This window comes from Methylobacterium aquaticum (assembly GCF_001043915.1).
Taxonomy (GTDB): Bacteria; Pseudomonadota; Alphaproteobacteria; order Rhizobiales; family Beijerinckiaceae; genus Methylobacterium; species Methylobacterium aquaticum.
Window position 1 is genome coordinate 1 of sequence record NZ_LABX01000252.1, and the last position, 49,712, is coordinate 49,712.

Below are 49,712 nucleotides of genomic sequence, written 5' to 3' on the forward strand. Positions count from 1 at the left end.
GACCCCGCCGACGCGCCCGCCCGAGATGAAGGTCGCCAACGCCGAGGAGATTCCGCCGCCGTCCCTGCGGCCGGCCCTCTCCGCATCGGCCTTGGTGGTGTCGGGGCGGGGCGGCGGCATCGGGGCGGACTCGGGCTGCTCGAGGGCCGGCCGCAGGGACGGCGGCGGAATCTCCTCGGCGTTGGCGACCTTCATCTCGGGCGGGCGCGTCGGCGGGGTCGGCACGTTGGCCTTGGCCTCGCCGGGGTCGTTCTCCTGCGGCTTGTCGGCAACCCGGTCGGCGCGCGGGCTTTTGGCCGGGGCCTCGCCGTCGCGCTGACCTCTGGTCAATTCCGAAAACTGGTTCTCGGTGATGACCTCGACCGGCACGCCCTCCTCGGCCTGCGGCAGCGCGTGCGAGGCGGCGGCGAACAACGCCAGCCCGATCAGCACCACATGCGCGCCGGCCGACACCCAGACGCCGGGCTCGGACCTGTCGAAGGGAAACACCACGGCGAACCCCGCCCTCCTAACGCTGGTCGGGCTCGGTCACGAGGGCGACCTTCTTGAAGCCGCCGCTCGTCACGATCGCCATCACCTGGGCGACGCGGCCATAATCGACCCGCTTGTCGCCGCGCACGAACACCCGCTCCTCGAACCCGTCCTTGGCGGTGGCCGAGAGCCTGGCGACGATCGTGTCGTCGGTCAGCTCGTCCTCGCCGAGAAAGACCTGACCGGTCTGCCGGATCGAGAGGGTGACCGGCTTCGAATCCTGGTTGAGCGGCGCGGCTTTGGTCTGCGGCAGGTCGAGGGGAACGCCGACCGTCATCATCGGCGCGGCGACCATGAAGATGATCAGCAGCACCAGCACGACGTCGATGAACGGCGTCATGTTGATCTCGTTGATCGCGCCGCCCCGCCGGCCGCGCCGACGGCGCCCGCCGCCCTGTGCCGCTCCGGAGGCCATGCCCATCTGGCTCAATCCTTCTTCACGAGGCCCGGGATCAGGCCGCCAGCGCCATGCGCTCGTCGATCTGGCGCGACAGGATGGCCGAGAACTCGTCGGCGAAGCCCTCCAGACGCCCTTGCGCCTTGGCCACGGAGGCCTGGAGCTTGTTGTAGGCGAGCACCGCGGGAATCGCCGCGAACAGGCCGATCGCGGTGGCGAACAGCGCCTCGGCGATGCCGGGCGCCACGACCGCGAGCGAGGTGTTCTTCGAGGCGGCGATCGACGTGAAGGCCGTCATGATGCCGAACACCGTGCCGAACAGGCCGATATAGGGGCCGGCCGAGCCGATCGAGGCCAGGAACAGCAGGCGCGAATCCAGCCGCTCGACCTCGCGCTGGATCGTGACGTCGAGCACCTTGTCGATGCGCTGGCCGAGGCTGCGGATCGAGCGGCCCGAACCCTCGTAGGAGCGACGCCATTCGCGCATCGCGGCGACGAACAGGGCGGCGAGCCCGGTCGCCGGCTTGTCGTTGTAGGCGCGGTAGAGTTCCTCCAGCGGCCGGCCGGACCAGAACTCCTCCTCGAACGCATCCATCTCCGCCTTGGTGCGGCGGAAGAGCAGCGTCTTGTCGATGATGATCGACCAGCACCAGATCGACGAGCCGAGCAGGCCGAGCATCACCGCCTTGACCACGAAATGGGCCTGCCAGAACAGGCCGAACATCGTGATCTCGGCCACGGGCATCGCCTGGGCGGCATCGGCGGGATTCATGCGGCTTTCCTCGCGTCCCGGGCCGCTCGACGGCCCTCGGGCACTCCAACCGGGATCGGGGCTTTTCGTATGATGGTTCGATCGCGCCCGAATCTGTCGAAAGTATGGGCCGCCGCTCCGCGAAGAGCGTTTGCCCGCCGCAAGTTAAGCCCCCGGCAGGGTTAAGGATTGGTGTGCGGAATCGCTCAACGGCGGGTCAGCGTGCGGCGCAGGGCCTCGGGCAGGCGCACCGCCCGTCCGTCGCGCACGCAGGCCACCACCACCTCGGCGCGCACCAGAACCTCGTCGCCGCGGCGGACCTCCTGGTCGAGATGCATCGAGGCGCCGCGCAACTCTCGGGTCGCGGTCAGCACCGTCAGGGCATCGTCCATGCGGGCGGGCTTGAGGTAGTCGAGGCTCATCCGCCGCACCACGAAGACGAGGCCGTCCGCCTCCCGGTGCAGGTCGGACTGGTCGCCGGCGAGCCCGCGCAGCAGCTCGGTCCGGCCGCGCTCCATGAAGCGCAGGTAGCTCGCATGGTAGACGAAGCCGGAGAAATCCGTGTCCTCGTAGTAGACGCGCAGGGGCAGGGCGTGGGCGTCCGGGGGCATGGTCTCGGTCACGCGGAGTTCGTCCTCGGTCTCATCCATTCGCGCCTTGAACCGTCTCGGCCGAGATGAGGTGTCGACGGAGCGCGCATTTCCCCTTTTCCGGGTAGGTTATCGCATTCACACAACTCGACCTGATCGTTCTTCCCCATTTGAAAGGAGCGCACCTCCCTTCACCATTGCGGGGAGGGGAAAGCGCGAGCGTTGAGAAGGATCGGTCTTCAGAGGCGAAGTGTGAATCTGCAAGCCCGTGCGGAAGAGGGGATCCGGCGCTTTTACGTGAAATGAGGCCGGTGGAAAAATCGATCACGCTGCCGCCTCCGCCCCCAGCTCCACCACCACGATCTCCGGCGGCACCCCGAGGCGGATCGGCGCGATGCTGAGGCCCAAGCCCCCCGAGATCACGAGGTCGCTCGCCTCGCGGACATGGCCGTAGACGTAGCGTCCGGGATAGCGCGAGGGGACCACCGGCGACCAGCCGAACAGCCGCACCTGACCGCCATGGGTGTGGCCCGACAGGGTCAGCGCGACCCGGGCGGGCACCTGGGCGAAGATATCGGGCTCGTGAGCCAGCAGGATCATCGGGGCGCCGTCCGGTACCGCCGCCAGGGTCTTGGGCAGGTCGTGCAGGCCCGGTCGCCTGTGACCGTAGCGGCGCCAGCCCGGCGTCAGGGCGATCTGGTCCTCGAGCCCGGCAAGCCACACCGGGCCGGCCCGGGTGGCGAGGGGCACGGCCTCGTTCGACAGGACCCGGATGCCGTTCTGCGTCAGCGCGGTACCGGCGATGGTCGGCCCCTTGCCGCGACGCTGAGCCTCGGCATCCGTCCACCAATCGTGGTTGCCGAGCACCGCGTAGACGCCGAGCGGCGCCGTGAGCGTGCTCAGGATCGGCGCCCATTCGGTGGCGGGCACAACCCGCGTGACGTAACGCTGCCCCTCGACGAAATCGCCCACCAGCACGACGAGATCGGCCTGCAACGCATTGGTCGCCGCAACGATGCCGGCGATCCGCGCCGCGCTCATCCACGGCTCGCAGGCATGGATGTCGGTCAGCACCGCGATGCGAAGGCGCAACCCCGCCGGCCAGGGCGCGGCGGGGTTGGGCTTGATGGCGTAGGAGGTCACCACCTGCCGGAACGGCTCGATCCCGGTCGCATAGGCGCCGGTGCCGACGCCTGACAGCGCGAGGGCGCCCGCCCCCTGGAGCACGCGGCGGCGGGTGAACAGGCGATACCCCTGCCCCGCCTCACGCATCCTCGTCCCCGCCGGCGAACAGGCCGAACTGCACGGTGGACTCGCGGTTCGGCTCCGGCAGGCCGAGATGGCGGAAGGCATGCGCGGTGAGCACCCGGCCGCGCGGTGTGCGCTGCACGAAGCCCTTCTGGATCAGATAGGGCTCGATGATCTCCTCGATCGCGTCGCGCGGCTCGGAGAGCGCCGCCGCGATGGTCTCGACCCCGACCGGGCCGCCATTGAACGACTGGGCGATGAGGGTCAGGTATTTCCGGTCCATCGTGTCGAGGCCGGCGGGATCGACGTCGAGGAGCCGCAACGCCCGGTCGGCGATGGCCCGGGTGATGGTGGGGGCATCCTCCACGATGGCGAAGTCGCGCACCCGGCGCAGGAGCCGCCCGGCGATGCGCGGCGTGCCGCGGGCGCGTTTGGCGATCTCGTTGGCGCCGTCCGGCGCCATGCCGATGCCGAGCACCCGGGCGCCGCGGCTGACGATCAATTCGAGTTCGTCGATATCGTAGAATTCGAGCCGGACCGGGATGCCGAAGCGGTCGCGCAACGGCGTGGTCAGCAGCCCCGCCCGGGTGGTGGCGGCCACCAGCGTGAATTTCGGCAGTTCGATCTTCACCGAGCGGGCGGCTGGCCCCTCGCCGATGATCAGGTCGAGCTGGTAATCCTCCATCGCCGGATAGAGGATCTCCTCCACCGCCGGGTTGAGGCGATGGATCTCGTCGATGAACAGGACGTCGCGCTCGTCGAGGTTGGTGAGCTGCGCGGCGAGATCCCCGGCCTTGGCGATCACCGGGCCGGAGGTCGAGCGGAAGTTCACCCCGAGTTCGCGGGCGACGATCTGGGCGAGCGTGGTCTTGCCGAGGCCGGGCGGCCCGACGAACAGCACGTGGTCGAGGGCCTGGCCGGTCTTCTTTGCCGCGTCGATGAAGACCTGGAGGTTGGCGCGCGCCGCCTTCTGGCCGGTGAAGTCGGCGAGGCTGAGCGGCCGGATCGAGGCTTCGGCATCGTCCATGCGGCGCTCGGGGGTGAGGAGGGCTTTGCTGGGCTTGCTCACGCGGGACCTGACGGGGTGCATCAACGGCGGCGCGAGGCCGGCGGCATCCGCACGCGCGGCAACCCGCCCGGCGGATGTAATCGCCGGCCTCTGTCGCACAACGCGACCGATCGCGCTACGCTGCGGCGCATCCCACCCGGAGAGCCTGCTGCGTGACGAGCCCCGAGACCGCGACGCTTGACCGGGCGCCGCCCCGGCCCGTCACCCTGGCGCAGGCCCTGCCGGTCTGGCTGCGGATCGCCGCCCTGTCCTTCGGCGGGCCGGCCGGGCAGATCGCGGTGATGCACCGGGTGCTGGTCGAGGAGAAGCGCTGGATCTCCGAGAACCGCTTCCTGCATGCCCTCAATTTCTGCACCCTGCTGCCCGGCCCGGAGGCGCAGCAGCTCGCCACTTACGTCGGCTGGCTGATGCACGGGCCCCGGGGCGGGCTGCTGGCCGGCGGGCTGTTCGTGCTGCCCGGGCTCCTCGCCATCATGGCCCTGAGCTGGATCTACGTCCTGTACGGGCAGGCCGGACCGGTCGCCGGGCTGTTCTTCGGCCTCAAGGCCGCGGTGCTCGCGATCGTCCTCGAAGCGGTGCAGCGCATCGGCCGGCGCGCCTTGCGCGGCCCGGTGATGACCGGGCTCGCCGCTGCCGCTTTCGTGGGCATTTTTGTCTTCGACGTGCCGTTCCCGCTCGTCGTCGTGGTGGCGGGCCTCGTCGGCTTCCTTGGCGGCCGGGCCGGGCATCCGGCCTTCCGTCCCGGCGGCGGGCACGCGACGGCGGCAACGGGCGCCGCCTACCTGTTCGGCGACGACGCGCTGCCGCGCGAGCGCGCGACCTGGCGCGACACACGGACGACCCTCGCCATCTGGGCGGCGATCTGGCTCGTCCCGGTCGCCGCTCTGGTCCTGGCGCTCGGGCCCGATGACGTCTTTTCGCGCATCGCGGTGTTCTTCTCCACGATGGCGCTGGTGACCTTCGGCGGCGCTTACGCGGCGCTCGCCTACGTGGCGCAGGCGGCGGTGGAGCAGTACGGCTGGATGCAGCCCGGCGAGATGCTCGACGGGCTCGGCATGGCCGAGACCACGCCCGGCCCGCTCATCATGGTGACGCAGTTCGTCGGCTTCCTCGCCGCGTCCCGGGCCCCCGGGCCGCTGCCCGCCCTGGTGGCCGGGACCTTGGGGGGGCTTCTCACCACCTGGGTCACCTTCGCGCCCTGCTTCCTGTGGATCTTCGTCGGCGCCCCGTATGTCGAGCGCCTGCGCGGCCACGCGGCGCTGGCCGGCGCGCTCTCGGCGATCACCGCGGCGGTGGTGGGGGTGATCCTCAACCTGGCGGTCTGGTTCGCCCTCCACACGCTGTTCCGGACCGTGCGCCCGGTGACTTTCGGGCCGCTCCGGCTCGACCTGCCGGTGCTCGCGAGCGTCGATCCCTACGCGCTGGCCCTGGCGCTCGCCGCGGTCGTGGCGGTGTTCCGCTTCCGGGTCGGGATGCTCCCGGTGCTGGGGGCATGCGCGGCGGCGGGCGTGGGGTTGCGGCTGGCGGGGCTGATCTGAAACCGTGCCCCCCAGGACCCGACCGCATGCTCTCGTCCTTCATCCCGCCGACCACCTCGTCCTGAGCTGACCGGCGATCGAGGATCGCCCGCACCTCGGGATCAGGCTGGAGACGGGATGAAGTGAGCCTTCCGCATCGCTAGAGCACTTCACGATTGCATTGCAATCGCGAAGCTTCTCTAGCTGTTTGATCTTGCCGCATTTTCTACGACGAACCGGTATCCACTTCGTCGGACAATGCTCTATGATGCGCCGGCAACAACGATGTCAGAACTCCATGTCGAGTTCCTCGATCTCCTCCGGCTCCTGCTCCGCCGCGGCGATCCACTCCCGCATCAGGTCCCAGTCCATGATCCGGTCGCGGTAGGCGGCGCAATCGGGCGGCAGGGCGACGCCGTAGGTGACGAAGCGGGTGCAGACCGGGGCGTACATGGCATCCGCGACCACCGGCCGCTCGCCGAACAGGAACGGCCCCCCATGGGCCTTGAGCGCCTCCTGCCAGATCTCGACCACCCGGGCGATGTCGCCCTGGGCGCCGCCCCAGAGCTTGAAGTCGGTGTAGCGGGCGCGCAGGTTCATCGGCAGGGCCGAGCGCAGATTGATGAAGCCGCCATGCATCTCGCCCGAGATCGAGCGCGACCAGGAGCGGGCAGCGAGATCCTCGGGCAGGAGCCCGGCCTGAGGCCGCACCTCGGTGAGGTACTGGGCGATGGCGAGCACGTCCCAGACCCGCACCGCGCCGTGGGTGAGACGCGGCACCAGGAACGAGGGCGTGAGGTGCAAGAGCTCGGCCCGGCTCGCCGGATCGCCGGACAGGACCTCCACGTCGAGGTCGAGCCCCGCCATGCGGCAGAGCAGCCAGCCTCGCAGCGACCAGGACGAATAGTTGCGGCTTGAGATCGTCAGCGTCGCCTCGGCCATGCCGTATCCTCCCCGGGCCGGTTTCGCGCGGCCCGTCTGCCCCTGGATTCCCGGCCCGGCGATCCAAGACTCGTGCCGGTCGCCTGGGGCGATCGGACCGCGCGGTGGCGGCGGTCTGCGCCGCCGCAATCTTCGCGCAAGTGACACGGACCTAGACTGCCCCTGAAGACGGACGTGAGAGGACTGACTTGGCACGAGGGTCGCATCCCGCGAGCGCTGGGGATGGCCGCCATGCTCCGCCGAAAGTCCGGTCGCGGGAGGAGGAAGCCATGCCCTACGCTTGCCGGCGGGCCGCATCCCGCGCGTGTCCGTGAGGGAGAGCCCGGGCCGATGCTCTATGATGCCTTCGAGGTCCAGTCGGATTTGGCCAGCGCTACCCGCGCCTGGGGGCGGGTGCTGCACGGGGGCACGTCGCCCTGGACACGGGCCGGCTACGGCGCGCCGGCGACCTGGGTCGCGGCCGCCGCCCGGATGATGATGCGGGCCGGCCTCACCCACACGCGGCCCTCCTACGGGATCGACGCCGTGCGGATCGGCAACCGCGAGGTGCCGGTGACCGAGGAGCCGGTGCTCTCGACGCCCTTCGGCACCCTGCTGCGTTTCCGCAAGGACATGGTCAGCGAGCAGCCGCGGGTGCTGGTGGTGGCGCCCCTGTCGGGCCATTTCGGCACGCTGCTCCGCGGAACCGTGCGGACCCTGCTCGCCGACCACGACGTCTACATCACCGACTGGCACAATGCCCGAGACGTGCCCCTGAGCGCCGGCCGCTTCGGCTTCGACGATTACGTCGCCCATCTGGTGCAGTTCCTGGAGGCGATCGGCGAGGGCGCCCACCTCGTGGCGGTGTGCCAGCCCTGCGTGCAGGCCCTCGCCGCCGCCGCCGTGATGGCCGAGAGCCGCAACGCGGCGCATCCGGCGAGCATGACCCTGATGGCCGGCCCGGTCGACACCCGGATCAACCCGACCAAGGTCAACGAACTCGCCACCTCGCGGCCGATCGCGTGGTTCGAGCGCAACCTGATCGCCACCGTGCCGCGCCGCCATGCCGGGGCCGGGCGGCGGGTCTATCCGGGCTTCATGCAGGTGGGGGCCTTCATGTCGATGAACGCCGCGCGCCACATGCACGGCCATCTCGACCTCTACTGGCACCTCGCCGAGGGCGAGACCGCCAAGGAATCCCAGGCGAAGGCGGCGCAGATCGAGACCTTCTACGACGAGTATTTCGCCGTGCTCGACCTCGCGGCGGAATTCTACCTCGAGACGGTCAAGACCGTGTTCCAGGACGCGACCCTGGCGCAGAACAAGCTGACCTTCCGCGGCAGCCCGATCGACATGCGGGCGATCCGCAAGACTGCCCTGATGACGGTGGAGGGCGAGCGCGACGACATCTGCTCCGTCGGCCAGACGATGGCGGCACACGACCTCTGCGGCGGCCTGAAGCCGTTCCGCAAGCGCCACCACCTCCAGGCCGGCGTCGGCCATTACGGGGTGTTCTCGGGCCGCAAATGGGAGAGCCAGACCTACCCGCTGGTGCGCAACTTCATCCAGGCCAATGCGTGATCCCGCATCACCGTCGCGTGTCTGCGACGGTGCCCCGCGCGACGCCTGATCCGCCACCCTGGCCGCTCAAATTTCGCTCAGGCGGCCACTCCCCGGTTGGAAGTTGTAGCGGAGTGGTGTAAGGCCCCGATCAGGCGCATACCGTGCGCCGACAGCTTGCGCCGGGCTCCGGTGCGACCGCGATGCGACCTAAGCCCCTCCCGGTCCTTCAGGGGCCGGGCCGTGGGGCGCATTGCGGTTGGTCGGGCAGGCAGCCATCCGGGCGCGTTCCGCGCAAGGTCGGCCACGATGTTACGATTTAGACAAAAGGACATACACCCTTGCAGGTACTCGTTCGGGACAACAACGTCGATCAGGCTCTCCGCGTCCTCAAGAAGAAGATGCAGCGTGAGGGCATCTTCCGCGAGATGAAGCAGCGCAAGGCTTACGAGAAGCCGTCGGTGCGCAAGGCCCGCGAGAAGGCGGAGGCCGTGCGCCGCGCCCGCAAGCAGGCCCGCAAGACTGCCATCCGCGAGGGTCTGATCGCTGCGCCGAAGCCGAAGCCTCGCGTCGGCGCTCCCCGCCGTTCGGCTCCGGCCGCCGCTGCCCCGGCCGCCGCTCCGGCCATCTCCGCCTAAGGAACCGGCCGCGCCCCGCCCCTCGGGCGGGGCCCAGACCCGACGTGAGCCCGACGCCGCGAGGCGTGCGGGCTCTTGTCGTCGGTCAGGCCGCCGCGCTCGCGGCCCGCTCGGCCTCGACCAGGACGTCGAAGGGCCGCCAGGGCTTCGGCATGTAGACGGCATGATCCGGCACGGCCTGCGCCGCCCCGGGTCGCGAGGTCACGACGAGCCGCACGTCCGGCCAGTCGCGCTCCACCGTGCGGGCGAGCGTCGCCCCGTCCATCTCGCCGGAGAGCTGCATCTCCGTGAACAGCAGCGCAACCTCGGAGCCGTGCTCGCGCATCACCGCCAGCGCACCGGCGGCGCTGTCGCAGGCGATCACGTCGAGATCGGTTTCCTCCAGGATCGCGGCAGCGAAATCCCGAACGGACTCATCGTCCTCCACCACGACGGCGATCGGCGCGGTGGGTGCTGCTCTGCCCATGAAGCCTCCTGTGTTGCTCGATGATGTGGTGTGTCCCGAGTTCTCGTGCGGGCTCGGGATGGATGCCGGGCCGATCGGCCGCCCAACGCATCGCCGCGCGGCCCCGGCGCGCGACGCGAGCCAGGGAAGCGGGACCGGAGGGACGGGACATCAAGCTCGGTGTGACGCGCGTGCCGGGACAACGGACGCAACCCGGCGACGCATGCGTGAGCATCAACGACCCAATCCTGACATTGATCCCGGCAAAAGGTCTACCCTCGCTCGGCCCGCGGATGCGCCGCGCGCAGGCCAGACCCTTCCCCGACCGCACTGCCCGCATCGTGGGCAGAGGCCGTAGGCAAGTGGGGAACCTTCGTGCATGCTGCGGCGCATTAACGAGCTGTTCACCGTCCGGGGCGGAATGTTACCGTTCGATGAAGGCGGCGGACGAGGCATGGCCCGAGGCGGGACCGGCACCCGCCGCGGGAGGTGAAGAGCCGATGTGCCGCTTCCTCGCCTACCACGGCGAACCGGTCTATCTCGACGAGCTGGTCTGCGCGCCGACCCATTCCCTGGTGCACCAGTCGCTGCACGCGACCGAGGCCCAGACCGAAACCAACGGCGACGGTTTCGGCATCGGCTGGTACGGTGATCGGCCGGAGCCGGGCCTCTACCGCGACGTGCGGCCGGCCTGGTCCGACGAGAACCTGCGCAGCCTCTCCCGGCAGATCCGCGCCCGCACCTTCTTCGCCCATGTCCGCGCCGCGACCGGCACGGCGACCACCCGGGCGAACTGCCACCCCTTCGCCCATGGCCGCCACCTGTTCATGCATAACGGCCAGATCGGCGGCTACCCGCGCATCCGCCGGCGGCTCGAAGCCCTGATCCCGGATGCGCTCTACGAGGCGCGCCAGGGCACCACGGATTCGGAGGCGCTCTTCCTCCTCGCCCTGGCCCATGGCCTCGAGCGCGACCCCGTCGGCGCGATGGCGGCGAGCCTGTCGGTCGCCCGCGGCCTGATGCGCGAGGCGGAGATCGACGAGCCCCTTCGCTTCACCGCCGTGCTCACCAACGGCGAGAGCCTCACCGCCTATCGCTGGGCCTGCGACGGCCGCCCGCCGAGCCTGTACTGGCGCCAGACTGCCACCGGCCTCGCGGTCGTCTCGGAACCGATCGACGGCCGCCGCGCCGGCTGGTCCGAAGTGCCGAAGGGCGGCACCCTCCTGGCGTGCCCGGGCGAGCCGGTGCGGGTGGTCGGACCGGAGGCGGCCGGGTTCAGGGCCGCGGCCTGAGGACCACGTCCGTTTCCCTTGCCATGCTCCTGCCCATGCCGCCGCCCGCGCCGGGTCGAAGGCCGGAGCCTCACACCGCCCGCACCTCGCCGAGGAACGCCGTCACCGAATCCGCCAGCAGGGCCGAGTTCTGCGCCAGCGCCCCGGCCACCGCCCGGACCTGATCCGACTGGGCGGCGCTCGCCAGCGACGCAGCCCGGACCTGCTCGATGCTCGCGGCGACGCTGCGGGCTTGCGCGCCGGCGCGGTCGATGTTGTGGCCGATCCCGGTGCTGATCGCCGCCTGGTCCTGCATCGCGGCGCGGATCTCCTCGGCCAGCCGGCTCGTCTCCGCGACAGCCCCGATGATCGCCCCGATCTCCTGGGCGGTGTGCCCGGTCGCGCCCTGAATCGCGGTGATCTGCGCGCCGATCCGGTCGGTGGCGGCGGCAGTCTGTCCGGCCAGCGCCTTCACCTCGGCCGCGACGACCGCGAAGCCCCGCCCCGCCGTCCCGGCCCTTGCCGCCTCGATCGCCGCGTTGAGGGCGAGCAGGTTGGTCTGATCGGCGATGGTGCGGATCAGGTCGGCGGCCTCTCCGATCTCGGCCGAGGCGTTGACCAGCCGTTCCACCGTCTCCGCGGTGGCCCGGCTGCGGGCGAGCGTCGCGCTCGCCATCTCGCTCGTGCGGCCGACCCGGTCGCCGACGCCGGAGGCCGAGTCCGAAAAATGCCGGAAGGCGCCGTCCACCTCCGCGACGGCCCGGGCGGCGACGCCGGACGCGCCGGTGACCGCCCCCGATTGCTGCTCGACCTCGCGGGCCGCCCGCGACAGCACGTCGGCGGTGAGGTCCATCTCGCGGGTCGAGGCGTCGAGGGCATCGGCCGCCTGCGAGGCCCGGACCTCGAAGGCCCGGCAGGCCGCCTCCAGCCGCTCGGTCCGCTGCCGCTCGCTCTCGGCCCGGGCCCGCTCCACCTCCTGCGCCGCTCCCTGCTCGCGCAAGGCCGCCTGGAACACCGCGATGGCGGCGGCCATCTCGCCCATCTCGTCGCGCCGCCGGGTGAACGGCACCGCGACCGACAGGTCGCCGACGGTGAGGGATTGCATCGTGCGGCGCAAGGCGCCGAGCGGGCGCTGCACCTGCGTCAGGCTCACCCAGACGGCGCCCGCGATGGCGAGAACGAGCCCGAGGGCCGGCACCGCGACGAGGGCCACCGCCTCCCGGTGCCGGGCCCGGGCGACCGTCGCGCGCTCGGCCTCGAGCCGCGCGAGCACCGAATCGCCGAGGGTGAGGATCCGCGCCACCATCCGCTCGCGGCTGACGATCGTCGCCTCGTCGGCGGCCTGGATCCGTGCCGCCTTGGGCGAGAGCGTCTGGCCGAGTTCCGCCGTATCGCGCTGGTAGGCGAGGAATTCCTGGAGCGTCAGCGAGAGCGTGCGGGCCTCGGCCGCGTCGAGAAACGGCGCGAGCGCCGTGAAGAAGGCCGGGCGCTCGGCCTCGACCGCCGCGATCGCGGTGCCCAGGGCCCCGAATTTCTGCCGCGCCTCGGCGACGTCCTCGGATGCGACCAGGGCCTGCACCGTCACCACCACGTGCTCGATGCCCTGCGCCAGAGTGCGGGTGTGGAGCGCGGCCTCCCAGGCCGCCTCGACGGCACCTGCGCGGTGCTGCTCGTTCTGCGAGAGGGAGATCGCGAAGGCGGCGATGCCGGCCGCGACCAGGATCGGCAATCCGACGACGATGCCGAGCTTCTTGCCCAGGGTGAAGCGCATGGGACGCACCAAAATGCGATCTGATGGCATGCCCCATACGGCGGCAGAAGCTTATATGTTATTAAATTTATCCGTCAAAGTATTGTCATAATTTCCTGGTGACAATCCTATGACATTCATATGACAATCGGCTGTCGACCCACCGACGATGACACGACGACATCTCACGATTTGGCTTCATTGGTCAAGCAGGGCGGCGGCACCGTGGTTCGTCGGTGGAGGGATCCGGTCACGCGTCGAGGTAACGACGGCGCAGATGGCCGAGGAAGAGCTCCGCCGAGAGCGGCCGCCCGGTCGCGGCGGCGAGGATCTCCTGCGTCCCGAACGCGCTGCCCTTGTGATGCACGTTCGCCCGCAGCCAGCCGACCAGCGGCGCGAAATCGCCCCGCGCCAGGCCGGGGCGCAGGTCGGGCTCGGCCTTGCAGGCGGCATCGAAGAGCTGGGCCGCCATCATCGCCCCGAGGGTGTAGGTCGGGAAGTAGCCCCAGGCGCCGCCGGGCCAGTGGATGTCCTGAAGGCAGCCCCGCGCGTCGTCCGGCACGGTGAGCCCGAGGAGCCGCCGCATGCCCTCGTCGAAGGCGCCTGGCAGGTCGCCGATCTCCATCTCGCCCCGGATCAGCGCCCGCTCCAGCCCGTAGCGCAGGAGGATATGGGCCGGATAGGTGCACTCGTCGGCATCGACCCGGATGAAGCCCGGCGCGACCGTCGTGTAGGTGCGGTAGAGGGCGTCGGCCTCCCAGGCCGGGCCGGTGCCGCCGAAAGCCGCCCGCACCAGCGGCGCCAGATAGGCCACGAAGTCCCGGCTGCGGCCCGCCTGCATCTCCAGGGTGAGCGACTGGCTCTCGTGCAGGCTCATGCCGCGGGCGGCGCCCACGGGCTGGCGGCGCCAGGCGGCGGGGCGGCCCTGCTCGTAGAGGGCGTGGCCGGTCTCGTGCAGCACGCCCATCAGGGCGCGGGCGAAGTCGGCCTCGTCGTAGCGGGTGGTGATCCGCACGTCGTCGGTGGCGCCGCCGCAGAACGGGTGCAGGCTGACGTCGAGGCGGCCCCTGGTGAAGTCGAACCCCGCCGCCCGCATCAGGGTCAGGCCGACCTGGCGCTGGGTCTCGACCGGGAACGGCCCCTCCGGCACGGGGACCGGGCCGGCCGCCGCCTGGCGCGCCTGCGCCTCGGCGATCAGGCCCGGCAGCTCGGCCTCGAGCACGGCGAAGAGCGGGTCGACGGTGTCTTGCCGCAGGCCCGGATCGTAGCTGTCGAGGAGGGCATCGTAGGGCGCGAGCCCCAAAGCCTCGCCCTTCGCCCGGCCGATCTCGCGCTGGAGGTGCAGAACCTCGGCGAGGTCGGGCCGCAGCAGCGCGAAATCGGACATGCGGCGAGCCTCGCGCCAGGTCATTTCGGCCCGCGACACGGCGCGCGCACTGGCCTCCACGAGGTCGCGCGGCACCGCCGCCGCATGGGTGTGGGCCCGGCGCATCTCGGCGAGATTCGCCCGCTGCCACGCATCGAGCCCGTCCTCGTCGGCCGCCGCGGCGAGCCGGTCGGCGGTGGCGGGATCGGTCAGGAGGTCGTGGGCGAGGCCGCGCAGCACCGCGATCTGGTCGCCCCGCCCCTCCGCCGCCCCGTCCGGCATCAGCGTCTGGGCGTCCCAGCCGAGGATGCCGGAGGCGTCCTCGAGGGCGCTGAGGCGGGCGAACGTGGCTTCGAGGGCGCGGTAGGCGTGCATGAGGAGATCCGGTGCGATGGAATCGTCGCCAGGTTGTCGAACGGCGGCGTGCGGCCTGACAAGGTCCGGGGCGAGGCAGAGCCGATTTCGCGGAGCCGGCCCGGGCGCTCGCGCTCCGGGCATCGCGCCGTCAATGCGACGGCGCCTCGCCACGCGCCAGCCCGAGCCGGCTCGCGACATGGCCGAGCTTGTCCGGATTGCGGGTGATATAGATGCCGGCGATCCGGCCGTCCTCGACGGCGAGCGCCGTCACCTGCAGCACGCCGCCGCGCTCCAGGCTGGCATAACCCGGGAGGCCGTCGACCGTCACGGCCCCGAGGAAGGTCGCCGGCTCGGCCCGGTGCTTCCGGGCGAGGCCTGCAAACAGCCGCAGGATGCGCGCGGGGCCGACGATCGGATTGAGGACGGCAATGACCTTGCCGCCGCCATCCGCCCGCATGACGGCGTCGTCGGCCAACATCGCCCGCAGGGTGCCGACATCTCCGTCGCGGGCGGCGGTGAAGAAGGCCTGCGCGAGGCGCTCCCCCTCCTCGCGGGCGACCGGGTAGCGGGGCCGGCCGGCCTGGACGTGCCGGCGCGCCCGGACCGCGAGCTGGCGCACAGCCGCCGCGTCGCGGCCGAGCGTGCCTGCGACCTCGCCGAGGGGCACGCCAAACACGTCGTGCAGGAGAAAGGTGGCTCGCTCCAGCGGCGACAGCCGTTCGAGCGCCATCATCAGGCCCAGGGTCAGGCCGTCGCCTTCCACCGCGTCCTCGTCGGCGAATTCCACCAGCGGCTCGGGCAGCCAGGCGCCGACATAGGTCTCGCGCCGCAGGCGGGCGGAGCGGAGCGTGTCGAGGCAGAGGCGGGTGACGATTCGCGACAGGAAGGCGCCCGGCGACTGCACCGCCGCACGGTCGGCCTCCGCCCAGCGCAGCCACGCGGTCTGGACGACGTCCTCGGCTTCCGCGAACGAGCCGAGCATGCGGTAGGCGAGGCGCACGAGCCTCGCCCGTTCCGCCTCGAAGGCCTGCGTTCCGTCGTCAGGCGGCATCGCGCGACGGATCCGCGTCGTGCCGCCCGCGCAACCCGACCTGGAGCCGGTTCCAGAGATTGATCGCGCCGATCTGGAGCGTGAGCTGCACCTGCTCCGCCTCGCTGAAGACCTCACGGACCTCGTCATACACCGCGTCGGGGGCGCCCGTCTCGGCGACGCGGGTCAGCGCCTCGGTCCAGGCGAGCGCCGCCCGCTCGCGCGGGCTGTAGATGGTCGCCTCCCGCCAGGCATTCAGAAGGTAGAGGCGCATCTCGCTCTCCCCGTTCTTGCGGGCCGCGGCGGCATGCATGCCGATGCAGAAGGCGCAGGCATTGATCTGCGACGCCCGCAGCTTCACCAGTTCCAGCAGGCTGTGCTCCAGGACGCCGGCCCGGAGGCTGCTCTCCACGGTCATCATCGCCTTGATGGTCGCAGGGGCGTGTGCGTAGGGGTTCTCGACACGAGGGGTCATGGGCGGTTCTCCGTGATCGGGATGTCTGAAGCTCCGGCGGGGTGCCGGTCAGTGGATCGGGGTGGTCAGGATGGTCTCGGCCGTATCGACGACGAAGACCGCAAGCAGGCGCGCCGGTTCGGTGGCGCTGGCATTGGCGCTGACGCCGTGTCGGTCTCCCGGCCTCTCGGTAAAGCTCTCGCCGGCCGCGTAGACGCGCGCCGGGCCGTCATTCACCTGGCTGCGGACCGCGCCCGCCAGCACCGTCGCGACGATGAAGGCGCTGCCGGCATGGCGATGCGCGGGCGACGACCCGTTCGGGCCGTATTCGACCAGCACTCCGCGCAGGCTCTTGCCCGGGACGTTCGGGATAGCCTGGTCGAAGACGACGGCGACCCGGGCCTCCCCCACGGCCGGAGGTTGGGCAGCCAGAGGGTTGGCGGCCGGTGGTGCGACGGTCGGGTCTTGCGCCAGCGCTCCGGTCGCGAGGAGAAGCAGCGCCGCCGCGAGGCGGGCGGGTCCGATCATGGCTACCCCCGGGCGCGCCGCCGCGGCCCCGTCCTTGGTCACGATCCTCATGAGTCATCGGCCTCCGCAGGGGCGCGCCGGGTTGCGGGCCCCTTCGCGCTCATGACGAGGCAGCCTCGGCGGATGTGACATCCCGCGGAGAATTTTCGGCGCTCGTGCCGGAAGGCGTCATTGCGCCGTGATCGAGGGCGCCGGTCACCTACATGGAAGCGTTACGATGCGTCGGCGATCGAATGCCGGTTCAGGACAGGGCGGGGCCGCCCCTCACGGCTCCACCCGCCGCAGCACGAAGGTCGTCCCGATCTCCGGGTCGCGGCGCCAGCGCCCCTCCCCCACCGGGATCAATTCGACGCTGTGGCCGCGCCGCGCCACCAGGGTGAGGCGGCCGGCCTCGTAATGCCAGGCGGTGGGATCGAACAGGGCGAGGCCGGGATCGCGGCAGCCCTCCTGCACCTGGGCGGCGTCGGGCCTCAGAATGACCCGGCAGACGTCCTTCTCGACGAAGCGGTCGAGGGTGTAGAGCCCGGTCACCGCGGCGGCGGTGGTCGGGGCGCCGGCCCAGGCGTCGCGGGGGACGGACGGGTTCGAGAGCGCCGCCGTCGTCACCAACGGCGTCTCGGGGGCACCCTGCCGAGCGCCAGCCTGAACCAGGCTGTAGCGCTCGCCGCTCGCCGCTTCCGCGCTGCGGGGACCGTCGCCGTCCGGACCCGTGAAAGCGAGGATCGGCTGGCCGTCCCGGTCGAGGAGCTGGATCAGCTCGCCCTGCTGGCGCCAACCGCCGAGGCCATTGACCAGCGGCAGTGCCCTCCGGCAGCCGGCGGGGAAGCGCAGAGCCCGGCCGACTGGGCCGGCCTCCGGCGCCAGCATCAGGCCGCAGCGGCGGAAGCTGCCGTCGAGGGCCAGTTCCCACGGCCCCGCCAACCCGGTTTCGTGCGGTGAGGGGGGCTGCTGCGATGCGGAGATGTCCTGCGCCGCCGCGCCCCCCGCCCCGATGGCCACCGACACCGCGAGACCCAGGGCAGGAAGAAGGCGGCGCAGGGACATGGCATGTCTCTCTTGAGTCTAAGCCGTCCAGGGAGTCTCGGCCACGGGCGTCACCGGACCTTTGCCCTGGAACCAGGAGGTCAGGTTGTCAACGACGAGCTGGCCCATAGCGTTGCGCGTGTGATGCGACGCGGAGCCGACATGCGGCAGCAGCACCGCGTGCTCCTGGGCGATCAGGGCGTCCGGGACCTTCGGCTCCTCGGCGAACACGTCGAGGCCGGCGCTCTGGATCGTGCCGTCGGCGAGCGCCGCGGCCAGCGCCTCCTCGTCGACCAGCGTGCCGCGGGCGACGTTGACCAGCACGCCCTCCCGGCCCAGCGCCTCCAGCACCTCGCGGCCGACGATGTTCTTCGTCTCGGGGCCGCCCGGCGCCACCACCATCAGCACGTCGCAGGCTTTCGCCATCTCGATCAGCGAGGGGAAGTACTCGTAGGGAACGTCCGCCTGCTTCGTCCGGCCGTGATAGGCGATCGGCAGCCCGAAGGCGACGAGGCGATGGGCGATCGCCCGGCCGATTCGGCCGAGACCGAGGATGCCGACCTTGCGCCCGCGCAGCGTGCCGGTGAGGGGATAGGGCTTCTCCAGCCACTTGCCCTGGCGCAGGTAGCGGTCGACCTGCGGGATCTGCCGCACGGTGGCGAGCAGCAGGCCGACCGCGAGATCCGCCACCTCGTCGGTCAGCACGTCGGGCGTGTTGGTCACGATCACGCCGCGCCGGCCGCAGGCCGCCGCATCGATCGTGTCGTAGCCGACGCCGAAATTGGCGACGATCTCGAGCTTCGGCAGCCGGTCGAGGAGCGCGTCGTTCACATGGACATGGCTTGCCGCCATGCCGCGAATCGCCGGCCCGACCTCGTCGAGGAAACGCTCCTTGTCCTCGGCCAGGTCGCCGCGGTGAAGGGTGAAATGCCTCTCCAGGCTTTCGGTCACGAGCGGCGCCATCGGCCGCAGGATCAGAACATCTGTGGACTTCAAGCCTGTCTCCCGGTCGTTTCTCGCGCATCCGACGATCGGCGCATGGCGAGGCGCTTGATCTTGCGCCCCGCGCGCCCGATGATGGCCGCCAACACGAGAGGCGGCAAGACAGGCCGCCCCGTTCGACGGGTCGAGGAAACACCCCATGAGCGCCAGATGCCCCGTCGAGGGCCCGCCTGTCGTGTGTTCGTCGTCTGCCTGTGGCAGCGCTGCCGTTCCGGTCCGTGCGCCGCGCGCGACCTTTCTCTGAAAAACACGACACGAGGAGCCGATGGCCGGGCTGGAAATCAGGAACGTGCGCAAGTCGTTTGGGGCCACCCCGATCCTGCACGGCGTCTCGATCGACATTCAGGATGGGGAATTCGTGATCCTGGTCGGCCCGTCGGGCTGCGGGAAATCGACCCTGCTGCGCATGATCGCAGGTCTCGAGAACATCACGGCGGGCGAGATCCGGATCGGGTCGCGGGTCGTCAACGCGGTGCCGCCGAAGGAGCGCGACATCGCCATGGTGTTCCAGAACTACGCCCTCTACCCGCACATGACGGTGCGGGACAACATGGCCTTCTCGCTCAAGCTGCGGAAGGCCGCCAAGGAGGAGATCGACAGTCGCGTCGGCCGCGCCGCGGCGATCCTCGGCCTCGAGAAGCTCCTCGACCGCTATCCGCGTCAGCTCTCGGGCGGTCAGCGCCAGCGCGTGGCGATGGGCCGGGCGATCGTGCGCGATCCGCAGGTCTTCCTGTTCGACGAGCCGCTCTCGAACCTCGACGCCAAGCTGCGCGTGGCGATGCGGGCCGAGATCAAGGAGCTGCACCAGCGGCTGCGCACCACCACGGTCTACGTCACCCACGACCAGATCGAGGCCATGACCATGGCCGACAAGATCGTGGTGATGCATGACGGCGTGGTCGAGCAGGTCGGCGCGCCGCTCGACCTCTACGACCGGCCCGACAACATGTTCGTCGCCGGCTTCATCGGCTCGCCGGCGATGAACTTCCTCAAGGGCAAGATCGCCGGCAGCACCTTCCGCACCGAGGGCGGCCTGACCCTGCCGCTGCCGACCCGGGGCGCCCGCCCTGCCGATGGCATGCCGGCGGTCTACGGCCTGCGGCCGGAGCATGTGCGGCTGGCCGAGAACGGCGTGCCGGTCGAGGTCGCGGTGGTGGAGCCGACCGGCTCCGAGACCATGGTGCTGGTGCGCCCGCCGGGCACCGCCGGGCAGGACGTCACCAAGGAGGTCGCCCGCGACATCGCCTGCGTGTTCCGCGACCGGATCGGCGCCGGCCCGGGCGAGCGGATCAGCATCACGGCCGATCCCGCCCTCGTCCACCTGTTCGACGCCGAGAACGGCCGCCGGCTGAACTGAGCCGAGATGTTTCGAGCCGGCGGCGGGACGCCATCCCGCCGCCGGCCGCACCTCGCCAACACTCACGACCATTCCGGGAGAGACGCCACGATGTCAGCCTTCGATCGTCGCCAGATCCTCAAGGCGGGTGCCGCCCTCGGCCTCGCCTCCGCGGCCGGCCTGGACGGGTTCGCCCGCGCCTGGGCGCAGGAGAACCAGTGGAAGCCGGAGGCCGGCGCCTCGCTCAAGCTCCTGCGCTGGAAGCGCTTCATCCCCTCCGAGGACGAGGCTTTCATGCGCCTCGTCGACGCCTTCACCAAGGCCACCGGCGTTCCGGTGAGCGTGACGAGCGAGTCCTTCGACGACATCCAGCCGAAGGCGTCGGTGGCCGCCAATACCGGCCAGGGCCCGGACATGGTCTGGGGCCTCTACTCCTTCCCGGCGCTGTTCCCGTCGAAGTGCATCGAGGTCGCCGACGTCGCGGATTATCTCGGCAAGAAGTATGGCGGCTGGCTCCCCGCGGCCGAAGCCTACGGCAAGGTCAAGGGCAAGTGGATCGCCATCCCGATGGCGTTCAACGGCGGCTACATCAACTACCGCATCTCGGCCATGAACAAGGCCGGGTTCCAGAAGTTCCCGGAGGATCATGCCGGCTTCCTGGAACTGTGCCGGGCGCTGAAGAAGAACAACACACCCGCCGGCTTCGCCCTCGGCCACGCCACCGGCGACGCCAATTCGTGGATCCACTGGGCGCTGTGGTCGCACGACGCCTACCTGGTCGACGCCAACGAGAAGATCGTCATCAACTCGCCGGAGACCGCCAAGGCGCTCGAGTACGTGAAGGCGCTCTACGAGACCTTCGTGCCCGGCACGGCGTCGTGGAACGACTCGTCGAACAACAAGGCGTTCCTGGCGGGCGACCTCTACCTTACCGGCAACGGGATCTCGATCTACGCCGCGGCCAAGGCCGAGAAGAAGGACATCGCGGCGGATATGGACCACGGCCTGTGGCCGGTGGGCAAGTCCGGCAAGCCGACCGAGTTCCAGCTCGCCTTCCCGATCCTGGCCTACACCTACACCAAGGTGCCGAACGCCTGTAAGGCGTTCATGGCCTTCGCGCTCGAGGCCCAGAACTACAATGCCTGGCTGGAGGCGTCGCAGGGCTACCTCTGCCACCCGCTCCAGGCGTATTCCAACAACCCGATCTGGACCGCTGACCCCAAGAACAAGGTGTTCGGCGAGGCGTCGAGCCGGACGCTGGCGGCCGGCGGCCTCGCGCCGGTGAGCGAGAAGGTGGCCGCCGTGCTCGCCGACTTCGTCGTCGTCGACATGTTCGCCTCCTACTGCACCGGCCGCGAGGACCTGAAGACCGCGATCCGGACCGCCGAACGTCAGGCGCAGCGGATCTTTCGGTCGGCCTGAGCCGCTGACGCCCCTCGTTCGAGAGGGCTGACAGCCTCACGCACCGATCCGTGTGCGCTCCCCTCTCCCCATGGGCGGGGAGAGGGCTTTGGTGATCTTGTCGTCACCAAAGCGAGGCGGTCGCCGAAGGTGAGGGGGTGTTCCCGGTTGAGACACCTCCGGGAGCGCCCCCTCACCCTCGCCCCGGCTTCGCCTTCGCTGACGTCATCGACGACGAGGTCGATGACGTCCTCTCCCCGCCCGCGGGGAGAGGAGAAACCCGCGCCTCACGCGGCGACGGATGAGTGTGGCAGCGCGATTGCGCTGCGCTCATCTTTCCCGAGGCGGGCCCCAGAACAACAAAACACCCGGAGGAGGCCCCGTGTCCGACATCGCCCTCACCCGCCCCGCCGCGGCGGCGCCCACGACCGGCTCGGCCTGGAGCCGGTTGCGGACGAGCCGCGGCTGGCTGGGCTTCTGGTTCATGCTGCCGGCCGCCGCGATCCTGCTGCTGTTCCTGGCCTATCCCCTGGGCAAGGGCGTCTGGCTCTCGCTCACCGACACCCGGATCGGCCGCGGCGGCAATTTCGTCGGCATCGAGAACTACGAGTGGCTCTGGGACGACACCGTCTTCTGGCTCTCGGTGTTCAACACCCTGATCTATACCGGCTTCGCCTCGGTGGCGAAGTTCATGATCGGCCTCTACCTGGCGCTCTTGCTCAACAAGCGGCTGCCGTTCAAGGCGCTGATCCGCTCGATCGTGCTGATCCCCTTCGTCGTGCCGACCGTGCTCTCGGCGCTGGCCTTCTGGTGGATCTTCGACAGCCAGTTCTCGATCATCTCGTGGTCGTTGCGCCATCTCGGCCTGCTCGACCACAACATCGACTTCCTGGGCGACCCGACGATGGCGCGGATCTGCGTGACCTTCGCCAATATCTGGCGCGGCGTGCCGTTCATCGCCATCACGCTGCTCGCCGGCCTTCAGACCGTGTCGCCCTCGCTCTACGAGGCGGCGACGATCGACGGGGCGACGCCGTGGCAGAACTTCCGCCACATCACCCTGCCGCTGCTCACTCCGATCATCGCCGTGGTGATGACCTTCTCGGTGCTCTTCACCTTCACCGACTTCCAGCTGATCTGGGCGATGACCCGCGGCGGCCCCGTCAACGCCACCCACCTGATGGCGACCCTGTCCTACCAGCGCGGCATCCTGTCGGGGAATCTCGGCGAGGGCGCGGCCATCGCCACCGCGATGGTGCCGTTCCTCATCTTCGCCATCGGGATCTCGTGGTTCGGCCTCCAGAACCGCAAGTGGCAGACCGGCTAAACAAGGAAGCACGAACGATGGCCGCGACCACGACCGCCGACACCCCCGACAACAGCGAAGGCATGGCCTATCTCGACACGCTGCCCAAGCGCGTCGTCACGGTCTACCTGCCGCTCTTCGTCATCCTGGTGGTGCTGCTGTTCCCGTTCTACTGGATGGCGCTGACCGCCATCAAACCGGACGACCAGCTCATCGACATGGACACCTACAACCCGTTCTGGGTGGTGTCGCCGACGCTCAAGCACATCTCGAAGCTCTTGTTCCAGACCCACTACCCTCTGTGGCTCTGGAACACGATGATGATCTCGGTGGCGGCCACCGCGCTGTCGCTGTTCGCCAGCGTGCTGGCGGCCTATGCGATCGTGCGGATCCGCTACCGGGGCGCGGTCGCGGTCGGCGCCGCGATCTTCCTCGCCTATCTGGTGCCGCCCTCGATCCTGTTCATTCCGCTCGCCACCATCATCCAGGCTTATGGGCTCTACGATTCGCCCTTCGCCCTGATACTGGTCTACCCCACCATCCTGATCCCGTTCTCGACCTGGCTGCTGATGGGGTACTTCAAGACCATCCCCTACGAGCTGGAGGAATGCGCGCTGATCGATGGGGCGAGCCGCTGGCAGATCCTCGTCAAGATCATCCTGCCGCTGGCGGTGCCGGGGCTGATCTCGGCCGGCATCTTCTCGCTGACGCTGTGCTGGAACGAGTTCATCTACGCGCTGACCTTCCTGTCCTCGACGCAGAACAAGACCGTGCCGGTGGCGGTGGTGAGCGAGTTCGTCGACGGCGACATCTACCGCTGGGGGTCGCTGATGGCCGGCGCCCTGGTCGGCTCGCTGCCGCTGGTGATCCTGTACTCGTTCTTCGTCGAGCATTACGTCTCGGCCATGACCGGGGCGGTGAAGGAATAACAACCCTCGCCCTCGGGTGGGAACGGTCCGGGACGCCCCCTGCCCGAGGGCCTGATCGCCTCGCTCGACACTATCGACGCTCTCCGCGTCGTTCCGGGGCCACGCAGCGGTGCCCGTAACGACGCGGAGAGCGTGACATCGTCAGGGGCCCCGCAAGCACTCCCTGAAACGACGGGGTGTCCGCCCGCCTTGCGACGCCGGCATCCCCTTGCGGCGCCGAGGGGTCTACCCGTCGGCCGGTGAGCCGGTTACATGACGGGTCCGCCGGCCGCGCACGCCACGCGCCCGGCCTCACCGTCAGGTCTTCGTGACAAGGCAACAATTCCGATGACTGCCCCGCGCACCCTCTACGACAAGATCTGGGACGACCACGTCGTCGATCGTCAGCCGGACGGCACCTGCCTCCTCTACATCGACCGTCACCTCGTGCACGAGGTCACCTCTCCCCAGGCTTTCGAGGGGCTTCGTCTCGCCGGGCGCCGGGTGCGTCACCCGGAGAAGACGCTGGCGGTCGTCGACCACAACGTCCAGACCTCGGACCGCAGCCTCGGCATCGAGGATCCCGAGAGCCGCACGCAGATCGACACGCTGGCCCAGAACGTCCGCGAGTTCGGCATCGAGTATTACGACGCGCTCGACAAGCGGCAGGGCATCGTCCACATCATCGGGCCGGAGCAGGGCTTCACCCTGCCGGGCCAGACCATCGTCTGCGGCGATTCCCATACCTCGACCCACGGCGCCTTCGGAGCGCTCGCCCACGGCATCGGCACCTCGGAGGTCGAGCACGTGCTCGCCACCCAGACGCTGATCCAGAAGAAGGCGAAGAACATGCGCGCCGTCGTCGACGGGCGCCTGCCCGCCGGCGTCACGGCCAAGGACATCATTCTGGCGATCATCGGCGAGATCGGCACCGCCGGCGGCACCGGCCACGTGCTGGAATATGCCGGCGAGGCGATCCGCTCCCTCTCGATGGAGGGCCGGATGACGATCTGCAACATGTCGATCGAGGGCGGCGCCCGCGCCGGCCTGGTCGCCCCCGACGAGACCACCTTCGCCTACATCAAGGACCGGCCGAAGGCCCCGAAGGGCGAGGCGTTCGAGCGCGCCGTCGCCTATTGGCGCAGCCTCGTCTCCGACGAGGGCGCGCATTTCGACCGGGAGATCCGGCTCGACGCCGCCAGCCTGCCGCCGATCGTGACCTGGGGCACGAGCCCTGAGGACGTGGTCTCGGTTCAGGGCCGGGTGCCGGATCCGGCGCAGATCGAGGACGAGAACCTGCGCTCCTCCAAGGAGCAGGCGCTCTCCTACATGGGCCTGACGCCCGGCACCAAGATCACCGACATCGCCCTCGACAAGGTGTTCATCGGCTCCTGCACCAACGGCCGGATCGAGGACCTGCGGATCGTCGCCCGCATGGTCGAGGGCAAGAAGATCCACCCGAACGTCAGCGGCATGGTGGTGCCGGGTTCGGGTCTCGTGAAGCAGCAGGCGGAGGAAGAGGGCCTCGCCAGGATCCTGATCGAGGCCGGCTTCGACTGGCGCGAACCGGGCTGCTCGATGTGCCTCGGCATGAATGCCGACCGCCTGAAACCCCACGAGCGCTGCGCCTCGACCTCGAACCGCAACTTCGAGGGCCGGCAGGGCCACAAGGGCCGCACGCACCTCGTGTCCCCGGCGATGGCGGCGGCCGCGGCCATCGCGGGCCACTTCGTCGACATCCGCGAGTGGCCGGCGGGAGTCTGATCGCGTCTCACGAAACGGCGGAGTTCGGCGTTGACGCCGGCTCCGCTGCCGACTAAACGAACGTCACCGGGGCGCTGCACAGCAGCGCTTTCGGGCCCAGGTGGCGGAATTGGTAGACGCGCTGGTTTCAGGTACCAGTGGTGCAAGCCGTGGAGGTTCGAGTCCTCTCCTGGGCACCAACACCCTTCGACGGTGTTGATGCCGACAGCGATGATGAATCGCTATCACCCGGTACAATCCTGACTCTTGACGAGTGAATACTGGTCCTGGAGCCAGTTTGGTCGATTTTGTGTCGATCGAGATCACGGTCCGCGATCAGGCCATGCTTCTTCGGCGCCGCGCCTTCCCGCCGATCACCTCAGGATCAGGTCCCGGGCGGAAGAACAGAGTGATACGACTTCCGGACGTCGGATCGCCAGCCCGCGCGGCGCCTGAGTAAAGCTGCTATCCGCATCGCGAAGCGATCAGTCGGAAATCGGATGATGCCTGTTTCACGGCATTGTCGGGGGCCGTGAAGCGAATGGCCCGGATGCCGACGACTGTCCGCGTCATCCCGGGGCGAGCCTCGCTGAAAACTCCAATCCGCTGACCCGAGCACGTCCCCTACCCCGTGAAATCCCCACGGCTCAAACCATAGCGCTGCATCTTCTCATTGAGGGTGCGCCGGGGCAGGTCGAGGAGGCGCATCGCCTCGGCGATGTTCCCCTGCGCCTGCTGCAACGCCTGCTGGATCAGGCCCCGCTCATAGGCTTCGACCCGGACGGCGAGCGGCTGCGTCCCGGCCTCGCTGGGCTCCGGGGCGGCGCCGAGGCGATCAAGGCCGAAGGCGTAGCGCTCGGCGGCGTTGCGCAGCTCGCGCACGTTGCCGGGCCAGGGCTGCTCGACGAGGTCCCGGATGTGCCGGGCGCTCAAGGGGCGCATCGCGCGGCCATGCGCCTCGGCAGCCTGGGCGGCGAAGTGCTCGAACAGGAGCGGGATGTCCTCGCGCCGCTCGCGCAAGGGAGGGATGCGCAGGCTCGCGACGTCGAGTCGGTAATAGAGGTCGGGGCGGAACCGCCCGGCCTCGGCCTCTTCGCGCAGGTCGACCTTGCTGGCGCACAGCGTGCGCAGGTCGGCCACCACCGAGTCGTTGGCACCAAGCCGCTCCACCCGGTGCTCCTGGAGCACCCGCAGCAGCTTCACCTGGCCGGAAAGCGGCATCGCCTCGATCTCGTCGAGGAACAGCGTGCCGCGATGAGCATATTCGAGCTTGCCGATCCGGCGCTTGAGCGCGCCCGTGAAGGCGCCGGCCTCGTAGCCGAACAGCTCGCTCTCCATCATCGTGTCGGGGATGGCGCCGCAATTGACCGGGACGAAGCGGCCGTCGCGCCGGAGCGAGAAGGCGTGCAGGCACTGCGCCACCAGCTCCTTGCCGGAGCCGGTCTCGCCGTTGATGACCACGTTGACCGGCGTCGCCGCGAGGTCGAGCACCTCGCGCCTCAGGGTTTCCATCGCCCGGGACGTGCCGATCAGACGGCTCTCGATGGCGTGGCTGTCGGTGCGGGCGTGGAGCCGGCGCAGGCGCAGGGTGAGGTGGCGCTTCTCGCAGGCGCGGCCGATCGCATCGGTCAGGCGCTCGGGCACGAAGGGCTTTTCGATGAAGTCGTAGGCGCCACGCCGCATCGCCTCGACGGCCATTGGCACGTCGCCATGGCCGGTGACGAGGAGGACCGGCAGTTCCGGGTCCCGCTCCAGGGCCCGCTCCAGCACCGTCAGCCCGTCCATCCGGGGCATCCGCATGTCGGTGACGAGGATACCGGAAACGTTCGCGTCGATCTCGGCGAGCGCTTCTTCCGGCGCCTCGAAGGTCGAGACGGCGTAGCCGGCGAGCGTCAGCCACTGCGCCAGCGCCTCGCGCACCGTCTCCTCGTCGTCGACGAACAGGACGCGCTCCACCCGTGACGCCATTCAAGCCTCCGCTGCCGGCAGGACGAGGGTCAGCACGGCGCCGCGCGTGCCGTTCTCGGCCGTGAGGCTGCCCCCGAGATCGCGCACGATGAGCGAGGACAAGGACAGGCCGAGACCGAGCCCCTCCCCGGCGGACTTGGTGGTGAAGAAGGGATCGAAGATCTGCGCCATGTGCTCCGGCGGGATCCCGCTCCCGCAATCCGCGACAGCAAGGCGCCAGGACCGGATGGGCCCGCCGCGAGAATCCGCTTCGCGCGTGGCGCAGAGGTCGAGCCGGCGCTCCGGGACGTCGCGCATCGCGTCGAGGGCATTGACCATCAGGTTCAGCAGCACCTGCTCCAGGCGCACCGGCTCGGCCCGCACCCGGGCGTCGGGCGGAATCCGGCACTCGACCGTGACGCCCTCCGCCCGCAGCCGGACCCGCAGCAGGTCGAGGGCGGCGTCCGCCGCGGCGGCGAGGCGGACCGGTTCGCGGTGCTCGGGGCCGGTCTTGCGGGCGAAGTCCTTGAGGTGGCGGATGATCTCGGCGATGCGCTGCGTCACCTCGGTCATGCGTTGCAGGTTGCGGCGCACCGTCGCCTGGTCGCCGCGCTCCAGGAGCAAGGCGGTGCTGGCCAGGAAGGTGCGCAGGGCCGCGAGCGGCTGGTTGATCTCGTGGTTGATCGCCGTGGAGATCTGGCCGAGGGCCGCGAGGCGGCCGGCATGGATCAGCTCGTCCTGGGTCGCGCGCAGGGCGGCGGTCGCGCGCTCCCGCTCGGCGATCTCGGCCCGCAGGCGGGCATTGGCCTCGCTCAGGTCGTGTGTCCGCTCCGCCACGCGCCGTTCGAGGGCGAGACGCATGGAGTGCTCGGCCCGCAGGCGGCGCCGCTTCTGGCTCGCGGCGGCGAGCGCGAAGGCGAGGGCCAGGCAGGCGACCCCAGTCGCGGCGGCCACCAGCACGGCCTGGCGCAGCGAGGCCCCGGTCGGCGCGACGTACCAGAGCGTCCAGCCGAGATCCGGCATGGCGACGGGCTCGACGAGGCCGCGCCCGGCCCGGCCGGCGGAGGGGAGCCGGATGCTCCCGCCGGGAGCGGGCGGACCCTCCGCCAGAAGGGGCCGCAGGTCGCTGTCGCCATATTGCCGGGCGGCGCGGATCCGGTCGGTCTCGGCCGCTGCCAGGGGCCGGAACGGGCGGTACTTCCAGCCGGGCTCGCTCGCCAGGAAGACGATCCCGGCGGCGTCCGAGACCAGGATCTGCTCGCCCGCCCGCCGCCACTCGCCCTCCAGGCCCTCCATGTCGACCTTGACCACCACGACGCCCGAGCCCTCCCCACCTTGGGCAGCCACCGCCTTGCCGATGAACAGGCCGGGCTGCTGGGTGGTGGAGCCGATGCCGAAATACCGCGAGGCGCCGGTCGCCACGGCGTCGAGGAAGTAGGGGCGGTAGGCGTAGGAGGAGCCGACGAAGCTGAGCGGCTGGTTCCAGTTGCTGGCGCTGAGCGTCAGCCCCCTGGCATCCATGAGGTAGATCGCCGCGACCCCCGAGGCCCGGGCGATGGCCTCGAACTTCGCGTTCACGGCCGCGACGGCGCCCGGCGCGCTCGGATCGGCGAGGAGGCTCTGGACCTGCATGTCGAGGGCGAGCACGCTCGGCAGGGAGCGGGAGCGGTCGACGGCCGCGCGCAGGACCGCCTCGACGATCACGAGGCGCTGGCGAGCCGCATGCCGCACCTGATCGTTGCCGGTCCGCAGGGCCAGGAGGAAGACCGCGAGGATGACCGCCAGGATCGCGGCCGCCCAAACCCACCGCCGGATCCCGGGCCCGGCGAGGCGCGCGCGCCGCGGCGCGGCGGCCGGGAGGTCGGCAGGATGGGCTTGGCTCATGGCCGGGCGCCTCGCTGCGGGGGGAGAACGCGGATCGTGACGCCCCCGGACTGCCTCGAAACGGAGATCGTCCGCAAGCGAAAGCCGGAGGGAACCCGGGACGGCCCGGGTCCCGAACCTGTGTGGCGTCAGTCGGTCATCCGGCCGTTGCCGTCCAGGTAGCCGTATTTGCGGGTATCGGGCATCCACAGCGAGGCGGCGAACGCCACCGCGGCCATGGCCGCCACATACCAGAAGAACAGGCTCTCGTTGCCGTAGGTCTTGAACGAGAGCGCCACGTATTCCGCCGTGCCGCCGAAGATCGCATTGGCGATGGCGTAGGGCAGGCCGACGCCCAGCGCCCGCACCTCGGCCGGAAACAGCTCGGCCTTCACCACGCCGCTGATCGAGGTGTAGAAGGTCGCGATCACCAGGCCGGTCAGGATCAGCCCGAAGGCAGCCCAGGGGTTCGTCACCAGCGACAGGGTGGAGAGCAGCGGCACCGCGCCCAGCATGGCGAGCCCGCTGAACAGGATCATGTTGTTGCGCCGCCCGATCCTGTCCGAGAGGGCGCCGAAGATCGGCTGGAGCAGCATGAACACCACGAGGGACAGGGTCATCACGGTCGAGACCATTTTCAGGTCGAGCTTCACCGTGTTGACCAGGAATTTCTGCATGTAAGTGGTCATGGTATAGAAGTAGAGCGAGCCGCCCATCGTGAAGGCGAGGGTGATGATCAGCGCCCGCTTGTGCTGCACCAGCGCCCGCAGCGAGCCGGCTTCCTTGCTCGTCATGGTCGCGTGCGAGGCGGATTCCTTGAGCGAGCCGCGCAGCAGCATCGCCACGATGGCCGCCACGGCGCCGAGCAGGAACGGGATGCGCCAGCCCCAGGCCCGCATCTCGTCGCCGGTGAGGACATGTTGGAGCGCGAAGACCACCAGCACCGCGAGAAGCTGGCCACCGATCAGGGTGACGTACTGGAACGACGACAGGAAGCCGCGGCGGCCCTTGCCGGCGATCTCGCTCATGTAGGTCGCCGCGGTGCCGTATTCGCCGCCGACCGAGAGGCCCTGCGCCAGCCGGGCGACGAGGAGCAGCACCGGGGCGAGCACGCCGATGGTCTCGTAGGTCGGCAGGATGCCGATCATCAGCGAGCCGGCGCACATCAGCAGCACCGAAAACACCATCGAGGACTTGCGGCCGCGCCGGTCGGCGATGCGCCCGAAGATCCAGCCGCCGAGCGGCCGCATGAAGAAGCCGACCGCAAAGATGCCGGCCGTGGCGAGCAGCTGGCCGGTGGCGCTGCTCTTCGGGAAGAACGCGGAGGCAAAGTAGATCGACGTGAAGGCGTAGGCGTAGAAATCGTACCACTCGACAAGGTTGCCGGACGAGGCGGCGACGATGGCCTTGATCTTCTGGCGGTCCGAAGTCTCGCCCGGCGCCGGGGTCACCCCGATCGCCGCCTGTGCAGCCGTGGTCATGGACGTTCTCCCTGGATTCGAACATTCCGCATCGCAAGCGGACGCGATGGATGCGCCACCCGACAATCCCGGGCCTTTCGGCTTCTGACGGACTGCGCCAGAGTGCGACGAGAGAACCATGGCAAGCGGAATGCCAGCCCGAAGAATTCGTAAATCCATTCATTATCAGTAGTTTACTGGAGAGCCGCGGCGGCCGTCGGGCGGGAAGTCGCCGATCCCCCCTCTCCGTCGGCGGATTTCCGCCGATGATGACCGGAACCGTCCGCGTCTCCCGGGCCGGAGCCCAGCGGCCTTCCGCACCCGTCCGGCGCCGCTCAAGCCCGTTGACGCCGACGCTGGCGCCCTCTAAACGAACGTCACCGGGACGCCGCTGAAGCGGCGCTTTCGGGCCCAGGTGGCGGAATTGGTAGACGCGCTGGTTTCAGGTACCAGTGGTGCAAGCCGTGGAGGTTCGAGTCCTCTCCTGGGCACCAACACCTTTGAGGTGTTGATGCCAGCCCCTTCGAGGGGATGAGCCTGATCACAGAGCACACTCAGATCGACGACCGCCGAGATCCCGTCCACTGGGATGCTGATATGAGCGAGATGTCGAACCGGTCTGGACCACGCCGCGTTGGGCTGCGCCAACCGGAGGACATGCCCATGCCGCACAGCGACGATCGGCTCACCGCCCGCCCCCACCTGACCCGCGGCGACGAGGACGAGGCCGCCGCCAAAGCCGGGGTGACGCCGGCCGACCACGAGGCCGCGCGGAAACCCGACGCCCTCGATCCCGGCACGAGCACGACCGGCGAGGAGCCGCGGCGCCGTCACGCTCCGGCAGGCGAAGGCGAGATCTGATACCAACGGTCGAAAGAAAACGATCTTTGGTTCCGTTCTCCAATTTTCGCTAAGCCTTTGGCTTAGAGCGCTTCACGATCGCGTTGCAATCGCGAAGCTTCTCTCGCTGTTTGATTTTGCCGCATTTTCTACGACGAACCGGTATCCGCTTGGTCGGACAATGCTCTGGTATCGAAAATTGGAGATGGTTCATCGGTCCGATGCGTCAGCATCTTGGCCCGATGGTCAGCATCTTGGCCCGATGGTATGACATGACGGCGTGGGGGCCCGTCCGCCGGCCCTCCTGCTCCGGGCTCCCGTCGTGGTAGGGCGGGCTTGAGCCCCGATCCTCCCATCCCCCGTTCGGTGAGCCCCGACGCAGTTCCCCCTGCCTGTCCGGGCAACCGCAGGTCCCCCCACATGGATGCCATCGCCCCTCCCCTGCCGTGCCAGCGGCACCTGTTCGAGGTGCCGGACGACATCAGCTACCTCGACGCGGCGGCGTGGTCGCCGCTGCCCCGGTCTGTCCGCGAAGCGGGAGAGGCGGGCCTGCTGGTGAAGAGCCGGCCCTGGGCGCACCCGCGCGAGGCGGTCCCGGCTCAGGCCGAGCGAGCGCGGGCGGCGGCGGCCCGGCTCATTGGCGCGGCCACGGACGACGTGGCGATCGTGGGGTCGGTGAGCCACGCGATGGCCACCGTCGCGGCGAACTTGGCCGTTGTGCCAGGCGGGCGCGTGCTGCGCGTCGCCGACGAGTTCCCGTCGCTGTGCTACGCCTTCGACCGGCTCGCCCGTGCGACTGGCCTGATCGTCGAGGAGGTCTCCCGTCCCGAGGACGGCGACTGGACGGCGGCCCTGCTGGCGGCGATCGGACGCGCCGGGGCTCCGCCTCTGGCGATCGCGACCCTGACCCCGTTGCATTGGACCGATGGCGGGCTGATCGATCTCGACCGGCTCGCGCCGGCCGTCCACGCCGCGGGGGCCGCCCTGGTGATCGATGCGACCCAGGCGGCGGGGGTTCTACCGGTGGATGTGGGCCGCTGGCGCCCCGACTTCCTCGCCTTCCCGACCTACAAGTGGACGCTTGGTCCCTACGCACTCGCCTTCCTGTACGCCGCTCCGCATCGGCAGGACGGTGTCCCGATCGAGGAGAATACCGGCAACCGCTCGCCCGCGTCAGGCGCCCGGCGCTACGACCGGGGCGAGTTGAACGATCCGGTCCTGTTGCCGATGGCGGCAACCGGGTTGGAACTGGTCCTGTCCTGGGACGTGCCGGCGGTGGCGGACCGGCTGCGTCGCCTCACCGATCGACTGGCCGAGGACCTCGTCGGCCTCGGACTCGCCGCGGCGGCGGCGCACCTGCGCGCGCCGCACATCGTCGGGCTGCGCGCGCCAGGCGGCGTGCCCCCCGGCCTGACGGATCGCCTGCGGCGAGACGGCGTCTATGCGAGCGAACGGTCCGGGGCGCTGCGTCTCAGCCCGCATGTCTGGGCCGACGAGCGTGACGTCGAACGCTGCGTGGCGGCATTGCGCCGCTCCCTGTAGCGCACCGGCAGCAGCCGCGAGAAGCAGGCGCCTGTCGCGGTCGGCACCAGAAAAATCGCCCGCAAGCCATTGCTTCTGCAATTCTACTTCTAAGAGCCTGTTTGAGTGCGTCTGCCGGTCCCCCTCTCTCTCCTGTGAGATGAACATGGGGTCCGCCTGGTTGGGCGGAGAGATCAGATGTGGGCGGACCGGCATCGAACGCGCCACGAGACGCGCCTGAAGGATGTCGTTGCTAAGACCGGCCTGTGGACGAGACGGCTCGCTTCCTGGAGCGCGCCGATCCGCCCCGCAGCCCGAGCGCGACGCCCGCGCGCAAGATCGTCGCGGCGATCGCCTGGCATGTGCGGGTCGGGGGCGCCTGGCGGGCCCTGCCAGAGAGCGTCGTGCCCTGCCGCACGGTCTACGGCTGGTTCCGGCGCTGGATCGAGAAACGGTTGTTCGAGATCCTGATGCGGGCCCTCGCCCGCCGCCAGCTGCGACGACGCGCTGCCGGCGCTGGATGCCGGCAAGGAGCCGTGGCAGAGGCTGCGCCTGGCGATCCTGGGTGGCGCCTTCACGGCCGAATGCTGCCAGGAGTGGTGCCACTGGCACGGCATGGGCCATCGCGTCGTCGAGACGCAGCCCGACCAGAAGAGCTTCGTCGTGCTTGAGCGGCGCTGGCTGGCAGAGCGCATCCTGGGATGGTTGGCCATTGGGGCGGCTTGCTGCGCGAGCGCGCCGGGCGCCTCGATGTCGCCACAGGACGCCTTGCCTGCGTCGCCTGGCTAATGGCGCTCAACGCTCTCAACAGCCAAGAGTAGCATAGATCGCTCAAACAAACCCCATTATCTCGAACTCAAGCCCGCATTCGAGGTCATCGCCGAAGAGATGGTCAAGGGTGACACGATAACGACCAAGATTATGACCATGATCGATGTGATTGATCAGGCCAAAGGATCGAGAGGCCGTTAGCGCCTCGACGAGTTCTACATGAAAATTGTCCGTGAAACCACCTCTTAGGACGGGATGAGAATTCCAGTCGGCACCGCCGCGCGGTCTGGACTGGCAATCTTCCATCATGGTAATCCCTCCAAGGGCATCACAACAGGAGGGACTACTGTGTATCACGCTCCGATTTCTAACAGAAATCGCAAGATGACATTAGGTCTCCCCCTCGAAAATTATCGCGGTCTCGAAATCGGAGCCCTCAATAATCCCATCATTCCCGCCGGACAGGGAAAGATGGATTATGTTGATTACACAGATTGCACTGGTCTAAAGGAACAGCACAGGGCCCTGCCGGAGCGTGTGGCCGGTATCGTCGACGTCGATTACGTCTGGACCGGAAGCGGCTCGCTCGCGGACGTCGTCGGCTCCAGGGATGTCTATGACGCCATCATCGCCAGTCATGTTATCGAGCACGTCCCAAACACGCTAGGTTGGTTTCGCGGCGTCATGGACGTCCTGAAGCCTGGCGGGTATTTCAATCTCGCAATCCCTGATTGTCGGTACACATTCGATATCAACTGCCCTGTCAGCACGATCGGTCAGATGATCGAGGCCGACATGTGCAACTATCGATATCCGAGCATCCGTCAGATGTTCGATCACTGCGTTGCCATCGCGAAGATCGAGCCAGGTGAGATCTGGCGTACTCCGATCGACAAATCAAAGGTTGAGCCATACAACGGTGAGTATGCTTTATGGCTCGCCGAAAGTCAAGCCAAATCCATCTTCGAGAATGGCACCTACGTCGACAGCCACTGTTGGATATACACGCCTGATAGCTTCCTTCGCCTGATCAGGCAGGCATCTCTGCTCGGTCGCTTCGAATACGAGTTGGTCAATTTTCACAACACCGGACAGGGAGAGTTCGAATTCTTTGTGTCGTTTATGAAGCCGACCGAAATCATAGATGCGCACGACTTCAAGATGAGGCAGTGCTACGCGATCGACGTGAGACTCAATCAACTTGCCGAGATGAGAAGACTTGCCAAGCTCGCCGCCGAATAAATCTCGGCCTTGGTGTTGGCGTCGACCATGATCGAGACCAGACGCCTGGCAGTGGGACGTATCCAGTAGCTGCCGTCGACCGCCGCCAGCTTGTTCCAGATCCGGTGGTCCCTCGACATCCTCGCGAAGAACCTGCGGATGGCGTAGCCACGCATCAGGCTCAGGATCGTGAACAGGACGGTGACGCCGACGTTCTGCCTCGGCGTCGCTTGAATCCCCACCAGGGGGTTGAACACGAAGGACCCGGCCAACGAGATCACGAAGGCGACGCTCGTATTGGCCAGGACCTCCAGCGCGCTCATGGCCCGGGTCTGGCTCACCGGACGATCCCCGGGCCAGGCTTCGGAGCCCTGTTCGGCCGGAAGGCTGTACCGGCTGCGCTGGCGGATCAAGGATGTGTTCCGTACTCTCAAGCCCGACGGGCCGGTCTGGACGAAACCCAGCTGCGGGTGCCCGACAAGCTGTTCCGGCTGCGTGCCTTGGTGCTGGCGGCAGTGCGGATCCGGCAATGGGTGGATGTCCGCGACGGCAGCTTGCGACCGATGCAGGACGTGCCGAACCACGCCTGTCTGCTTGTGGCGGCAGAACTGGGGCGGGCCTCGCGAGGGCAGCATGGCCCGCCTGCGAAACCTCACCCCGCTGGCAGCTTGAGATGACTGCTGTGGATCGTGGCCCGCCAGGGCGGCTCAGCAGACTTGCGTCGGCAGGCCACCGCTTCGCCCGCTTAGGCTCTTGTTCTATCGCAGATTTTTGCCGCCGAAGCGGTGACCGCGTCGGCGAAATCGGCTTAGAATGCCCCCAACACGCCACCCGGCCCCAAGGTCGTCGCCGCGGCTGGGAGCGCGTCTCGGCCATGCTCGCCCGCGACTCACTTCCGTCAAGGCCGTCGCTCCGCAGGAGACCGCCATGCCCTCGCCCGCCAGCCTCCTCCTTCCCGTTCTTCTTCTCCTCGGGGGCGCCGCCCCGGCCCACGCGATCTCGGACCGGCGCGACCAGCCGACCCAGGCTGACCTGCCCGACGGCACCCGCGGCGACGGGGCCGGGGTCGCCCCACCCCAGGCGATCACGCCCGACACGAAGGTGATGCCGGGTGAGACCGGGCTGAGCGGCGGCGCGCGCTCGCGGGCCAATCCTCTCGACCAGATCGAGCCCAAGGACCGGCGCGCCACGGGCGGCGGCGACGGGGCCGGCGACCGGCGTTGAGGCAACCGCGGCCGGCCGCTATGGTTAACCACCCGCGCGGCACGCGCGAGGAGAGGTGCCATGGGTCTGCTCGATCAGGTCATCGGTTCGGTGCTCGGCAACGTCCTCGGGGGCGGCAGCCGGCAGGAGGAGGAGCGCGACGGCGGTTCCGGGGGGATGTCGCCCCTGGTCAAGGCGCTGCTGATGCTGCTCGCCGCCAAGGCGATGCAGGGCGGCTTCGGCGACATCTTCGGCAGCGGCGAGCGGCCGGTGCCGCGGGGCGGCCGCGATGACGGATACGCCCCGGACCCGCACGGCTACGGCACGCCCGATCCGCGTGACGCCGCGCCCGTCCCCCGGCGCGGCGAGGATCCGAACAATCCCTATTCCGATCTCGCCGGGATGCTCGACGGTCCCGGCGGCCCGGATGCCCCCTCCCCCAGCGGGATGCGCAACCCGTTCGACCAGAGCCCCGGCCCGTCTTCGCGCATGGACCGGGAGCAGCCCGAGGATGCGGCGGGGGGTGGCCTCGACCAGCTCATCGACCGCTTCCGCCAAGGCGGTCTCGGGGAGCTGATCGAGTCGTGGATCGGCCCGGGTCACAACCGGTCGATCGCGCCGCACCAGCTCGCCCAGGCACTCGGTCCCGACACGGTCGAGACCCTGAGCCGCCAGACCGGGATGAACCGGGACGACCTGCTGGCGCAGCTCGCCCAGGTGCTGCCGGGCGTGATCGACGGACTGACCCCGCAGGGCCGGCGCCCGAACCACGACGAGATGCGCGGCTGGTAAAGCCGGCGCCCCGTCGGGGCGCCGCTCTTCGGATCAGCGGCCTCCCCGATCCCGCACCGGGATCGGGGAGGCCGCTCTTGTCTATGAGAAGGCGCCTGAGCCCGCCTGGCTGGCGAAGGGAGGCGCCCTTCGATGGCGAGATCCTCCGGCGCGCCCCCGGATGTAACAGTGAAGAGATTCGCCACCGGCCGGGGCGGCCGATTCATCCGAGGCGGTGTCACGAATCATTTCTCTGGAAAAAGCGGGCCGAGCACCGCCTTCGACGGGGTCGGTGCGGGGGCGTGCCCGATGGTCGGCGACGGATCTCCGGAATGTTGCACGGAGGCAACAGCCTCACGGCACGGCAGAAACCTTTCCAAACCCTTGATTTCAATCGATTCTGCGACCGCGCGTGGCCGCCCCGACACGGAGTGTGGCCGCGAGTGGACACCACGGCCCTCTGGATAACAAAAAATTAACCATTTCGGCGCGAAAGTCGTTTAAACAAACCATTAACCCGATCGCGCCTCACCGCGCGAGCCGACCATCGACGCAAGTCCACTGCGAAGATCCGGCAAGCTTTGACAAATCAACGCGAGACAACCCCGTTGCCACTCGTGGCACCGGAACTGAACAACTCGTCTAAAAATCTTGGGGGCTGACGTGTACATCGTCGTCGACGAGCGGGAAAGCGTGGCCGCACACTATGTGGAAGGCTTCAGTGTGGAGGGCGTGGCAGCCCGGGGGCTGGACGTGCGGGACGTCCGGACCTGGATCGACGCCACGCCGCCTCAGGACCTGGCGGCGGTCCAGGGCTTCCTGATCGGCGACTTCGCCGACCGGATGGCGTTCACGGCGGCGTTGCGCAGCCTGTCGGGCGCGCCGATCATCGCTCTCAACGAGACCCGCTCCCTCGAGCAGACCCTCGCGCTGTTCACCGCCGGAATTGACGACGTGGTGCGCAAGCCCGTGCATGTCCGCGAGATCATCGCCCGGGCCGGCGCGATCCGCCGCCGCACGAATCGCAGCGAGGCGAAGCCCGCGAGCACCCCGGACAAGAGCGGCCGCCTGACCGTCCACACCGACGGGCGCGATCCCGAGATCGACGGCCAGAGCCTGATGCTGCCCCGGCGCGAGCGCGACATCCTGGATTACCTCGCCCGCAACCGCGGCCGGCCGGTGACCAAGGGCCAGATCTTCAAGGCGGTCTATGGCGACCTCGATACCGCGGTCGACGAGAGCGTGGTCGAGGGCCACATCAGCAAGCTGCGCAAGAAGCTGCGGATGCGCCTCGGCTACGACCCGATCGAGGCCAAGCGCCTGGCCGGCTACACCTTCGTCGGTTGACCCCCCTCCCCGCCTGTGGTCGAGATGACGAAAGCCCCGGGCGACCGAGCGCCCGAGGCTTCGTGATCGAAGGCGACGGCCGCCGGTGGGGCGGCGGTCGAGGATCTTAGCGGAAGAGCGAGAGGACGTTCTGGCTCGCCGCGTTGGCGATCGAGAGCGCCTGCACCGCCAGCTGCTGCTGCGTCTGGAGCGCCTTCAGCTTCGTCGACTCCTCCTCGATGTCGGCATCCACCAGCGTGCCGATCGTCCGGTCGTTCACCTTCATCAGCGTGTCGACGAAGTTCTTCTGGCCATCGATCTGCGTCTTGTTGGCGCCGAGCTTGGTGCCGGCATCGGTCACCTTGGCGATGGCCGCCTCGACCGAGTTGATGTAGCCCTTCAGGACGTTGTCGCTCACCGCGCCGGTGGCGGCATCGTAGATCTTCAGCGACGCCACCGAGCTGGCGCCGCCCGTGTCGAGGATGCCGCCGCCCGCACCTGCGCCAGCGGCCGTGCCGGTCGCCGTCGCCGTCGCCGCAGCCGCACCGTAGCCGATGTTGACGGTCGCCGCGGCGTCCATCACCAGGTCGATCTTGGCGGTGGTGCCGGTGGCGGCGCCGCCGATCGTCTCGAACACCAGACGGTTCGAGCCGTCCAGGCTCGCCTGGATCTTGCCGGAGGTGTTGGCCGAGGCCGCGATCTGGTTGTTGATCGCGTTGACCAGCTCCTGCTGCGTCACCGCGGCGAGGTTCTGCACCGCCGAGGCCAGGCTCGTCTTGGTCAGCGTGATGGTGTCGGCGGTGCCGTTATTCGCCTTCAGCGAGAAGGTCGCGACGCCGGTGGTGCTGAAGTCGGTCGTGCTCGAGAGCGCCGTACCGGCCACCGTCTTGGCGGTGGTCGCCTGGGTGCCGCCCGAATTCGAGTCGTAGAGGCGGATCGCCTGGGTCGAGACGTTCACGACGGAGAAGGTGATGGCACCGGTCTTGTCGCGCGAGAAGCCGGCGACCACCGACCGGATGTCGGTATAGGAGGCATCCGCGGAGTTGACCGAGAGCCAGTTCTGACCCGACGACACCGACGAGTCGGCGACGGCCTTCATCTGGTTCTGGATGGCGGCGATCTCGGTCTGGACCTTCGAGCGGTCGATGCCCGGCTGCAAGGCGGTCTGCAGCTTGGTCCGCATGTTCTGGAGGTTGGTGATGACGCTCGTGACGCCGTTATAGGCGGTGTCGACCGCCGACGAGCCGAGGCCCAGCGAGTCCTTCACCGCCGAGAGCGAGGCGTTGTCGGTGCGGACCGTGGTGGCGATCGACCAGTAGGCGGCGTTGTCCGAGGCGGCGGCGACGCGCTGGCCGGTGGAGACGCGGTTGCTGGTCGTGTCGAGATTCTGGTTGATGGTCTTGAGCGTCGTCAGCGCCGTCATCGCGGCGGTGTTGGTGAGAAGGCTGGTCATCGGTTGGGCTTTCCGGGAGAGTGTGTCGAAAGAGGTCCGTTAACGGGCTCGCGCCGGGGCGCGGTGGCCGTCAGGAACCTTGACCCCCGGTACTCGGGGTCACGCTGCGGGGGGACATCCGGACTTTCACCGGCGCAGCGGAGCGACGTCATGTCTCCGGGACGGAACCCGGCCGCTGGAAGCTTTCGCCGGCACCGCGCCCCCGCCGGGGAGCGCCCTTGCCGATGACCTGATAATGGCAAGAACGACTTAGCAGGTGATTAAGGTTAAACCCCCCCGCCAGTCCGGATCTGGAACCGGCCGGGATCGTGCCCGTGTGGTGGCGCGAGAGGCCCGTTTCCTCTCGGATCGACGGAACAGGCCGGCGGCGGAACCGGTCGGATCGATGCCTCGAACGGACCGATGCGCCAGCGAAAGCGGCAGGTTCGGCTCCGCTCATCAAAGTGGCCGAGCCAGCGGCGACCACCCTGACGGATAGGCCGGGGCGGCGTGGCAGACACGCTCTCCCAAGGGCCGGCGGCCACCACGTTTCGAGGGGCGCGGCCCAGGCGTCGGTTGCGGATCCGGCGGGAGAGCGCGCCACCGACGAAGCGGGGGAGCGGCACCGCCCCCGTCGCGAAAACCGTGGACGCGAAGAAGGCCGCGCCCGGTGCCGGGCGCGGCCTTCTTGGCATCCGGTGCCCGGCCGACGCCGGGCCAATCGCTTAGCGGAAGAGCGAGAGAACGTTCTGGCTCGAAGCGTTGGCGATCGAGAGCGCCTGCACCGCCAGCTGCTGCTGCGTCTGGAGCGCCTTCAGCTTCGTCGACTCCTCCTCGATGTCGGCATCCACCAGCGTGCCGATCGTCCGGTCGTTCACCTTCATCAGCGTGTCGACGAAGTTCTTCTGGCCGTCGATCTGCGTCTTGTTGGCGCCGAGCTTGGTACCCACGTCGGTCACCTTGGCGATGGCCGCCTCGACCGAGTTGATGTAGCCCTTCAGGACGTTGTCGCTCACCGCGCCGGTGGCGGCATCGTAGATCTTCAGCGACGCCACCGAGCTGGCGCCGCCCGTGTCGAGGATGCCGCCGCCCGCACCCGCGCCAGCGGCCGTGCCGCTCGCCGTCGCCGTCGCCGAGGCCGCACCGTAGCCGATGTTGACGGTCGCCGCGGCGTCCATCACCAGGTCGATCTTGGCGGTGGTGCCGGTGGCGGCGCCGCCGATCGTCTCGAACACCAGACGGTTCGAGCCGTCCAGGCTCGCCTGGATCTTGCCGGAGGTGTTGGCCGAGGCCGCGATCTGGTTGTTGATCGCGTTGACCAGCTCCTGCTGCGTCACCGCGGCGAGGTTCTGCACCGCCGAGGCCAGGCTCGTCTTGGTCAGCGTGATGGTGTCGGCGGTGCCGTTATTCGCCTTCAGCGAGAAGGTTGCGACGCCGGTGGTGCTGAAGTCGGTCGTGCTCGCGAGCGCCGTGCTGGCCGTCGTCTTGGCGGTGGTCGCCTGGGTGCCGCCCGAGTTCGAGTCGTAGAGGCGAATCGCCTGGGTGGAGATGTTGACCGTCGAGAACGTGATGGCACCGGTCTTGTCGCGCGAGAAGCCGGCCACCACCGACCGGACGTCGATATAGGCCGAATCGGCGGAGTTGACCGAGAGCCAGTTCTGACCGGACGACACCGACGAGTCGGCGACGGCCTTCATCTGGCTCTGGATGGCGGCGATCTCGGTCTGGACCTTCGAGCGGTCGATGCCCGGCTGCAAGGCGGTCTGCAGCTTGGTCCGCATGTTCTGGAGGTTGGTGATGACGCTGGTGACACCGTTATAGGCGGTGTCGACGGCCGACGAACCGAGGCCCAGCGAGTCCTTCACCGCCGAGAGCGAGGCGTTGTCGGTGCGGACCGTGGTGGCGATCGACCAGTAGGCGGCGTTGTCCGAGGCGGCGGCGACGCGCTGGCCGGTCGAGACGCGGTTGCTGGTCGTGTCGAGGGTCTGGTTGATGGTCTTGAGCGTCGTCAGCGCCGTCATCGCGGCGGTGTTGGTGAGAAGGCTGGTCACGGCTGATTCATCCGGTGTTGCGCGGTGGCGGGAATGTGCAGGAGTCCGGGCTCGTACCGGTTCAGCGGATCGGCGCCTGAGTCCGCGGGCCTCATCGGCCCGCGGACCAGCAACGTACCGTCTGAGCTTTCAACACATCCGGCTTCTCACCGGGGCCAGCGGGTCGACATCATGTCTAGGGCTAGTCAAGCCCTCCACTGATCCTGCCGCCGAAGCCCTTGTGGGCCCCGGCGACAGGTGTGACTATCGCGAGACTCGCCTTATCAAGCACTTAAGCCGCCCCTGGCCCAACGACAGCCTGGGGAAAACCAGGATGACACTCGGATAACCCGCGACGGAATCAGGTTGAATCGGCCGCGAGGGCCGCGGGACGCGGCGGCGGGGCGGTCCCAGCCCGGCACACGGCTCCCAGCCTGGCACCCGGGCCCGCCCGAAAAAGCCCCGCGCAAGCCACCGGCCTTAGAGCCGTCCTGGATCAAGACGGAGCATCGCAGGACATGGGGATCATTGTCGGCCTCGTCATCGCCATCGGCTGCATGCTCGGCGGCTTCGTGGCCATGGGCGGCCACCTGATCGTGATCTGGCAGCCCTGGGAATTCGTCATCATCGGCGGCATGGCGGCCGGCACCTTCGTGATCGCCAACCCGATGAAGACCGTGGTCGATTCCGGCAAGGCGACCATGGAGGCGTTCAGTGGCAAGGGCCCGAAGCGCAAGGACTTCCTGTCGCTGCTCGGCCTGCTCCACGCCCTCCTGCGCGAGATCAAGACCAAGCCGCGCAACGAGGTCGAGACCCACTTCGACGATCCGGCGAATTCCGAGATCTTCAAGAACTATCCGGATGTGACGAAGGACCAGAACCTGGTCCTGTTCATCTGCGATTACTGCCGGCTGATCCTGATCGGCGGCGCCCGCTCGCACGAGATCGAGGCGCTGATGGAGGAGGAGATCGGCACGCACAAGAAATACGCGCTCAAGCCCTACGGGGCGATCAACACGGTGGCCGAAGCCCTGCCGGCGCTCGGGATCGTCGCGGCGGTGCTCGGCATCGTGAAGGCGATGGGCGCGCTCGACCAGTCGCCGCAGATCCTCGGCGGCCTGATCGGCGCGGCGCTCGTCGGCACGTTCTTCGGGGTGTTCGCCTCCTACGGCGTGCTGGCACCGCTCGCCATCAAGGTGAAGGGCGTGCGCGAGAAGCAGTGCTCGGTCTACACCATCGTCAAGCAGAGCCTGATCGCCTACATGAACGGCGCCCTGCCGCAGGTGGCGATCGAGCACGGCCGCAAGGGCATCGCCGCCGCCGACCGTCCGACCATCGACGAGGTCGAGGCCGCCACCGTTCCGGGCGCCCAGAACCGCGAGGCGGCATGAGGATCCTCATGCCGTTCCTCCTCATGACGATCCTCCTCCGCGACGCGCCCTGAGAGCCGGGACACCTCTCCATGGACCCGACGATCCTCACGAACCCCGCCGACATCCGCGCCCGCATCCAGGAGGCCGCCGGCCTCTCCCTGGACCGGCTGCCGATGTTGCAGCTCATCTTCGACCGCCTGGCCACCGCCTGCGGCGACAGCCTCAAGCACCTCGCCGCCTCGTCGATCCTCTACTCGCTGAACGGCGTCGAGAGCGGCCGCTTCGGCGACTTCCTCGACGCCTACGACGCAAGGGCGGTGGTGGGCATCTTCCAGGCCCCGGCCTGGGACGGCCACATCCTGGTCGGCCTCGACCGCGACTTCGTCTTCACCATGGTCGAGGTGCTGTTCGGCGCCGACGGCACGGAGCAGCCGGTCGACGACGAGCGGGCCTTCTCGGCGATCGAGCTGCGGATCGCCCAGATCATCCTGGAGCAGGTCGGCCGGGCACTCGAAGCCTCCTTCGGCCTCGTCTCGAAGACGGCGTTCACCCTGGAACGCACCGAGACGCGGATGGAATTCGCGGTGATCGGCCGGCGCAGCAACAAGGCGATCCAGGCGAAGTTCCTGATCCAGGCGCTCAGCCGCGGCGGCGAGATGTTCATCATCATCCCGCAGACGGTGCTCAACCCGCTGCGGCCGAGCCTCGCCAAGGTGCTGACCGGCGAGACCAGCACCCGCCGCGACCCGCGCTGGACGAGCCAGATCGCCGCCGAAGTGCAGAAGACCACGGTGCAGCTGCGCGCCGTGCTGGAGGAGCGCCACCTGACGCTCGGCGAGATCGCCGGGCTGAAGGTCGGCCAGGTGATCGCCCTCGACGCCACGCCGGCGACGCGGATCAAGCTCGAGGGCAACGACAAGCCGCTGTTCTGGTGCCATGCCGGGCAGTCGCAGGGGGCCTACGTCCTGAGAATCGACGAGGCCATTCAGGACAAGGAAGGGGCAGAGCATGGTCTCGCTGGTTGACGGAGTGCTGCTCGCCGCCCTGGTCGGCACCAATGCCTGCGTGCTGCCGCTCTACTTGAAGCTCAAGCGCCTCGATCGCGCCCAGGCCGAGTACGGACAGGCGGTCGCGGCCTCCGGCCACGCGCTCGCCAGCGCCAGCGAGGCGGTGCGCAACTTCACCGGCGAGGGCCGCGCGGTCCTGGAGGCTTTGAGCGCCAAGATCGACGAGGCGAAGGCGACGATCGACGCCCTCGAGGCCGGCCAGCGCGTGGTGGCCCCGGACAGACCGGTTGCCGAGCGCAGCGGCCGCTGACGGCAGGCGCCCGACCGTGCCATCCCGGGGCGCGGCGGGCCGGCCCGTCGATTTCACCGTTTGGCCTGAACGAACCGGTATTCCTTTCGTTGGACACTGCTCTGGCGATCCGCTCCGCCCGGACCGTGCCGGCGGGGCGCATCGCCATGCCGGCACGCCGGTCGCCTCGCGCCCGGGGCGCCCGCAACCGGGTGAGAGCGAACGGACGCCGCCGCAAGCTTCGGATCAGCTTGGGCGCTTAGGACTGTCAGGGACATTTCGAGACTGCGACGCGAGCCCGCGATGAGCACGAGCCCCTTCCCCGATGCCGGCGCCAGCCCCGTCCTCCCGAGCCAGGGGTCCCAGCCCGGGCCGCAGCCGGCCGATGACGGACGCAACCTCGATTCGATCCTGCGCATCCCCGTCCTGGTCCAGGTGGTGCTCGGCTCGGCGACCATGCCGGTCTCCAACCTGATGAAGCTCGGCCGCGGCGCGATCGTGTCCCTCGACCACCGGGTCGGCGAGCCCGTCGACGTGATGGTCAACGGCCGGGTGATCGCCCGGGGCGAGATCGTCATCGTCGAGGAAGAGAATTCCCGCTTCGGCGTCTCGCTGACCGAGGTGGTCGGCCCGGCCGACGCCGCACAGAACGGCTGATCGCGTGAACTTTGCGGCGCCCCCCCCGGCCTTGCGCAGCGCCTCCCGGCAGCTCGCACCCGTCGACCAGGTCGCGACCCTGCTCCTGGCCATGGGCAAGCCCGCGGCGGGGCGCCTTCTCAAGTATTTCGAGCCCGACGAGATCAAGCGGATCACCCAGTCGGCTTCGCGGCTCGGCGCGGTGAGCCCCGACCTGGTCGACACCGTGGTCGAGACCTTCGCCGAGGAATTTGCCAGCGGCTCGAGCCTCGTCGGCACGGTGAACGAGGTCGAGAAGCTCCTGACCGGTCTGCTGCCGGCCGATCAGGTCGCCGACATCCTGGCCGACCTGCGCGGCAACGCCAACCGCTCGGTCTGGGAGCGGATGGCAACCGTGTCGGAGAGCACGCTGGCGAGCTACCTCGTCAAGGAACACCCGCAGACCGCCGCCCTGATCCTGTCGCGGGTCAAGCCGGCCATCGCCGCCAAGGTGATGGGGCACCTGCCGCTGCCGGTGCGCAACACCGTGATGCGGCGGATGCTGAGCTTCAAGCCGGTGACCGACGACGTGATGCAGGCGGTCGAGCGGGCCCTGCACGAGGACTTCCTGATCAACGGGTCGCGCAATTCCGGCGCCGACACCCACGCCAAGATGGCCGACATCATCAACAAGATGGACCGCCAGCAGATGGACGAGGCGCTGACCAGCCTCGCCGATTCGCGGCCGAAATCGGTCGAGATCCTCAAGGGCCTGCTCTTCACCTTCGACGACATCGTCAAGCTGGCGCCGCGCGCGCGCACCACCCTGTTCGACGCGGTGCCCAACGACCGCCTGGTTCTGGCCCTCAAGGGCACCGACGCGGAGTTCCGCACGGTGGTGCTGAGCGCGCTCTCGGCCCGCGTCCGCCGCATGGTCGAGCACGAACTCAACGGCGGCGAGCCCGCCGCCCAGCGCGACGTGATGGAGGCGCGCCGCAGCATCACCGACCTCGCCATGGACATGGCGGGCCGCGGCGAGATCGAGATCAACCCGGGAGGCGAGGATGAAGCTCTCATCCGCTGAGTGGTGCCCGACGGGCACGCTCGCGCCGCGGTCCCGCGAGGATCGCGTGAGGCGACCGGCCGGGGCGGGGCTCGCGCCCCGCGTCTCCGCCCATGGCTGAGGATACCGACCAGGAGAGCAAGACCGAAGCCGCCACCGAGCGGAAGGTGCGCGACGCGATCGAGAAGGGCGACGTGCCCTTCTCCCGCGAGGCCCCGGTCTTCGCCTCGATCCTCGGCCTCCTGGTCTGCCTCAGCCTGGTGGTGCGGGGGCAGGCGGCGGCCCTCGCCCGGGACCTCGCCGCGTTCTTCGACCATCCGGGCGGGTTCTCCCTGGCCTCGGCCGAGGACGCCCTGACCCTGATGCAGGCCACCGGCTTCGCCCTCGGCCGGTTCCTCACCCCGATCCTGCTGGTCCTGTCCGGCTTCGGGCTCGTCGCCTCCCTCGCCCAGAACGTCCCGAGCCTCGTCTCGGACCGGATCGCCCCGAAATGGAACCGCATCTCCCCGGCCTCGGGCTGGAGCCGGATCTTCGGCCGCGCCGGCCAGATCGAGTTTCTGAAAGCGGTCCTTAAAGTCTCATCAGTCAGTCTCGTCGTCCTCCTGCTCCTGCGCTCGGAACAGGCCAAAGCCGTGAGTGCCATGTTCGTCGACCCGAGCCAGCTCCCCGAGCTGATCCTGACGACCGCGATCCGCCTGGTCTCGGCCGTGAGCATCGCCACCATCGTGATCGTCGCGGGCGACCTCGTCTGGGCGCGCCTGCGGTGGCAGCGCTCGCTGCGGATGTCGCGCCAGGAGATCAAGGACGAGCACAAGCAGATCGAGGGCGATCCGACCGTCAAGGCGCGCCTGCGCTCGCTCGCCCTGGACCGCACCCGCAAGCGGATGCTCGGGCAAGTCAACCGCGCCACCGTCGTCATCGCCAACCCGACCCATTTCGCGGTGGCTTTGCGCTACGAGCCCTCCGAGGGGCCGGCGCCGATGGTGCTCGCCAAGGGCCAGGACCTGATCGCCCTTCGCATCCGCGAGATCGCCGAGCAGAACGGCATCCCGGTGATCGAAGACAAGCCTCTCGCAAGGTCGCTGTATGATGCTGTCCAAGTCGACCAGATGATCCCTGCGGAGTTCTACCGCGCGGTCGCGCAGATCCTGTTCTTCCTGTTCGCGAGACAACGATGATCCCTCAAGACCACGATCTCGCGCAGGCCCGGACGATCTCCCGGGACGTGATCGCGGCGGCCGAGGCGGTGTTCGCGACCGCGCTCCGTGATTTCATCACCGAATTCTGCCTGCTCGACGGCAGCGTGCTGATCGGCTGGGTGCGGGGCGAGCGGCACGGCAACATCGCCGATCTGGTCGCCTCCTCGGCCGAGCCGTTCTTCAAGCAGGCCACGCTCACCTATGCCGATGCCGCCGATGTCTGCCTCGACTGGGGCCGCTCGATGCAGGTGGTCCTCGACATGGAGTTCGCGGCGAAGCCCGTGACGGTGTTCTTCAAGCTCGTCCTCGACGGCTGCTTCGTCGGGGTCGCGATCCAGCGCATCCTGGCCGAGGACGGCCCGCCCCTGCAACTCGACGCCTTTGCCCGCGCCCTTTCGGAGGCCCGGGTCGCCTGAAGCCGCTGCCCGGCGCGAAGGCCGCTCCCGATCGTTGCCCAACACCGCGATTGTCGCCGCCTCGGGTCAGCCGGACCGGCGACCTCCCGCGCGGTGTCGAGACAGGCGGTTCTCTCGATCGATGAAAGCCGAATCGGCCGCGCTGCCTCTCACGCCGCGACCCGCCGAGCTAACCCTGGCTTAACGCGTCCCTCCGCACACACCCCAGGGGTTTTCCTAAAAAAGCCCCGCGAAGCGGGCCTGTTGCGATGCGGCGGTCATTGACCGCGCGCAGCCGCCCAGACATGACTTCGGTCGGGGCAAATCGGAACCCGCAGGCATTCGAATCGGCGCGGGCCCTGCCGCGTGCCGGACGACCCAAGGTTCCGGTCTGCACGACAAGACGAGGGACAGGTCGGTGCGGCGTCGTCCGACCGGGCTCGATTGAGGGTGCAACAGATGTATTTCTTGGTTGATGCCAGGAAATCGGTCAATGCGGGTTTCAAAGCTGGATTCGACAGAGAGGGAGTGTCGTCCTTTTCTCTGTCGCCGGAAGAGTTCACGAGCTGGATCGAAACGGCGACCCGCAGCGATCTCGATGCGGTCCAGGGTTTCCTGCTGGGCGATTTCGAGGAGCGCGCCCGCTGCGCCAGCACGATCCGTCGGCAATCCCGGGCTCCGATCATCGCCCTGGCCGATTCGCGGTCGCTCGAACAGACCCTGGTGCTGTTCGATGCCGGGATCGACGACGTTCTGCCCAAGCCCGTGCATGTCCGGGAGATCCTTGCCCGGGCCGAGGCGATCTGGCGCCGCGTCAATGGCGAGCCGCCACCGGCGCCCGACCCGGCCGCCCCAGTGCCGGACGAGGCGCAAACACCGCCTGCCCCGCAAGGCCGGGCGTCCGAGCGGCTGAAGGTCTTCTTCGACGGGCGCGATCCGGAGATCGACGGCGTTCCCTTCGTCCTGCCGCGGCGGGAGCGGCACATCCTGGAATTCCTGGTCCGCAACCGGGGCCGGCGGGTGACCAAGACCCAGCTCTTCAACGGGGTCTACGGCGTCTACACCGATGGCGTCGAGGAGAGCGTGGTCGAGGGTCATGTCAGCAAGCTGCGCAAGAAGCTGGCGCAAGCCCTCGGCCACGACCCGATCGAGGCCAAACGCTATATCGGTTACACCTACGTCGGGTAAGGGACGCTCGCCGCGCCATACCGGGCACCGCAAGGTTCCATCATGACGTAGCGGACCGCACCGTTCCGGCCCATCCGTACACAATACCGACATGTCGCGACTGCGCCGACGACACGCTTTGTACCACCGGGCCAGTAGCACCCGGCAGAGCTGCGCGGCGCAACGCCCCGTGGTTCCTTGTTGTCGCGTCATCGTCGCCGCCGAGCCGGCGACCATCTCGCATTGTCGATGCCGCGCGCGGACATCCGCCCCCTCGGACCGGCATCTCGACCTTGGCGACACGTCGAGAATGAAACAATCCGGTGTCGACGATCGCCGGTCTTCTACCAACGGTCGTTGAAACCGACCTTTGGTGCCGTTCTCGAATTTTCGCCAAGCCCAAGGTCCCGGACATCTGCGCTTGGCATCGACAATTCGAGAGTGGATCAGCGGCCGCGTCGATCTCGGGCCTGCCCGAGATCGAATCGATGCGTCAGCATCTTGGGCCGTTGGTATTACTTGCAGAACGTCTTGGCGCCCGGGGTCCACTGGCCGAACCCGGAGGCCACCATGTTGGCGATGACCCGGCAGACATATTGCTTCTGGGCCGGGTTGTTGTTCGGGCCGGCATGGTACCGGGCCACCGCCAGGGTCCAGCTTCCCTCCCGGGCCTTCAGCTCCTTGAGGAAGACCGTCGCGTATTCGACGTTCTGGCGCGGGTCGATCATCGCCTCGAGCGAGGAGAACTTCGCCCGGTGATAATGGTGGTTGATCTGCATGCAGCCGAGGTCGACGAGGCGCACGCCGCTGGCCTGCGCCTCCCCCAGGCGCCGGATCACGTCGGCGGCGCTCGACCCGAAATACGCCTTGCCGCCGATATTCATCGCGTAGGGCTGCAACGAGCCGCGATTGCCGCTCTCGGTCAGCCCGACGGCGTAGAGCATGCCGAGGGGGACGCCGTGCCGCGCCGCGGCCTGCGTCATCTGCTGCTCGCAGACATTGCCGGTGGGCGGCAGCGGCGCCTTGGCGGCCCCTGAGACCGTGGCGGCGGCGTGAGCGCCCGCCACTGCGCTACAG

The 49,712-nt window shown here is 68.9% G+C and carries 46 protein-coding genes, 2 tRNA genes and 1 pseudogene; 26 read left to right on the plus strand and 23 right to left on the minus strand.

All coding sequences use genetic code 11. The features are described 5' to 3' along the window. From VP06_RS27590 to ruvB, 6 genes and pseudogenes are all read right to left on the minus strand, one after another. Nucleotides 1-492, minus strand: a pseudogene (locus VP06_RS27590) (cell envelope integrity protein TolA); the annotation flags it as partial. A 16-nt stretch (nucleotides 493-508) separates the two neighbouring features. Next, complete coding sequence (locus VP06_RS27595) at nucleotides 509-952, minus strand: ExbD/TolR family protein (protein ID WP_048467012.1); 444 nt, start codon at nucleotides 950-952, stop codon at nucleotides 509-511. A 31-nt stretch (nucleotides 953-983) separates the two neighbouring features. Then, entirely contained in the window at nucleotides 984-1,700 is a 717-nt protein-coding gene (gene tolQ / locus VP06_RS27600; protein ID WP_048467013.1) for a protein TolQ, read from the minus strand. A 185-nt stretch (nucleotides 1,701-1,885) separates the two neighbouring features. Continuing rightward, on the minus strand, nucleotides 1,886-2,290 hold the full coding sequence (gene ybgC / locus VP06_RS27605) for a tol-pal system-associated acyl-CoA thioesterase (RefSeq protein ID WP_048467051.1): 405 nt from the start codon (nucleotides 2,288-2,290) through the stop codon (nucleotides 1,886-1,888). A gap of 303 nt (nucleotides 2,291-2,593) precedes the next feature. Continuing rightward, nucleotides 2,594-3,541: a metallophosphoesterase gene (locus VP06_RS27610; protein ID WP_048467014.1), complete on the minus strand. Its 948-nt coding sequence runs from the start codon at nucleotides 3,539-3,541 to the stop codon at nucleotides 2,594-2,596. After that, nucleotides 3,534-4,607, minus strand: a complete 1,074-nt coding sequence (ruvB, locus tag VP06_RS27615; RefSeq protein ID WP_048467015.1) for a Holliday junction branch migration DNA helicase RuvB — start codon at nucleotides 4,605-4,607, stop codon at nucleotides 3,534-3,536. The genes VP06_RS27610 and ruvB overlap by 8 nt, the downstream gene beginning before the upstream one ends. A 131-nt stretch (nucleotides 4,608-4,738) precedes the next feature. Here ruvB and chrA point away from each other — a divergent pair, with 131 nt between their 5' ends. Next, nucleotides 4,739-6,124, plus strand: a complete 1,386-nt coding sequence (gene chrA, locus VP06_RS27620) for a chromate efflux transporter (RefSeq protein ID WP_048467016.1) — start codon at nucleotides 4,739-4,741, stop codon at nucleotides 6,122-6,124. Between the two features lie 267 nt (nucleotides 6,125-6,391). On the opposite strand, the gene VP06_RS27625 is transcribed toward chrA, so the two are convergent. After that, nucleotides 6,392-7,045 (minus strand): glutathione S-transferase, encoded by a 654-nt coding sequence (locus tag VP06_RS27625; protein WP_048467017.1) that lies wholly within the window; start codon nucleotides 7,043-7,045, stop codon nucleotides 6,392-6,394. A 330-nt stretch (nucleotides 7,046-7,375) separates the two neighbouring features. On the opposite strand from VP06_RS27625, the gene VP06_RS27630 reads away from it, so the two are divergent. Both VP06_RS27630 and rpsU read left to right on the plus strand, forming a co-directional pair. Beyond that, nucleotides 7,376-8,605: a polyhydroxyalkanoate depolymerase gene (locus tag VP06_RS27630; protein ID WP_048467018.1), complete on the plus strand. Its 1,230-nt coding sequence runs from the start codon at nucleotides 7,376-7,378 to the stop codon at nucleotides 8,603-8,605. Nucleotides 8,606-8,925: 320 nt separating this feature from the next. Next, nucleotides 8,926-9,222, plus strand: coding sequence for a 30S ribosomal protein S21 (gene rpsU / locus VP06_RS27635; RefSeq protein WP_048467019.1), 297 nt, complete (start codon nucleotides 8,926-8,928; stop codon nucleotides 9,220-9,222). Between the two features lie 85 nt (nucleotides 9,223-9,307). Here rpsU and VP06_RS27640 read toward each other — a convergent pair whose 3' ends face one another. Then, complete coding sequence (locus VP06_RS27640; RefSeq protein ID WP_048467020.1) at nucleotides 9,308-9,688, minus strand: response regulator; 381 nt, start codon at nucleotides 9,686-9,688, stop codon at nucleotides 9,308-9,310. A gap of 479 nt (nucleotides 9,689-10,167) precedes the next feature. Between VP06_RS27640 and VP06_RS27645 the strand changes: the two genes are divergently transcribed. Next, the gene (locus VP06_RS27645; protein ID WP_048467021.1) at nucleotides 10,168-10,959 is read left to right on the plus strand and encodes a class II glutamine amidotransferase; all 792 of its coding nucleotides are present in this window, start codon (nucleotides 10,168-10,170) and stop codon (nucleotides 10,957-10,959) included. Between the two features lie 70 nt (nucleotides 10,960-11,029). Here VP06_RS27645 and VP06_RS27650 read toward each other — a convergent pair whose 3' ends face one another. The 7 genes from VP06_RS27650 to VP06_RS27680 all read right to left on the minus strand — a co-directional run bounded on the left by VP06_RS27650 (nucleotide 11,030) and on the right by VP06_RS27680 (nucleotide 18,442). Next, entirely contained in the window at nucleotides 11,030-12,709 is a 1,680-nt protein-coding gene (locus VP06_RS27650; RefSeq protein WP_048467022.1) for a methyl-accepting chemotaxis protein, read from the minus strand. 229 nt (nucleotides 12,710-12,938) lie between these two features. Next, complete coding sequence (locus VP06_RS27655; protein ID WP_048467023.1) at nucleotides 12,939-14,429, minus strand: carboxypeptidase M32; 1,491 nt, start codon at nucleotides 14,427-14,429, stop codon at nucleotides 12,939-12,941. A 130-nt stretch (nucleotides 14,430-14,559) separates the two neighbouring features. Beyond that, nucleotides 14,560-15,462, minus strand: a complete 903-nt coding sequence (locus VP06_RS27660; RefSeq protein ID WP_048467024.1) for a sigma-70 family RNA polymerase sigma factor — start codon at nucleotides 15,460-15,462, stop codon at nucleotides 14,560-14,562. Then, on the minus strand, nucleotides 15,452-15,916 hold the full coding sequence (locus VP06_RS27665) for a carboxymuconolactone decarboxylase family protein (protein WP_048467025.1): 465 nt from the start codon (nucleotides 15,914-15,916) through the stop codon (nucleotides 15,452-15,454). Before VP06_RS27665 ends, VP06_RS27660 begins: the two co-directional genes overlap by 11 nt. Before the next feature lie 48 nt (nucleotides 15,917-15,964). After that, nucleotides 15,965-16,474 (minus strand): cupin domain-containing protein, encoded by a 510-nt coding sequence (locus VP06_RS27670; RefSeq protein WP_245291339.1) that lies wholly within the window; start codon nucleotides 16,472-16,474, stop codon nucleotides 15,965-15,967. Between the two features lie 213 nt (nucleotides 16,475-16,687). Next, nucleotides 16,688-17,467, minus strand: coding sequence for an AprI/Inh family metalloprotease inhibitor (locus VP06_RS27675; protein ID WP_053082066.1), 780 nt, complete (start codon nucleotides 17,465-17,467; stop codon nucleotides 16,688-16,690). Between the two features lie 18 nt (nucleotides 17,468-17,485). After that, nucleotides 17,486-18,442 carry a 2-hydroxyacid dehydrogenase gene (locus tag VP06_RS27680; protein ID WP_245291340.1) on the minus strand — a complete coding sequence of 319 codons (957 nt, stop codon included), beginning with the start codon at nucleotides 18,440-18,442 and terminating at the stop codon, nucleotides 17,486-17,488. A gap of 271 nt (nucleotides 18,443-18,713) precedes the next feature. Here VP06_RS27680 and VP06_RS27685 point away from each other — a divergent pair, with 271 nt between their 5' ends. The 6 genes from VP06_RS27685 to VP06_RS27710 all read left to right on the plus strand — a co-directional run bounded on the left by VP06_RS27685 (nucleotide 18,714) and on the right by VP06_RS27710 (nucleotide 25,342). Further along, entirely contained in the window at nucleotides 18,714-19,805 is a 1,092-nt protein-coding gene (locus VP06_RS27685; protein WP_048467026.1) for an ABC transporter ATP-binding protein, read from the plus strand. A 90-nt stretch (nucleotides 19,806-19,895) separates the two neighbouring features. After that, complete coding sequence (locus VP06_RS27690; RefSeq protein WP_048467027.1) at nucleotides 19,896-21,206, plus strand: ABC transporter substrate-binding protein; 1,311 nt, start codon at nucleotides 19,896-19,898, stop codon at nucleotides 21,204-21,206. Nucleotides 21,207-21,567: 361 nt separating this feature from the next. After that, on the plus strand, nucleotides 21,568-22,512 hold the full coding sequence (locus VP06_RS27695; RefSeq protein ID WP_048467028.1) for a carbohydrate ABC transporter permease: 945 nt from the start codon (nucleotides 21,568-21,570) through the stop codon (nucleotides 22,510-22,512). A 17-nt stretch (nucleotides 22,513-22,529) separates the two neighbouring features. After that, complete coding sequence (locus VP06_RS27700) at nucleotides 22,530-23,420, plus strand: carbohydrate ABC transporter permease (RefSeq protein ID WP_048467029.1); 891 nt, start codon at nucleotides 22,530-22,532, stop codon at nucleotides 23,418-23,420. 327 nt (nucleotides 23,421-23,747) lie between these two features. After that, complete coding sequence (leuC, locus tag VP06_RS27705; protein WP_048467030.1) at nucleotides 23,748-25,163, plus strand: 3-isopropylmalate dehydratase large subunit; 1,416 nt, start codon at nucleotides 23,748-23,750, stop codon at nucleotides 25,161-25,163. Nucleotides 25,164-25,257: 94 nt separating this feature from the next. Beyond that, a tRNA-Leu gene (locus VP06_RS27710) sits at nucleotides 25,258-25,342 on the plus strand. A 424-nt stretch (nucleotides 25,343-25,766) separates the two neighbouring features. Here the strand turns inward: VP06_RS27710 and VP06_RS27715 are convergent. The 3 genes from VP06_RS27715 to VP06_RS27725 all read right to left on the minus strand — a co-directional run bounded on the left by VP06_RS27715 (nucleotide 25,767) and on the right by VP06_RS27725 (nucleotide 30,433). Continuing rightward, a complete protein-coding gene (locus tag VP06_RS27715) occupies nucleotides 25,767-27,110 on the minus strand; it encodes a sigma-54-dependent transcriptional regulator (protein WP_048467031.1) in 1,344 nt (447 codons plus the stop codon). Next, nucleotides 27,111-28,973 (minus strand): sensor histidine kinase, encoded by a 1,863-nt coding sequence (locus VP06_RS27720; RefSeq protein ID WP_048467032.1) that lies wholly within the window; start codon nucleotides 28,971-28,973, stop codon nucleotides 27,111-27,113. It abuts the gene before it with no gap. A gap of 128 nt (nucleotides 28,974-29,101) precedes the next feature. Further along, the gene (locus tag VP06_RS27725; RefSeq protein WP_048467033.1) at nucleotides 29,102-30,433 is read right to left on the minus strand and encodes an MFS family transporter; all 1,332 of its coding nucleotides are present in this window, start codon (nucleotides 30,431-30,433) and stop codon (nucleotides 29,102-29,104) included. Nucleotides 30,434-30,821: 388 nt separating this feature from the next. On the opposite strand from VP06_RS27725, the gene VP06_RS27730 reads away from it, so the two are divergent. The 4 genes from VP06_RS27730 to VP06_RS39090 all read left to right on the plus strand — a co-directional run bounded on the left by VP06_RS27730 (nucleotide 30,822) and on the right by VP06_RS39090 (nucleotide 33,444). Beyond that, nucleotides 30,822-30,906, plus strand: a tRNA-Leu gene (locus VP06_RS27730). Nucleotides 30,907-31,075: 169 nt separating this feature from the next. Beyond that, a complete protein-coding gene (locus VP06_RS27735; RefSeq protein WP_048467034.1) occupies nucleotides 31,076-31,273 on the plus strand; it encodes a hypothetical protein in 198 nt (65 codons plus the stop codon). A gap of 399 nt (nucleotides 31,274-31,672) precedes the next feature. Continuing rightward, nucleotides 31,673-32,794, plus strand: coding sequence for an aminotransferase class V-fold PLP-dependent enzyme (locus VP06_RS27740; protein WP_048467035.1), 1,122 nt, complete (start codon nucleotides 31,673-31,675; stop codon nucleotides 32,792-32,794). Nucleotides 32,795-33,039: 245 nt separating this feature from the next. Then, complete coding sequence (locus tag VP06_RS39090; protein WP_082167663.1) at nucleotides 33,040-33,444, plus strand: transposase; 405 nt, start codon at nucleotides 33,040-33,042, stop codon at nucleotides 33,442-33,444. Nucleotides 33,445-33,604: 160 nt separating this feature from the next. Here VP06_RS39090 and VP06_RS37395 read toward each other — a convergent pair whose 3' ends face one another. Beyond that, nucleotides 33,605-33,853: a hypothetical protein gene (locus VP06_RS37395; RefSeq protein ID WP_197093302.1), complete on the minus strand. Its 249-nt coding sequence runs from the start codon at nucleotides 33,851-33,853 to the stop codon at nucleotides 33,605-33,607. Nucleotides 33,854-33,928: 75 nt separating this feature from the next. Here VP06_RS37395 and VP06_RS27745 point away from each other — a divergent pair, with 75 nt between their 5' ends. Continuing rightward, the gene (locus VP06_RS27745) at nucleotides 33,929-34,786 is read left to right on the plus strand and encodes a class I SAM-dependent methyltransferase (RefSeq protein ID WP_197093303.1); all 858 of its coding nucleotides are present in this window, start codon (nucleotides 33,929-33,931) and stop codon (nucleotides 34,784-34,786) included. Here VP06_RS27745 and VP06_RS27750 read toward each other — a convergent pair. After that, nucleotides 34,741-35,349, minus strand: coding sequence for a DUF7220 family protein (locus VP06_RS27750; protein ID WP_156295811.1), 609 nt, complete (start codon nucleotides 35,347-35,349; stop codon nucleotides 34,741-34,743). The two genes, VP06_RS27745 and VP06_RS27750, sit on opposite strands and share 46 nt — an antisense overlap. Nucleotides 35,350-35,692: 343 nt before the next feature. On the opposite strand from VP06_RS27750, the gene VP06_RS27755 reads away from it, so the two are divergent. The 3 genes from VP06_RS27755 to VP06_RS27765 all read left to right on the plus strand — a co-directional run bounded on the left by VP06_RS27755 (nucleotide 35,693) and on the right by VP06_RS27765 (nucleotide 38,086). Continuing rightward, complete coding sequence (locus VP06_RS27755; RefSeq protein WP_048467037.1) at nucleotides 35,693-35,989, plus strand: hypothetical protein; 297 nt, start codon at nucleotides 35,693-35,695, stop codon at nucleotides 35,987-35,989. A gap of 60 nt (nucleotides 35,990-36,049) precedes the next feature. Beyond that, nucleotides 36,050-36,760, plus strand: coding sequence for a YidB family protein (locus VP06_RS27760; protein WP_048467038.1), 711 nt, complete (start codon nucleotides 36,050-36,052; stop codon nucleotides 36,758-36,760). Between the two features lie 642 nt (nucleotides 36,761-37,402). Continuing rightward, on the plus strand, nucleotides 37,403-38,086 hold the full coding sequence (locus tag VP06_RS27765) for a response regulator transcription factor (protein WP_048467039.1): 684 nt from the start codon (nucleotides 37,403-37,405) through the stop codon (nucleotides 38,084-38,086). A gap of 106 nt (nucleotides 38,087-38,192) precedes the next feature. Here the strand turns inward: VP06_RS27765 and VP06_RS27770 are convergent, their stop codons facing one another. Continuing rightward, nucleotides 38,193-39,518, minus strand: a complete 1,326-nt coding sequence (locus tag VP06_RS27770) for a flagellin N-terminal helical domain-containing protein (protein WP_048467040.1) — start codon at nucleotides 39,516-39,518, stop codon at nucleotides 38,193-38,195. A 704-nt stretch (nucleotides 39,519-40,222) separates the two neighbouring features. Continuing rightward, nucleotides 40,223-41,548: a flagellin N-terminal helical domain-containing protein gene (locus VP06_RS27775; protein WP_048467041.1), complete on the minus strand. Its 1,326-nt coding sequence runs from the start codon at nucleotides 41,546-41,548 to the stop codon at nucleotides 40,223-40,225. Between the two features lie 497 nt (nucleotides 41,549-42,045). On the opposite strand from VP06_RS27775, the gene motA reads away from it, so the two are divergent. From motA to VP06_RS27815, 8 genes are all read left to right on the plus strand, one after another. Further along, a complete protein-coding gene (gene motA / locus VP06_RS27780; protein ID WP_048467042.1) occupies nucleotides 42,046-42,918 on the plus strand; it encodes a flagellar motor stator protein MotA in 873 nt (290 codons plus the stop codon). A gap of 71 nt (nucleotides 42,919-42,989) precedes the next feature. Further along, entirely contained in the window at nucleotides 42,990-43,925 is a 936-nt protein-coding gene (locus tag VP06_RS27785; RefSeq protein WP_048467043.1) for a flagellar motor switch protein FliM, read from the plus strand. Continuing rightward, nucleotides 43,909-44,217 (plus strand): hypothetical protein, encoded by a 309-nt coding sequence (locus VP06_RS27790; protein ID WP_048467044.1) that lies wholly within the window; start codon nucleotides 43,909-43,911, stop codon nucleotides 44,215-44,217. Before VP06_RS27785 ends, VP06_RS27790 begins: the two co-directional genes overlap by 17 nt. Before the next feature lie 282 nt (nucleotides 44,218-44,499). Next, the gene (gene fliN, locus VP06_RS27795) at nucleotides 44,500-44,853 is read left to right on the plus strand and encodes a flagellar motor switch protein FliN (protein ID WP_048467045.1); all 354 of its coding nucleotides are present in this window, start codon (nucleotides 44,500-44,502) and stop codon (nucleotides 44,851-44,853) included. Between the two features lie 4 nt (nucleotides 44,854-44,857). Beyond that, the gene (locus tag VP06_RS27800; RefSeq protein WP_048467046.1) at nucleotides 44,858-45,895 is read left to right on the plus strand and encodes a flagellar motor switch protein FliG; all 1,038 of its coding nucleotides are present in this window, start codon (nucleotides 44,858-44,860) and stop codon (nucleotides 45,893-45,895) included. Between the two features lie 92 nt (nucleotides 45,896-45,987). Further along, on the plus strand, nucleotides 45,988-47,052 hold the full coding sequence (locus VP06_RS27805) for an EscU/YscU/HrcU family type III secretion system export apparatus switch protein (RefSeq protein ID WP_048467047.1): 1,065 nt from the start codon (nucleotides 45,988-45,990) through the stop codon (nucleotides 47,050-47,052). Continuing rightward, a complete protein-coding gene (locus VP06_RS27810; protein WP_048467048.1) occupies nucleotides 47,049-47,489 on the plus strand; it encodes a hypothetical protein in 441 nt (146 codons plus the stop codon). Before VP06_RS27805 ends, VP06_RS27810 begins: the two co-directional genes overlap by 4 nt. 438 nt (nucleotides 47,490-47,927) lie before the next feature. Beyond that, the gene (locus tag VP06_RS27815; RefSeq protein ID WP_048467049.1) at nucleotides 47,928-48,656 is read left to right on the plus strand and encodes a response regulator transcription factor; all 729 of its coding nucleotides are present in this window, start codon (nucleotides 47,928-47,930) and stop codon (nucleotides 48,654-48,656) included. Nucleotides 48,657-49,150: 494 nt separating this feature from the next. On the opposite strand, the gene VP06_RS27820 is transcribed toward VP06_RS27815, so the two are convergent. After that, the coding region (locus tag VP06_RS27820) for a transglycosylase SLT domain-containing protein (RefSeq protein WP_425350956.1) at nucleotides 49,151-49,712 on the minus strand (562 nt) is incomplete at its 5' end.

Coding starts and splice junctions, on each gene's coding strand:
- VP06_RS27595 (WP_048467012.1), bottom strand. CDS start 952: ATGGGCATGGCCTCCGGAGCGGCACAGGGCGGCGGGCGCCGTCGGCGC.
- tolQ (WP_048467013.1), bottom strand. CDS start 1,700: ATGAATCCCGCCGATGCCGCCCAGGCGATGCCCGTGGCCGAGATCACG.
- ybgC (WP_048467051.1), bottom strand. CDS start 2,290: ATGCCCCCGGACGCCCACGCCCTGCCCCTGCGCGTCTACTACGAGGAC.
- VP06_RS27610 (WP_048467014.1), bottom strand. CDS start 3,541: ATGCGTGAGGCGGGGCAGGGGTATCGCCTGTTCACCCGCCGCCGCGTG.
- ruvB (WP_048467015.1), bottom strand. CDS start 4,607: ATGCACCCCGTCAGGTCCCGCGTGAGCAAGCCCAGCAAAGCCCTCCTC.
- VP06_RS27625 (WP_048467017.1), bottom strand. CDS start 7,045: ATGGCCGAGGCGACGCTGACGATCTCAAGCCGCAACTATTCGTCCTGG.
- VP06_RS27630 (WP_048467018.1), top strand. CDS start 7,376: ATGCTCTATGATGCCTTCGAGGTCCAGTCGGATTTGGCCAGCGCTACC.
- VP06_RS27640 (WP_048467020.1), bottom strand. CDS start 9,688: ATGGGCAGAGCAGCACCCACCGCGCCGATCGCCGTCGTGGTGGAGGAC.
- VP06_RS27645 (WP_048467021.1), top strand. CDS start 10,168: ATGTGCCGCTTCCTCGCCTACCACGGCGAACCGGTCTATCTCGACGAG.
- VP06_RS27650 (WP_048467022.1), bottom strand. CDS start 12,709: ATGCGCTTCACCCTGGGCAAGAAGCTCGGCATCGTCGTCGGATTGCCG.
- VP06_RS27655 (WP_048467023.1), bottom strand. CDS start 14,429: ATGCACGCCTACCGCGCCCTCGAAGCCACGTTCGCCCGCCTCAGCGCC.
- VP06_RS27660 (WP_048467024.1), bottom strand. CDS start 15,462: ATGCCGCCTGACGACGGAACGCAGGCCTTCGAGGCGGAACGGGCGAGG.
- VP06_RS27665 (WP_048467025.1), bottom strand. CDS start 15,916: ATGACCCCTCGTGTCGAGAACCCCTACGCACACGCCCCTGCGACCATC.
- VP06_RS27670 (WP_245291339.1), bottom strand. CDS start 16,474: ATGAGGATCGTGACCAAGGACGGGGCCGCGGCGGCGCGCCCGGGGGTA.
- VP06_RS27675 (WP_053082066.1), bottom strand. CDS start 17,467: ATGTCCCTGCGCCGCCTTCTTCCTGCCCTGGGTCTCGCGGTGTCGGTG.
- VP06_RS27685 (WP_048467026.1), top strand. CDS start 18,714: ATGGCCGGGCTGGAAATCAGGAACGTGCGCAAGTCGTTTGGGGCCACC.
- VP06_RS27690 (WP_048467027.1), top strand. CDS start 19,896: ATGTCAGCCTTCGATCGTCGCCAGATCCTCAAGGCGGGTGCCGCCCTC.
- VP06_RS27700 (WP_048467029.1), top strand. CDS start 22,530: ATGGCCGCGACCACGACCGCCGACACCCCCGACAACAGCGAAGGCATG.
- leuC (WP_048467030.1), top strand. CDS start 23,748: ATGACTGCCCCGCGCACCCTCTACGACAAGATCTGGGACGACCACGTC.
- VP06_RS27715 (WP_048467031.1), bottom strand. CDS start 27,110: ATGGCGTCACGGGTGGAGCGCGTCCTGTTCGTCGACGACGAGGAGACG.
- VP06_RS27720 (WP_048467032.1), bottom strand. CDS start 28,973: ATGAGCCAAGCCCATCCTGCCGACCTCCCGGCCGCCGCGCCGCGGCGC.
- VP06_RS27725 (WP_048467033.1), bottom strand. CDS start 30,433: ATGACCACGGCTGCACAGGCGGCGATCGGGGTGACCCCGGCGCCGGGC.
- VP06_RS27735 (WP_048467034.1), top strand. CDS start 31,076: ATGCCGCACAGCGACGATCGGCTCACCGCCCGCCCCCACCTGACCCGC.
- VP06_RS27740 (WP_048467035.1), top strand. CDS start 31,673: ATGGATGCCATCGCCCCTCCCCTGCCGTGCCAGCGGCACCTGTTCGAG.
- VP06_RS37395 (WP_197093302.1), bottom strand. CDS start 33,853: ATGATGGAAGATTGCCAGTCCAGACCGCGCGGCGGTGCCGACTGGAAT.
- VP06_RS27745 (WP_197093303.1), top strand. CDS start 33,929: ATGACATTAGGTCTCCCCCTCGAAAATTATCGCGGTCTCGAAATCGGA.
- VP06_RS27755 (WP_048467037.1), top strand. CDS start 35,693: ATGCCCTCGCCCGCCAGCCTCCTCCTTCCCGTTCTTCTTCTCCTCGGG.
- VP06_RS27760 (WP_048467038.1), top strand. CDS start 36,050: ATGGGTCTGCTCGATCAGGTCATCGGTTCGGTGCTCGGCAACGTCCTC.
- VP06_RS27770 (WP_048467040.1), bottom strand. CDS start 39,518: ATGACCAGCCTTCTCACCAACACCGCCGCGATGACGGCGCTGACGACG.
- motA (WP_048467042.1), top strand. CDS start 42,046: ATGGGGATCATTGTCGGCCTCGTCATCGCCATCGGCTGCATGCTCGGC.
- VP06_RS27785 (WP_048467043.1), top strand. CDS start 42,990: ATGGACCCGACGATCCTCACGAACCCCGCCGACATCCGCGCCCGCATC.
- VP06_RS27790 (WP_048467044.1), top strand. CDS start 43,909: ATGGTCTCGCTGGTTGACGGAGTGCTGCTCGCCGCCCTGGTCGGCACC.
- fliN (WP_048467045.1), top strand. CDS start 44,500: ATGAGCACGAGCCCCTTCCCCGATGCCGGCGCCAGCCCCGTCCTCCCG.
- VP06_RS27805 (WP_048467047.1), top strand. CDS start 45,988: ATGGCTGAGGATACCGACCAGGAGAGCAAGACCGAAGCCGCCACCGAG.
- VP06_RS27810 (WP_048467048.1), top strand. CDS start 47,049: ATGATCCCTCAAGACCACGATCTCGCGCAGGCCCGGACGATCTCCCGG.
- VP06_RS27815 (WP_048467049.1), top strand. CDS start 47,928: ATGTATTTCTTGGTTGATGCCAGGAAATCGGTCAATGCGGGTTTCAAA.